Consider the following 55,331-nt stretch of genomic DNA (forward strand, 5'->3'; position numbering starts at 1 on the left):
GGCGTAAGCCGGTGAAGCGTGGCCGCGGGAGCGCTTGCGTACCGTTGCCCTGAGGGCCGGCGCTGATCGAGGATCGGAGGGAGCTGGATGACCGATCCCTCCTGTCTGGCCGATGAGGACGGCGAGACCGGATCAGCAGTGCGGGCCGCTTTGCTCAGTTGCCGGTTGGCAGCCGGTGATGCCCGCTGATGTCACAAAGCCGACCGGGCGAGGGTCGGCTTTGTCGGCTGCTGTAGTGATGGCCATGCGCCCTGGTCCGGGCAGTTATGCCACCGGCGCCGCAAGGATGCGGACTTTAGGGCGGGGGAGGCGTCAGGCCGCCAGCCCCTTGGAGCCGATGTCCAGGAACTTCTGGCGCCGGTCCTTGATCAGCGTGGCGGCATCTTTGCCCTCCAGCTCGGCCAGCATCTCCGCCAGCGCGCCGCGCACCGCCTCAAAGGCGGCTTCGGCATTGCGATGGGCGCCTCCGAGCGGTTCCGGGATGATCTTATCCACCACGGCCAGCTCCTTGAGGTTCTGGGCGGTAAGGCGCAGGGCTTCGGCGGCTTCACGCATTTTCTCGGCATCTTTCCAGAGGATCGAGGCGCAGCCTTCGGGGCTGATCACGGAGTAAACCGAATGTTCCAGCATTGCGACGCGGTTCGCGGTGGCAAAGGCCACGGCACCACCGGAGCCGCCTTCGCCGATGATGATGGAGATCAGCGGCACACCGATCTTGAGGCACATCTCGGTTGAGCGGGCAATGGCTTCGGATTGGCCGCGTTCTTCGGCACCTTTGCCGGGATAGGCGCCTGCGGTGTCCACAAGGGTCACCACGGGCAGGCCGAAACGACCGGCCATTTCCATCAGGCGGATGGCCTTGCGGTAGCCTTCGGGGCGGGCCATGCCAAAGTTATGGGCGATGCGAGCCTTGGTGTTGGACCCTTTTTCATGGCCAATAACCATAACCGGCTGGTCGTTGAAGCGGGCCAGGCCGCCCATAACCGCCAGATCATCGGCAAAGTTCCGGTCACCGGCCAGTGGCGTGTATTCGGTGAACAGCGCATCAATGTAATCGCGGCAATGCGGCCGTTCGGGGTGACGCGCGACCTGACATTTGCGCCAGGGGGTCAGATCCTTGTAAAGATCGATCAGCAACTGCGCCGCCTTGGCGTCTAGCGCTGCGGCCTCATCTGTCAGATCGGCCTCTTCATTGGCCCGGGCCAGGGCGCGCAGTTCTTCCGCCTTGCCTTCGATTTCGGCCAACGGTTTCTCAAAATCCATGTACTGGGTCATGTCGTCTCACTCGAGCGGTTTGCCCGATATATGGCCTCAAGGGGCGGCGGATGCAACTCAGCAAGATTTGTGAAGTGCTGCTATGGCATCCAAAACCGGTCAGAAGAGGGACGTTTTCCGATGAGCAACTCCTATGAGGACCGCATTCTGCGTGTGCTGGCGTATATCTACGACAACCCCGAGGGGGATCTGTCGCTGGATGCGCTGGCGGATGTCGCGGCGATGTCGCGGTTCCATTGGCACCGGGTGTTTCGCGCCCTGACCGGGGAAACCTGCGCGCAGGCGGTGCGCCGTATCCGGCTGCATCTGGCGGCGACCGCTCTGGTGCAGGGCAGCGCGCGGATCGAGCGTATCGGCGAGGCTGCCGGCTATCCCAATCCACGTTCCTTTGCCCGTGTTTTCGCCGATGCCTATGGGGTGTCGCCCGCTGCGTTTCGCAAAAGGGGCCGTCTTCTGCCGCCAAATCCCAATCTGATTGCCAAAGGAGAACCCATGTTACCCGTTACCCTTCGCACCGAACCCGGCCGCAGGCTGGCCGCGCTTGCCCACAAAGGCGCCTATAGCGAGATTGGTCGCAGTTTCGAGGCCTTTTCCGCGCTTTGTACGGCGCGCAATCTCTGGCCGCAGATGCGCCAGATGATCGGTGTCTACCTCGACAGCCCGGATGCTGTTCCGGATGCGGAGCTGCGCAGCTTCGCCGGGGCCAGCACGGCCGATGACAGCGTCCTGCCGGAGGGGATGGAAGAGGTTGTCTTGCCCGGCGGCAAGACCGCAGTCCTGACTTACAAGGGGCCATACTCCGGGATCCATGCGGCCTATGGCGATCTGTTCGGGGCCTGGTTACCGCAGTCGCAGGAAGAGCCGGCCGATGCGCCCTGTTACGAGATCTATCTCAATGATCCGCATCAGGTCGCGCCGGAGGAGCTGCTGACCGAGATCTGCCTGCCGCTGAAGTGAGTGTCAGCCCTGTAGCAGGATCGCGGCCAGCGAGGCCAACAGCAGCGCCGCCATGGTCCAGTTGAATGCCCGCAGCTGAGCGGGCCGGGTCAGCAGCCGTCGCAGTTGCTGACCCAGAATGGTCCAGGTCGAGGCTGAGAAACAGCCAATCAGCAGATAGGTGCCCGATACCCAGAGGATCGCCGTCACATCGCGGCTGGCTGCATAGAGGGTGATCGCGCCGAGTGCCATTGCCCAGGCCTTTGGGTTGACCCATTGGAAGGCGCAGGCCTGAAGAAAGCTGAGCGGTGTGCCCTGTGCCTCGCCGTCCTGCGGCGGGGCCGCATTGGCGACCTTCCAGGCCAGCCAGAGCATATAGGCCACCGACAGGGCGGTCATGATCCAGGTGAGTGGCGGGAAGGCGTCGAACAGCTGCATCACGCCAAGGCCCACCGGCAGGATCATCAGCGGAAAGCCGATCGCCACGCCAAGAAGATGTGGCAGGGTGCGCTGGAAACCGAAATTGGCGCCCGAGGCCATCAGCATCAGATTGTTGGGACCCGGCGTGAAAACAGTGCCGAAGACAAAAGCCGCAAGGGCGAGGAAGAGTTCATAAGTCATGGCGATGAAAATGCAGGGTCTCGGCGTGAATGAAATTGCGTTCTCTGCGTGAATGGATCATGTTTTGCAACAAATGGCGAAACTTGATCAAATAAACGACAAGATATTGCGTGAGCTAACCCGGGACGGGCGGATAAGCAATCTAGAGCTCGCCGACCGGGTTGGTCTGTCGCCCTCGGCCTGTCTGCGCCGGGTGCAGGAGATGGAGCGCAGCGGTCTCATCACCGGCTACCGTGCGGTGTTGAACCGTCAGGCGCTAGGCGTGGGGTTTGTCACCTATATCGGCGTTGGCCTTGGCGAACACACCAAGGAGGCGCAGGAGGCCTTTGAGGTTGCGATGCGACAGGCGCCGGAGGTGGTGGAGTGCCACAATATCACCGGCACCATCGAATATCTGCTGCGGGTCGAATGCGCAGATCTGCCAAGTTACAAGAAGTTTCACACCGATATTCTGGGCACGTCGCCTTATGTCACTTCGATCACCACCTATGTGGTCATGGGATCGCCCAAGGATCTGCGGGCCTGAGCGCCGGGGTGGTGGTATTTTTGAGTATTTGAGGAAAGGTGACAGGGCTGCTGTCACCCTTCGGCCAGGGCGGCGCGCATGGCGATGGCAGGGGAGGCCAGTACGGGGATCTCCGTTTTTACGAGATCAGCAGCCCCGGCCATCGAGGCCTGCGCCAGGACCACACAGGCGGTATCAGCCACCAAGGCCAGGCTGGTGCTGATCCAAGTGGCGATCTCGGTGTGAAACAACTCGCTGTTGCCATTGGTGAAATGAGGCCAGAGACCGGTCAGCGGCAGGCTGCGGATCTCGGCGGTCTGGCCGTTTTGGGCGAAGGCGCGTTCGAGCAGCGCAGTGGAGGCCGCGCGGGTGCTGTCCAGGCAGTAGGCGAGCAGCACCGGACCGCCGATCTGGGCGGCGGCCTGCATCATCGGCCAGTCGAGTCGCGTGGCGCCAGCGGTTTCTGCCAGCTCGCCCAGCGTGGTGCAGGTGCACAGGGCGGGACCGGTGACCTGGCGGATCTCGGCGGTGACCTCCTCGCGCAGGGTGTCGTCGATGCCATTTTGCGCCCGTTCCAGCCAGTCGGGGCGGACAATGTGATGCAGTTTTGCCGAGCCGGCCAGCGCCTCGAAGGTTGCCACATGGACGTCGGCCGTATGGATGAGCGTGAGGTCGGTCATGGTCTGCGCCTGTGGCTGGGCGGGAGCGCGGTTGCGCTCCCGGCTTTCTGGGTCAGCTGTTGCTGGCGATCAGGTCCGATTGGGCGACAATCACCTCGGCCTGTTTGATCGAGGCGATATCGACCAGGCGACCCTTGTAGACGGTGGCGCCTTCGCCGTTGGCCTTGGCGGTTTCCATTGCGGCGAGGATTTCGCGGGCCTCGGAGACTGCCTCTTGCGACGGGGTGAAGACCTGATTGGCCAGTGCGATTTGTTTGGGGTGGATGGCCCATTTCCCGACCATCCCCAGCGTGGCGGAGCGTTTGGCCTGGGCGATATAGCCCTCGTCATCAGAGAAATCTCCGAATGGACCGTCCACCGGCAGGATGCCATGGGTGCGACAGGCGGCAACGATGGCGGCCTGCGCCCAGTGCCAGGGATCGGACCAGTGTTTTTCGCCCGCGCGCAGCATGTAGTAGTCTTCCTGCGTGCCGCCGATGCCGGTGGTCTGCATGCCCATTGAGGCCGCGAAATCCGCCGCACCCAGCGACATGGCCTGAAGGCGTGGGCTGCTGGCGGCGATGGCTTCGACATGGGCGATGCCCGCAGCGGATTCGATGATCACCTCAAAGGATACCGGTTTGCTGCGGCCCTTGGCGCGTTCAATGGCGGTGACCAGCGCGTCGACCGCATAGACGTCTTCAGCGCAGCCCACCTTGGGGATCATGATCTGATCGAGGCGGTCACCGGCCTGTTCCAGAAGATCCACAACATCGCGATACCAATAGGGCGTATCCAGCCCGTTGATGCGCACCGACATGTATTTGTTGCCCCAATCGACCGTGTTCAGGGCCTCGATCACATTGGCGCGGGCGCTGTCCTTGTCGGAGGGGGCTACCGAATCTTCCAGATCGAGGTTGATCACATCCGCTGCCGAGGCCGCCATTTTGGGAAAGAGCTTGGTGTTGGAGCCGGGGCCGAACAACTGGCAACGGTTGGGGCGGGCCGGGGCGGCGGGTTGGATGCGAAAACTCATGCTGGCGACCTTTGAGTAATGAAGTGTCAAATTTTCCTTCTGTTTTGGTATTAAATTACGATCCGACCTGCAAGGAATTTGTGCAAGCGCAGCATTGCAGGTGCAGAAAGCGGCAGCTCTGGCGCGTGCCTGCGGGCGCAACCAAGCAAGGAACGCGCGCATCCGTCGCGAGGATCGAATAATCTTCGTGTAATTTGCGAAAACGTCGAAGAAATCTGCGTTGACCTGCGGATATTGCGCGGAATTCGGGAGCCTCTCGCAGAGCGGCTCTCTTACACTCGCGCGGAACTCGACTTTTACTCAGGAGGCCCCGCCATGATCGAGACCCCGTATCTGCTGTTTCTGGGCGACGCGCCCGATATGCTGGCTGCCAAGGTGGCCATCGGTATCCGTGACTGGCGGCCCGACCATGCCGTGGGCCAGATCCGCCTGCCGGGCTGTGGTGCCGATCTGGGGCTGACCGACATGACGCTGGCAGAGGCCAAGGCCGCCGGTGCCAAGACGCTGGTGATCGGTGTTGCCAACCGGGGCGGCGTGATCTCTCCGGCGTGGAAAGAGGTGCTGATTGCGGCCCTCGAGATGGGCTATGATCTGGCGTCTGGCCTGCACAACCTGCTGCGCGATGAGGGCGATCTGGTGGCAGCTGCCCAGACCCATGGCGGCACCCTGCATGATGTGCGCGTGCCCACTGTTGGCTATCCGATCGCCAATGGGGTGAAGCGCAGCGGCAAGCGCTGTCTGGCGGTTGGCACGGATTGTTCGGTCGGCAAGATGTATACCGCGCTGGCGATGGATGCCGAGATGCAGGAACGCGGGATGAAGTCGTCCTTCCGCGCGACGGGTCAGACGGGTATTCTGATCACCGGCCAGGGCGTGCCGCTGGATGCCGTGATTGCGGATTTCATGGCCGGTGCCGTCGAGTATCTGACGCCGGACAATGAAGACGACCACTGGGATCTGATCGAAGGTCAGGGCTCTTTGTTTCACGTGTCGTATTCCGGGGTGACCATGGCACTGGTGCATGGTGGGCAGCCGGATGCGCTGATCCTGTGCCATGAGCCGACCCGTGAGCATATGCGTGGCCTGCCGGGATATAAGCTGCCGAGCCTGGAGCAGCTGCGTGATACCGCGCTGCCGCTGGCGCAGGTTTCCAACCCGGACTGCAAGGTTGTCGGCATTTCCGTCAACACCCAGCATTTGAGCGAGGAAGAGGCGAAATCCTACCTCGCCGAGGTCGAGGCGCGGATGGGTCTGCCTGCGGTTGACCCCTATCGCCATGGCGCTGGCCGTCTGGTGGACGCGCTGAACGCGGTGTGATCTAACCTCGCTGTCGCCGGGGTGGTCCGACAGGATCGGAGCCTCCGGCGGGAGTATTTCGGGAAAGATGACATCCGGGGCCTGCGTCCTTGCCGGCGCCTTGTCCGGTTGGATCCCGCGCGGTCGGATTTGACCAAATAGAGATTGACTAAAACCGCAGTGATGGAGACAGCCATGCAGATCAGCGTGACCCCCGATACCTTCAAGTTGGCGCAGGTCTTTACCATCTCCCGCGGCTCGCGCACCGAGGCCAAGGTGCTGACGGTCCGCATTGAGCAGGATGGTATGACGGGCTGGGGCGAATGTGTGCCCTATGCGCGCTATGGCGAGACGCTTGAGAGTGTCACTGCCGAGATTGAAGGTCTGCCTGAGACATTTGGTCGTGAAGAGCTGCAATCGCTCCTGCCTGCGGGCGCGGCGCGCAACGCAGTGGATTGTGCGCTATGGGATCTGGAAGCGAAACGGGTGGGCAAGCGCGTCTGGGAGCTGGCAGGTCTGCCAGAGCCAAAGCCGGAAATCACCGCCTATACGCTGTCGCTTGATAGCCCCGAGAACATGCAGGCGCAGGCAGCGAAGAATGCCCATCGTCCGCTGCTGAAGATCAAGCTGGGGACCGCTGACGATATGGCCCGCCTGGAAGCCGTGCGCGCGGGTGCGCCTGATGCGCGGATCATCGTTGATGCCAATGAGGGGTGGAGCGCGGAGGTCTATGCCGATCTTGCCCCGCATCTGGTGCGGCTGGGTGTGGCGCTGGTTGAACAGCCGCTGCCCGCGGGAGAGGATGAGGCCCTGTTAGGGATGGAGCGGCCGGTGCCGGTCTGCGCCGATGAGAGCTGCCATGACCGTGAGAGCCTTGCTGCGCTTGAAGGAAAATATGACGTCATCAATATCAAGCTGGACAAGACCGGCGGGCTGACCGAAGCGCTGAAACTGCGCGAGGCGGCACTGGCGCGGGGCTTTGATGTGATGGTGGGCTGCATGGTGGGATCGTCTCTGGCGATGGCCCCTGCGACACTGGTGGCGCAGGGTGCGGTGGTCACGGACCTTGACGGGCCGCTGCTTCTGGCCGAAGACCGCGAGGAACCGTTGAATTTCGACGCAGCCGGCGTGCACCCGCCGAACGCAGCCTTGTGGGGTTAAGGAGACCAAGATGACCCGTACCGTATATGTGAATGGCGAATACCTGCCCGAGACCGAAGCCAAGGTCTCCATTTTTGACCGCGGCTTTCTGATGGCGGATGCGGTCTATGAGGTGACATCGGTTCTGGGCGGCAAGCTGATCGATTTCGAAGGTCACGCCGTGCGTTTGAAGCGCTCGCTGGATGAGCTGGAGATGGCGGAGCCCTGCTCGAAGGAAGAGCTGCTGGAGATCCACCGCAAGCTGGTTGAACTGAACGGTATCGAGGAGGGCCTGGTCTATCTGCAGGTCAGCCGTGGCTCGGACGGGGATCGTGATTTTGTGTTCCCCTCTGCCGATACCCAGCCGACGCTGGTGCTGTTTACCCAGAACAAACCCGGTCTTGCGGACAGCCCGGCAGCCAAGAAAGGCGCCAAGATCATCTCGATCGAGGACATCCGCTGGGGCCGTCGCGACATCAAGACGGTGCAGCTGCTCTACCCCTCCATGGGCAAGATGATGGCCAAGAAGGCCGGCGCAGATGACGCCTGGATGATCGAGGATGGTCATGTGACCGAGGGGACGTCGAACAACGCCTATTTCGTCAAGGATGGCGTGATCGTCACCCGCCCGCTGTCCAATGACATTCTGCACGGCATCACTCGCAAGGCGGTTCTGCGCATGGCGGAAGAGGCGCAGCTGAAAGTGGAAGAGCGCCTGTTCACCATCGAGGAAGCCAAGGCGGCGGATGAGGCCTTTACCACCTCGGCTTCTGCTTTTGTGATGCCGGTTGTTGAAATCGATGGTGTAGCGCTGGGCGATGGTACGCCGGGCCCGATCGCCAAGCGCCTGCGCGAGATCTATCTGGAAGAAAGCATGAAAGAAGCGATCTGATCGCGCTGTTCTGCGAGACCGGAAAAGGCCGCCCCCGTGATGGAGGGCGGCCTTTTTATTGGTGGTCTGTCGCGCGTCGTTAGAGAAGCGACATCAGCTTGCGGGCTGCATCCTCGGAGGAGGCCGGGTTCTGTCCGGTGACCAGCTTGCCGTCGATGATGGCAAATTCCGCCCAGTCGTCCTGTTTTTCATACAGGCCGCCATTGGCTTTCAGCATGTCCTCGACCAGGAAGGGCACCACATCGGTGAGGCCAACGGCCTCTTCCTCGGTGTTGGTGAATCCGGTGACGCGCTTGCCCGCCACCAGCGGTTTGCCATCGGCCCCCTCGGTGTGGCGGAACACGGCCGGGGCGTGGCAGACGGCGCCGACCGGGCGGTCGCTCCGGGCGAACCCTTCGATCAGGCGGCGGCTGTCGGCGTCTTCGGCCAGATCCCAGAGCGGGCCGTGGCCACCGGGGTAGAAGATCGCATCGAAACCTGCGTCTGTCACCTCGGACAGCACCTTGGTGTTGGCCAAGGCGCCCTGTGCAGCGGGATCGTCCTTGAACCGGCGGGTGGCTTCGGTCTGGGCGCTATCATCGTCGCTTTTGGGGTCAAGTGGCGGCTGGCCGCCCTTGGGCGAGGCCAGCGTGACTTCGGCGCCGGCATCTTTGAACACGTAGTAGGGGGCGGCGAATTCCTCCAGCCAGAAGCCGGTTTTTTCGCCCGTGTCGCCCAGTTGGTCGTGGGATGTGAGAACCATCAGGATTTTCATCTCGGGTCTCCTTTCCATATGAAGTTCAGATCAGTCGGCGAGGTGAATGACGCGTTTGCCAAAGGCCTCGCCTCTCAGGAGACCAACGAATGCGGCGGGCGCTTGTTCCAGACCTTCGATCATTTCCTCGCGGTATTTCACTTTGCCGTCCTGTACCCAGCCGGTCATCTGCTTGGCGAACTCCGGGTAGAGGTGGCCGAAATCGTCAAAGACAATGAAGCCGCGCATGGTGATGCGCTTGCGCAGCAGCTGGCCCATCAGATAGTTCATCCGGTCGGGGCCTTCGGGCAGGGCGGTGGCATTATACTGGGAGATGAGGCCGCAGAGCGGGATCCGAGCCGAGGGGTTCAACAGCGGCATCACCGCATCGAAGACTGCACCGCCGACGTTCTCGAAATAGATGTCGATGCCATCCGGGACCGCCTTGGCGAGATCGTCGGCAAAGCTATCAGTCTTGTAATCTATGCAGGCATCAAAGCCCAAAGTGTCGACGACATGCTGGCATTTTTCGGCCCCGCCGGCGATGCCGACAACGCGCAAACCGAGGATCTTGCCGATCTGGCCAACGGTCGCGCCCACGGGTCCGCTGGCGCTTGCGACCACCAGTGTTTCGCCTTCCTTTGGCTGCCCGATCTGGGTGAGACCCGCCCAGGCGGTGAGACCGGGCATGCCCAGAACACCAAGCGCCCAAGAGGGGTTCTGCGGGGTCTTGCCCATATTGATGGTGAGGGATCCATCAGACAGTGCATAGTCCTGCCAGCCGCCGAAGGCGACAACCCAGTCGCCCGGTTCGTACCCCTGAAGGTTGGAGGTCACGACCTGTGCAACGGTGCCGCCCACCATGACCTCTCCGATTTCGACCGGAGCGGCATAAGACGGGGCGCTGCTCATCCGGCCGCGCATGTAGGGATCCAGCGACAGGTATTCGTTGCGCAGCAGCATCTGGCCTTCGCCGGGGGTCGGGATGTCGCTGGTTTCCAGGCGCAGGGTGCTGTCGGTCGGCTCACCCTTGGGGCGCTCTGCGAGGATGAATTTGCGGTTGGTGCTGTCGGACTGTGGCATGGGATGGTTCCTCTCTGATGAAGTTACGAACTAGACCGATCGTCTAGTGGTTGGAAAATTTTTTTGGCGCGGATCAGCTCTGCGGTGGTGGGAGCATGATCAGGGTCTGGGACATGGCGGTTTCAAACGGCGCGCCGTCCTGGGACAGATGTGCCATGAGGCTGGCTCCCAGCCAGATCTGGTAGAGGGTTGTGGCGGTCTGGTCGGGATCGACACTTGCGGCCAGAGACCCATCCGCCTGTGCGCCGCGAAGGCAGTCGGACAGGCGGGCGACGATCGATTCCACGCCGTGTTGCAGGATCGCGCGCATGTCGGCGGACAGATCGGACACTTCTGCTGCTAGCTTCACGATCAGGCATTTCTGCTCTGCGTTGCCGGAGATCTGGCGATCTTTCCAGCAGCGGAAATAGCCCAGCACCTGATCCCGCCCCGATTGTTCGGGATCATTCAGCGTGTGCCGGAGCTCCAGCCGGTATTGATCAACATAGTGGCGCAGGAGCGCGCAGCCATAATCCTCTTTCGAGGCGAAATAGTGATAGAAGGAGCCTTTGGGCACCTGCGCCGTGCTCAGCAGCTCGGTCAGGCCAACCGAGGTGTAGCCGCGCTGTGCGGTCAGCTTGCGGCCGGTGTCCAGAATTTGCAGGCGTGTCTCACTCATGATGCTAGACATAAGCTGACTAGACCGATTGTCTAGTGGCGCTTGCAGAATTATTTCTGCGGCGGATCAAACCTGCTGAAAATGCGACAAGGCCCCGCGATTGCGGGGCCTTGTTCAGGCTGATGCCAAGTGTGAGGGAGGTGTTACTTGATCATCAGTTGTGGGGAGACGACGTCGATACCCAGTGCCTTGCCGACGGCGAAATAGGTCAGCTTGCCCGCGTGGACGTTCAGACCGTTCAGCAGGTGCGGATCATCGGCGCAGGCCTGTTTCCATCCTTTGTTGGCGAGATTCAGCATGAAGGGCAGGGTCGCATTGCCCAGGGCCTGGGTCGAGGTGCGCGCGACGGCGCCCGGCATGTTGGCCACGCAGTAGTGCATGATGCCGTCGACTTCGTAGATCGGATCGGCGTGGGTGGTGGCTCGGGAGGTCTCGAAGCAGCCGCCCTGGTCGATAGCGACGTCGACCAGAACCGCACCCGGCTTCATCTCGCTGAGCTGTGCACGGGAGACCAGTTTCGGCGCCGCGGCACCGGGGATCAGAACCGCACCGATCACCATATCGGCGTCACGGACCAGCTCAGCGGTGGCACCAGCGGTGGAATACTGGTTCTTGAAGTCGCGACCGAAGACATCGTCGAGGTACTTCAGGCGTGTGAGCGAACGGTCGAGAATAGTGACATCTGCGCCCATGCCCGCAGCGATCTTGGCCGCATGGGTGCCGACCACACCGCCGCCGATCACAACAACCTTGGCGGGGGCCACGCCGGGGACGCCGCCCATCAGAACGCCACGGCCACCGTTTGCCTTTTGCAGGGTGTATGCGCCAACCTGCGGGGCCAGACGGCCGGCCACTTCGGACATCGGCGCCAGCAGCGGCAGGCCGCCACGGTCGTCGGTCACGGTTTCATAGGCGATGGCGGTACAGCCGCTTTCCAGAAGGTCCTTTGTCTGCTCCGGATCGGGGGCCAGGTGCAGATAAGTGAACAGCAGCTGGCCTTCGCGCAGCATCTTGCGCTCAACGGCCTGGGGTTCCTTGACCTTCACGATCATTTCGGCGGTCGCGAAGATCTCTTCGGCGGTGTCGATGATGGCGGCACCAGCGGCGACGTAATCCTCATCGGTGAAACCTGCACCCATGCCAGCACCGGCCTGGATCAGGACAGAATGTCCGTGGTTAACGGCTTCACGGGCGGCGTCCGGCGTCATGCCGACACGGAATTCCTGCGGCTTGATCTCTGTGGGGCATCCGATTTTCATGTAATCACTCCTCCTACATGCTTGCGCTATTGTGCCGCAGGCGCAGTGAAAAGTGCTTCTTTTTTGGGCAGATTAAAAAGGTGCAGATCGAAGGTTCTTCGAATATATTGTAACTTTGACGAAGGATCTTTCACCATATGTCACTTGATCACACGGATCGTCGGATCTTGCAGGTGTTGCAGAAGCAGGGCCGGATCTCCAACGCAGAGCTGAGCGAACAGGTTAACCTGTCGGCGTCGGCCTGCCACCGACGGGTCCAGCGCCTGGAGGCGGATGGCTATATCCGCAATTATGTCGCGCTGCTGGATGCACGCAAGATGAACCTGCCCGCAACGGTATTTGTGGAGATTACCCTGCAAAGCCAGGCCGACGAGCTGCTGGACGCGTTTGAGAAGGCAGTGGCACGCATTCCGGATGTGCTTGAATGTCATCTGATGGCGGGAACGGCGGATTACATCCTGAAGGTGGTGGCTGAAAACACCGATGATTTCGCCCGCATCCATCGCCAGCATCTGACGCGACTGCCCGGCGTGGCGCAGATGCAAAGCTCCTTTGCGCTGCGTACGGTGTTCAAGACCACGGCGCTGCCGGTCTGACCGGGGCAGCGCCCCTGTGGCAGGGCGGCTTGTAAGGCTCCGTGATCTGGGAAAGACTACTCAGGCAGAACAAGACGGCAGGATCGTCGCGGGCGGGGGCATATGGACTGGGACTATATCATCATTGGCGCGGGCAGCGCGGGGTGTGTGCTGGCCAACCGGTTGAGTGCCGCAGGGCAGCGCGTGCTGCTGTTGGAAGCGGGAGGCAGGGACAACTACCATTGGGTGCATATCCCGATGGGATATCTCTATTGCATCAACAATCCGCGTACCGACTGGATGTATCGGACCGAGGCCGAGGCCGGGCTGAACGGGCGGGCGCTGATCTATCCGCGTGGCAAGGTGCTGGGCGGCTGTTCCTCCATCAACGGGATGTTGTACCTGCGCGGACAGGCGGCGGATTATGACGGCTGGCGTCAGCGCGGCCTGACAGGCTGGGGCTGGGACGACGTGCTGCCCTATTTCAAGAAGTCAGAGGATTATGTTGAAGGGCCGTCCGATCTGCACGGCTCGGGCGGCGAATGGCGGGTGGAAAACCAGCGGCTGCATTGGGATGTGCTGGACGACTGGATGCAGGCGGCCGCGGACTGGGGGCTGCCAAAGGTCACGGATTTCAACACCGGTAACAACGAAGGAGTCGGTTACTTCCGGGTGAATCAGCGTGGCGGCTGGCGGATGAACACCGCAAAGGCGTTTCTGCGGACCGCAACCGGCGAGACACTGAAGGTCGAGACCGGCGCCCATACACGGCGCATTCTGATCGAAGAGGGCCGGGCGGTGGGCGTGGAGTACAGCCAGGGGGGCGTGGTCAGGACCGCGCGGACGCGGGGGGAAATCGTGCTGTCGGCGGGCGCAATCAACAGCCCTCAGATCCTGCAACTCTCTGGCCTGGGTCCGGCGGAACTGCTGCGGGCGCATGGGATCGAGGTGCATCGTGACCTACCTGAGATTGGCCGGAACCTTCAGGATCATTTGCAGCTGCGCTGCGCCTGGCGGCTGAGCGGGGCAAAGACGCTGAACACGCTGGCAAACTCGCTGATTGGCAAGGTGAAGATCGCTGCCGAATATGCGCTGCGCCGGTCTGGCCCGATGTCGATGGCGCCCAGTCAGCTGGGTGCGTTTTCACGGTCGCGCCCGGATCTGGCGACGCCGGATCTGGAGTATCACGTGCAGCCCCTGACGCTGGAGGCCTTTGGTCAGCCGCTGCATGACTTTCCGGGGCTGACGGCGAGTGTGTGCAACCTGCGGCCCGAAAGCCGGGGTGAGGTGGCGATCACCAGCGCCGATCCGATGCAGGCGCCGCGTATTGCACCCAATTACCTGTCAACCGCAGGCGATCGTCAGGTCGCGGTCGCCGCGATCCGGCAGGCACGCGCGATCATGGGGCAGTCCGCCATGCGCCGCTATCTGCCGGAGGAGCTGAAGCCGGGCGGCGGATCCGATGAGGAGGCGGATCTGATGCAGGCAGCGGGTGATATCGGCACCACGATATTTCACCCGACCTGTACGGTGCGGATGGGCATCGAGGAGGCGGCGCCGGTGGATGGGGCGCTTCGGCTGCGCGGAGTGGCGGGGCTGCGGGTGGTTGATGCCAGTGTGATGCCGGTGATTCCCAGCGGCAATACCAATGCCCCCACAATCATGATCGCGGAAAAGGCAGCTGACATGATTTTGAGTGATCATCGCGCGTAATTGGTGTTTCTCGCACCGTGCCCCCTTGCGCCCGTTCGGATTATTCGATTCCCTGTTCTGACCCTGTCGGCGGTCGCGCCACGGGGAGCGATGGCCTGTTGGCAGTGACGGCGCGGAGTGCCGACGGATCTCTGCGACGGTATGGTGTGACATGAAACAATCACATCTGCCTGCTACTGCCGCGTGACTGACCACTAACCGACCAAGGAGCCCGAGCGTGACCAGCGAGTATGACCCTGATTCCTTTGACTGGCTGGACGCTGAACTTCAGGACACGTTGGACGAAGATTTCGAGATCGAGTTCGCCGAACCGATGCTGTCGATGGAGCTGCGCAAGATCTATCGCTCACAGCATCCGGAGATGCTGGACCGTAAGGTCTATTTCCGCAATCTGCTGCGGTTGCAGGCGGAGCTGATCAAGGTGCAGGACTGGGTCCAGCACACTGGGGCAAAGGTCTGCATCCTGTTTGAGGGCCGCGACAGCGCAGGCAAGGGCGGGGTGATCAAGCGGATCACCCAGCGCCTGAACCCGCGGGTGGCGCGGGTGGTGGCCTTGCCCGCCCCCAGCCGCCGTGAGCAGAGCCAGTGGTATTTCCAGCGCTATGTGCCGTATCTGCCAGCGGCGGGTGAAATCGTGCTCTTCGACCGCTCCTGGTACAATCGCGCCGGGGTGGAGCGGGTCATGGGATTTGCCAGCGATGACCAGGTCGAACAGTTCTTTCAGGACGTTCCCGAATTCGAGCGGATGCTGGTTCGGTCGGGCATCATCCTGCTGAAATACTGGTTCTCCATCACCGATGAAGAACAGCAGCTGCGGTTTCTCATGCGGATCCATGATCCGATGAAACAGTGGAAGCTGTCGCCGATGGATCTGGAGAGCCGAATCCGCTGGGAGCAGTATACCAAGGCCAAGGAAGATATGTTCGAGCGCACCAATATCCCGGAAGCGCCTTGGTATATCGTCGAGGGCAACGACAAGAAGCGCGAGCGGCTGAACTGTATCGAGCATCTGCTGACGAAGATTCCATATAGCGAGGTGCCGAGCGAACGGGTCTCACTGCCGGACCGGGAGTACAAGCCCGATTACGAACGCCGGGTGCTGCCGGATGACCTCTACGTGCCCAAGATCTACTGACGGCAGGCCGTTTGTCGCGTCTGGACAGCCGCCGGGACCGTGCCCTGGCTGCGCCTGATCGGGCGGGCGCGCAGGCGTGGTGCGGGGCTGTTAGGGAAAGCGCAGTCAGGGCGCTGTCTACCCGTGGGTTCTGAGGAGAGAAGGAACCCGGAGCGGCAAATGCCTTGGTTGTAAGGGGGTAAGACAAGCGCCTGATGGGGGGGAGACGCTGCCTGCTCCGGGTTTAAACCACCGGGTGTTCCAGATCCGATGGAGCGGGCAGCTGCTGGGGAAACGCTTCAGCCTGCCCGTGCATTAACCAGACTAGCGCAGTTTTCCTGAAACGAACACACGTATTGCGTGTATTTTTTGATAAAATATTAATTTTATAGGCGACGGATTGTCGCACTCGCTATTTTCGGGGAGGGCAAAAACGACAAACCCCCGCGGCAAAGCCTCGGGGGTCGTCAATTTTGCGTCCAGAACTGCGGATCGAAGGGCTCAGAGGAGGCCTTCGCGCTGTGCTTTCTTACGTGCCAGTTTACGGGCACGGCGAATCGCTTCAGCTTTCTCACGCGCTTTTTTCTCGGACGGCTTCTCGAAATGTTGCTTGAGCTTCATTTCGCGGAAGACGCCTTCACGCTGCAGCTTTTTCTTCAGGGCACGAAGCGCCTGATCGACGTTATTGTCGCGAACACTAACCTGCATGTGGTTTTCACCACCTTTCTAAGTTGAGTTGCAAGGATTTGCAGGAGCTGGCCATATAGCAAGGTCGTGCTAGCTTGTCCAGTGCCGGGCAGGGGCGGTGCAGATGCTCCTGTAGCTGTTTGATGCGTCATTGTCGCTGAGCCGAACAGTCCGGGCGTGTCTGTCCGCGCCGCAGGTGATACCCGGTGTCCAGAAGACGCGATTGCGATTAGAGAGAGATGAGATTTCGGAAGGCGATATCATGACGATTGAGGATCACACCGACCCGCGCTCCGTGCCTGAGGCGGGCGACACCATCGAGCGGCTGCTGAATGCCGCATTACTGCATGTGCCCTTTGATGGCTGGAGCGCCTCGACATTCTCTGCAGCGGTGGCGGACGCCGGGGTTGCCCCGGCGCTGGCGGAGGCGTTGTGCCCACGCGGCGCGGTAGATCTGGCGGTTGCCTTTCACAGGCGTGGTGATCAGCTGATGCTTGAGCGATTGGCGCAAGAGGACATGACCGGCCTGCGGTTTCGCGACAAGATCGCACGGGCGGTGCGTCTGCGGCTGGAGGTCGTCGACGATAAGGAAGCCGTGCGCCGTGGCACCACTTTGTTTTCGCTGCCACAATACGCAGGCGATGGTGTTCGGCTGATCTGGGGCACGGTGGATGCGATCTGGACCGCGCTTGGCGATTCTTCGGAGGATATCAACTGGTACACCAAGCGGGGATCGCTTGCGGGCGTTTATTCTTCGACCGTGCTCTATTGGCTGGGAGACGACAGTCTGAACCACCAAGCCAGCTGGGAGTTTCTCGACCGTCGCATCGATAACGTCATGCAGTTCGAGAAACTGAAGGCGCAGATGCAGTCCAACCCGTTGCTGAAACCTCTGTTGGTGGGGCCGAACTGGCTGGCCCAGCAGATAAAGGCGCCGAGCGCGCGCGACGACCTGCCGGGCAGCTGGTCGACCCCGCGGCGCTGATGGGCGCAACGTTCTGGTTGCCTGTGCCAATGCAACGTCTTTGACGGGCAGCCGTCCTTTGCTAGGCAGTGACAACAGCGGAGGAATGCCAATGACCGAGATGATGCAGGCGATTGAGATTCGCGAGCCGGGTGGGCCTGAGGTTTTGCAGGGCTGTGCGCGCCCGATGCCGACCCCGGCGCATGGGCAGGTGGTTCTGAAAGTGGCCTATGCAGGCGTCAATCGCCCGGATGCGCTGCAACGCGCGGGCAAATACGCACCTCCCCCGACCGCCAGCGGCCTGCCGGGCCTGGAAGCCTCAGGCGAGGTGGTCGCCATTGGCGCCGGGGTCAGCGAGCTGACTGTGGGCGACCGGGTCTGTGCGCTGCTACCCGGCGGCGGCTATGCCGAATATGTCGTGACGCCAGCGGCGCATTGCCTGCCGGTGCCTGAGGGGCTGTCAATGAAGCAGGCAGCCTGCCTGCCGGAGACCTGTTTCACCGTCTGGTCCAACGTCTTTACCCGCGGGGGCCTGTTGGCCGGGGAGCGGTTTCTTGTTCACGGAGGGTCATCCGGTATCGGAACAACCGCGATTCAGCTTGCTTCGCAGCTGGGCGCGCGGGTCTTCACGACCGCCGGATCAGATGAGAAATGTGCGGCGTGCCTGACGCTTGGGGCCGAACGGGCGATCAATTACCGCGATGAGGATTTCGTCGAGGTAATGAAAAGCGAAGGCGGGGCCAATCTGATTCTGGACATGGTGGGCGGCGACTATATTCCGCGCAACGTGCGTGCGCTCGCGGATGATGGCCGCATGGTCCACATCGCGTTTCTGTCAGGTCCGAAGGTGGAGTTGAACTTTGCCCAGGTCATGGCGCGGCGTCTGACGCTGACCGGATCAACACTGCGACCACAGAGCGATCTGGCAAAGGCGCAGATTGCGCGGGATCTGCGCGAGGTGGTCTGGCCACTTATCGAGGCAGGGAAATTCGCGCCGGTGATGGACCAGACCTTTGCCCTGGAAGATGCGGCGGCGGCCCATGCACGGATGGAAAGCTCTGCGCATATCGGCAAGATTGTTCTGGAGGTCGGCGGCGAGGGGTAGGCCCCGCCGCGCGGGCTGATCGTGCTGGCGCGGTTGTCGCCGACACGTGTCAGGCAACGGCTCGGCGATAGAGATGCCAGGTGGCGTGTCCCAATACCGGGACCACCACGATCATGCCCGCAAACATCGGGATCGCAGCGACCAGCAGCGCAAGCGCGACAATGAGGCCCCAGACCAGCGAGACCCAGAGATTCCGGCGCACCACGCGCAGGGATGTGGCGACAGCGATGGGCAGGCCGACATGCCGGTCCAGCAACAGCGGAAAAGACACAAGGCTGACCGCGAGCGCTGCAAAGGCGAAGATCCCGCCTACGGTGCCGCCGATCACCAGCATTGCCCAGCCGGCACCGGTGGTGAAGATATCCTGGGTAAAGGCCGCCAGAGATGTCGGGGCCTCGGGCCCGAGCGTGCGGTTGTAGATCGCCGCAGCCACCGTCAGCCAGAGGATGCAGAGCGCGGCCAGATATAGGCCCAGCATCAGGATCGACAGGAACGCCGGGGAGCGCAGCACGGCAAAGGCGTCCATCCAGCGCGGTGTGAAACCGGCCTCGCGGCGTGATGACATCTCATAGAGCCCAACGGCGGCGACCGGGCCAACCAGCGCAAATCCGAGGACCAGCGGGAGGATCAACGGCAGGAGGTTCATCGACAGGCTGAGGACAACCAAGGCCACGCCAATCAGCGGGTAGAGAAAGACAAGCGCCATGGCGTCAGATCGGCAGGCCGCGAAATCCTGCCACCCGGCCCGCAGCGCAGCACCGAGGTCTGCCATGTCCAGCTGGAGCACGCGGGGCATCTCGCCTGCCTTGTCACTGCCCAGATGGTCCACCGAAGCGGAAAGATGGGAACTGGTTAGGCCAACGGATTTTGCCAGCCAGCTGATGGGGTTTCCGATGGTTCGTGCCATGATTATTCCTCTCGGGTTCGCGCAGTGCGCGGCAGTCCGGTCAAGGGAGGTGAGCACGACAGGTCCGGATCTGAGGTGCTCTCAGAGTGGTGCATATGCTCAGTCTACCATAAAGGCAGCGCAAATTGGGTCACTATGGCGCGAGGGATGCCATTTCCCGGTGCCTCTCCCTGTGCTTCGGCGCAGGAGTCGTCTGGCCGTGCCGATCGCAGCGCTAGCGGATCGGCTCGAACACCGCGTTTTTCTGCGTGCAGTCCCGGATCACATCGCGGCCGCAGGGCACGGGTTTCAGGTCGCGGGACAGACAGATGCGGGCTTCCTGGATGTGGCCATCGCGGCAGGTGATGGTCAGCGTGTCGGGCTTCAGATCGGGGTTGTCCTGCAGAAAGGCCTGCTCCACCAGACTGGCGGGTAGGGTCACGGCTTGGGTCAGCCTGCGAAAGGCACGCGGTCGGTTGATCTCTGCATAGGCCTGCCGGGAGAGGGCGAAATATTCGCGAGCGGACAGGCCACTACAGGTTCCGTGTTTCTTCCACTGATGCCAGGCGAGGCCGGAAGTCCCCATGATGTCGGCCATCTGCTGCGTCTGCTGGCGGGTCGGCGGTGCCTCTGCGGTGCGGCAGTAGCTCGGCCAGCCACGATGGAACTGCGGCCAGAGCCCATGCAGGGTCCAGCCATAATCGTGGCGGGGGTCGCATTGCTCGGACCGTTTGGCGTCGCCTTCCAGCGCACACCAGTTCGGCGACCAGCTGAGACTGAGGACATAGTAGTCGAACTGCCCGGCAATCTCGCCTTCGGCTGTTGCCTGTCTCGGCGATGTCGCGGCAAAGGCGATGCCCAGTCCGACAGTTGCTACCGCAATAAGGGCTGCCTTCAGGGTCCGTTTGATGCCGCGCATTCGCCTCTTTCCTTATAGAAACATCGCGACTATATAGAATTGAAGTTCCCCGACAACGGAAACCGCCCCAAATCGGGGAAGCCTCTTTCAGGCGACGGGAAAGATGTATCTGGGACAACCGTGTTACTAAGGAGATGAGCGCATGGCAAAACCGTTGATGGCCAAGGCGACCGCCGTGTGGCTGGTGGACAATACCACGATCAGCTTCAAACAGATTGCCGATTTTGTCGGTATGCACGAGCTGGAAATCCAGGGCATCGCTGATGGCGATGTGGCTGCTGGCGTCAAAGGGTTCGACCCGGTTGCCAACAACCAGCTGACGCAGGAAGAGGTGGATAAGGCCGAAAACAACCCGCTGCATAAGCTGAAGTTGAAGTTCAACCCGGCTGCTGCCGGTGAAGAGAAACGCCGTGGACCGCGCTACACGCCGCTGTCCAAGCGTCAGGACCGTCCGGCGTCGATCTACTGGCTGGTGAAGTTCCACCCTGAGCTGTCCGATGGCCAGATTTCCAAGCTGGTGGGCACCACCAAGCCGACCATTCAGGCGATCCGCGAGCGGACCCATTGGAACATTGCCAATATCCAGCCGATCGACCCGGTCGCGCTGGGCCTGTGTAAACAGTCCGAACTGGATGCCGCCGTACAGAAAGCCGCCGCCAAGAAGGCTGCCGAAGGTGGTGTGATGAGCGATGACGAACGTCGCAAGTTGGTGTCGACTGAACAGTCGCTGGAGATGGACGCAGAGCCCCGTATGCCGTCGGCGATCGAGGGTCTGGAGACCTTTACCCTCGGTGGCAGCGACAAGCCGAGCCGCGCCGAAGAAGAGGATGTGGTTGACGCTGACAGCTTCTTCAACCTGCCTGCCGGTGGCGATGACGAGGATGACGAGGACGATACGGATCCCCGTTTCTAAGCCACACGCGCCCCTGCACAGGGGTGACGCAAGATAGAAAAAAGCCACGGGATGCACAGCGTTCCGTGGCTTTTTTGCGTTTCAGGCGCCTTGCCTTCGGGGTGGCTGTGGCGTGGATGCTGGCAGGCCGCTGAGCTGCGGGCAGGCCAATTATTCGACCGTCACAAAAAATTCGCCTTTCGGTGCGGATCGCTGCATTTTTCTGACATTTCTGCCTTGACGCGCGGCCGTGGCTGGCGTACCTCGCACCCCGACGGCGCGGTAGCTCAGTTGGTTAGAGCGAACGACTCATAATCGTTAGGTCGGGAGTTCGAGTCTCCCCCACGCCACCATTTCTCCTTGAAAACAAAGACTCGACCACTGGCATAGTGCTGGGTGACTGCGCGGCGTTTCCGCCTGTGAACATCAGCGTCCAGCCGCTGTGTCTGATCAGATATCGCCTGGGCATGGGGCGTGGCCGTGGGCCAAGGGTGGCACGGGCGTGTCAGATGTCCTTGCGGGCGCGCAGGGCCGCCGTGATGGTGCCTTCGTCGAGGTAATCCAGTTCTCCGCCGATGGGCACGCCCTGCGCAAGAGAGGTGAGTCGAACCCGGCCGTTGAGCTGATCGGCAATGTAATGCGCCGTGGTCTGGCCGTCGATCGTGGCGTTGAGCGCCAGAATCACCTCCGTGACGTTTTCGGCTTGAACCCGGTCCACCAGACGGGGAATGCGCAGCTCGTCAGGGCCGACGGCATCCAGCGCCGACAGCGTGCCGCCAAGCACGTGATAGCGCCCTTTGAAGACCGCCGCCCGCTCCATCGCCCAGAGATCCGCGACATCCTCCACCACGCAGAGTTCGCCATTGGCGCGGGTCATATCCTCGCAGATGGTACAGAGATCGCTGGTGCCGACATTGCCGCAGTTGAGGCATTCACGAGCCGTGGCTGCAACGTCACTCATCGTTTCAGCCAGTGGTGTCAGCAGCAGGGCGCGTTTGCGGATCAGGTGCAAGACCGCCCGGCGGGCAGAGCGCGGCCCCAGCCCTGGCAGTTTGGCCATCAGGGCAATCAGGTCTTCGATATCGGTGGTGGAGTTCTTGATCATGCCTAACGCCCCTATCTGCCCTGCTATATAGGCTGATTGCCCTTGGAAAGCACAAGGGGGCGCAGGCAGTCTGTTCAGGTTTTGTTTTACAGTGCCTGCGGGGCAAAAGAAAAGGCGGCCACAGGGCCGCCTGATAGGGTCTGCATGATGCCGCAGCTTAGAACGGCAGTTTGATATCCTTGGGAAGGCCCATGCTTTCGGTCAGCTTGGCCATTTCGTCCTGCGCCTTCTCGGCTGCCTTCGCTTGGGCATCCTTGATTGCGGCGAGGATCAGGTCTTCGACCACTTCCTTGTCGTCGCCGTTGAAGATCGACGGATCAATATCCAGCGCCTTCAGATCGCCCTTGGCCGAGGCGGTCGCCTTGACCAGACCTGCGCCTGCTTCGCCGGTGACCATGACATTGTGCAGGTCTTCCTGCATCTGCGCCATCTTGGTTTGCAGTTCCTGTGCCGATTTCATCATCTTGGCCATGTCGCCAAGACCGCCGAGGCCTTTGAGCATCTGTTTTCTCCTAAGTGCGAGGGCGCAGCGCGCCGTAAGTCATCCCGGCACATATCGCAACTGCAAGGCCGATGAACAAGTGGGGTGGCGCCAAGCAATCTTCTGCAAGGTCGTAGGCTACCGCATAATCCAGCGCGTTTTCGTACCGGTCAACCGCAACGACAAAGGCAAGACCGGCCCAGAGCACGGCAGCGATTGCGAAGGTCGGGCGGTTTCGTGTGGTCAGAGCGATGCCCGCAAGGGCAAGCAACGCAAGGGACACGGGCAGGGTGGAGAGGCCTATCAACTCATCCCAGGCGGTGGCCGGACCATCGCCCGGTTTCCAAGACAGCCGTTCCTTATCACAGACTTCTGCAATTGCTGCGGCGGGAAACAGCGTCATTATACCTGCAAAGCAAGTTACTCTTCTTCGAAGGGATCCCATTCGTCCTCGACCTCTGGCAGGGCGTCTGCTTCGACCTCGGCGGCGAGGTCTTCGGCGGTGCGGATCTTGATGATCCTGGCCTTGGGGAAGCTGTCCAGAACGGCCTGTACGATCGGATGTTGACTGGCCTTGTCGCGCAGGGCGTTTTCAACTGCATTGTCGCGTTCGGTGATCGTCTCACCACCGCCTTCGTTTGCGATGGAAATGACCCAGCGTGCCTGCGTCCAGGTCTGCAGCTGCTGGCCAAGGCGTTGTGCCAGATCCTTGGGCGCGTCATCGGTGGGCTGGATGGTGATCCGCCCCGGCTGGTAGGAGACCAGCCTCAGGTAGGTTTTGACATATTCCAGCAGCAGGCCATCCCGGCGGACGCGAATCAGTTCAACGATATGTTCAAAGCTGGGGTATCGGGCCAGCGCCTGATCCATCTGCGGCGCAAGGGCAGTGGCCGGTCCGCCGCCCGTGGCGGAGATGGTCTGCGACATCGTCGGCCCGCTGCCAGGGCCGGGCTGATAGCCGGAGGCTGTCTGACCCGTGTTGTGGCCGGAGTTTTGATTCTGGCCGGTGTTTTGGCCCGCATATTGCCCGGCATGGTGCCCCTGCGCGCCCGCCTGCGGCAGGGGGGCGCCATTGCCGGGGCCAGCTGGTGGCGGCGGCGGGGTGTCCTGAAGCGTGCGCATCAGCTGTTCGGGGGTTGGCAAATCAGCCACATGGGTCAGGCGGATCACCGCCATTTCGGCCGCCATCATCGCGTTGGGGGCGGCGGCAACCTCCTCCAGAGCCTTCAGAAGCATCTGCCACATCCGCGTCAGCACCCGCATCGGCAGGGCTTCGGCCATCTGGCCGCCACGGGCGCGCTCATCGGGGCTGACGGTGGGGTCTTCAGCCGCATCAGGCGTGATCTTCACCACAGAAACCCAATGGGTGATCTCCGCCAGATCGCGCAGCACCGCCAACGGGTCTGCGCCCTCGGCATATTGCGCACTGAGTTCCGTCAGTGCCGCCGCCGCATCGCCGCGCAGGATCATGTCCATCAGGTCCAGTACCCGGCCGCGGTCGGCAAGGCCCAGCATGGCGCGGACCTGATCGGCGGTGGTCTCGCCCGCGCCATGGGAAATCGCCTGATCCAGGAGCGAGGTCGCATCCCGGGCAGATCCTTCGGCGGCGCGAGTGATGAGCGCCAGCGCGTCGTCGGCAATCTGGGCGCCCTCAGCCGCTGCGATCTTGCGCAGGAGGGCAATCATCACCTCCGGCTCGATCCGGCGCAGGTCAAACCGCTGGCAGCGCGACAGCACCGTCACCGGCACCTTGCGGATTTCGGTGGTGGCGAAGATGAACTTCACATGCGCGGGCGGCTCCTCCAGCGTCTTCAAGAGCGCGTTGAACGCGCTGGTCGATAGCATGTGAACTTCGTCGATGATGTAGATCTTGTAGCGGGCCGAGGCGGCGCGGTACTGCACCGAGTCAATGATCTCGCGGATGTCTCCGACACCTGTGCGCGAGGCCGCGTCCATCTCCATCACATCGACATGGCGGCCTTCCATGATCGCCGTGCAATGCTCGCATTTGCCGCAAGGATCGGTGGTGGGGCCGCCCTGGCCATCCTCGCCGATGCAGTTCATGCCCTTGGCGATGATCCGGGCGGTTGTGGTTTTGCCGGTGCCGCGGATGCCTGTCATGATGAAGGCCTGGGCAATGCGATCGGCGGCAAAGGCGTTCTTCAGCGTCCGCACCATGGCGTCCTGACCCACCAGATCGGCAAAGGTCTCGGGCCGGTATTTGCGAGCCAGAACCTGGTATTGACCCGAGGTTTGGTCTGCTGTGTCGCCTGCTGTGTCGCTCATGATGTCTCGTGCCAGATTCGGGGGTCGGTCGTTGATGTCCGGGTAAAGTAGGCAAGCCCGCGCGTGGCGTCCACCGCTGATGGTGGTCGCGGTAGGATAAGCCGTGTGTGCCATCGGGCTTTCAGAAACCATTAGGTGCAGGGCCGACAGATCGCTACATTGGAGGATGTGATCGTCCGGGGGGATTGCTGGCGTAGGATCAGGCGGTGAATTGGCAGTGGGGGCTGACCATGGAGGATGGATCTCAACACGGTGACATCGAAGAGGAGCGGGCCGGGGGCACGCTGATCTTGCACGCGCTTTCGGTGGCGGATGGTATTCTGGCGCTATGCCCGCTGCCCGGTGCAGGGGGCGATTATCGTGGCGATATGGACCACATTCGAGAGTGGCAGCCCGGTTTGGTCATTTCGATGACCACGGAGGAGGAACATGCCGCAGTTGGTGCCGAGACGATCGGGACGGATCTGCAGAGTATCGGCAGCCGATGGATACATTTGCCCGTCCCTGATTTCAGTGCGCCGCCGCCGGAGATCCTGAGCCGTTGGCCGGAGGTCAGCCATCTGGCGCGCAAGGCGCTTGTTGGCGGTGGTCGCGTGCTGGTGCATTGCCGGGGTGGCTGTGGCCGGTCTGGCATGGTGGTGCTGCGGCTGATGACGGAATGCGGCGAGCGGCCGGATCTGGCGTTGGCACGGCTACGGGCCATTCGCCCCTGCGCAATCGAGACCGACGCTCAGATGATCTGGGCGTATGGCCCGAGGCGTATTCCCGGCAAAGGCTCCTGACCGCGGCTGTGTGAAACGGGTCGACACAGGGAGATGCTCCCGCCCGGATATGACCTTCGGCAAGGTCATATCCCGTTGGGCGTGGCGCCGCGCAAGCGCGGCGTGCGGTCCTTTCAAAGCGGCGTTCAGCTGACAGCTGCGAGCTGCGGCGGGGTGATTCGGGCCATCTGAGGTGCCAGCGGCACAGCCTGTGCCAAGCCGCAGGGGTAATCCGGCAGCTTGGCAAGGGGGAGGCTGTCAGCCGAGGGCAGAAAGAGGGCATCCGCGAAACGGTCAAGACCGGCCAGATCCGCCTCTTGCGAGACACCACAATAAATGCGGATGCGGTCATGTCTGGCGGCAAATCTCGCCTCGCAGGGCCGGTCGCAGGCGGTCAGCTCGCATGTCCCGGCAATTTCGAAATCCTCGGTTGTGACGGCTTTTGCCTGTCCCATGGCGGCGGCGAGGCGCGCAATCATGCGCTCTGCCGCCGGGCAGGGTTGCCCCAGATGCTGGCAGGTGCTCAGGGAATAGCCATGTGTCGTATCAGTCCAGTTCATTGCGCCCTCCGCGCGAAGGAGGGGATGAACGGTCAGAGCTGGCAGGCCAATCGGCGGACATGCAGACCCTGCCAGGACACCCCGCCCGGTTTCGAGTTTCTCATCAGATGGCAGGTCTCCTGACTCGCGGGTCGCGGCAACTTCGGGGCCTTCCCAACACCGTGGGATCCAACGGGATCCGTGGCATCAGTGGCATGGTCCGAGGTTGCTCACCGCTTACAGTTGCGGGGGCAGTCGCGGCATTGATCCGGTATGTCTACCATCTCGCACCGTGTTCCCTTTTCATCCTGATCGCGTGGCAGCGATGCAGGAACCATCTGCCACTAGGGCTAGCGGCTGGCGGGGCGAGTCGTCAAGCGCTACGTCAGGGGGGGTGGGGTATTTCTTCGGCGTATTGCCTACCATATCGGGGCGGAGTGGCGCCCCGTGCCACTATATATAGCGGCAATGCCAGCGCCGTTTGGTGTGGTGGATCAGCGGCCAAACTGGCAAGAAGCAGCTAACTCTGCCCGGGGCGGCGACTGAATGTCGGGGATGGGGGGAGGTGAGAGGTTGGACATCGACCCAAGCGGGGCTCGTTGTGGCTGCTTCCTTCCGGATCTGACCAGGTTGGCGAGGCGCTTGCCCGCGCCAACCTCTCACTGGTCGATATAGGAGGGCAGATCAGGAATGGCAAGCCCGTCTGACCGCAATAAGGCGCATGGCAGCGGGCGCATTCAGGCGGGGATCAGAGCTTGACACCGATCCGCAAAAATCCGTCGGCGGTTGTGCCGTGCAAATTGTGGCGGGCCGGGTCGAGATCGGTGAGATATGTGCGGGCGCCGGGTCCGGTAAAGATCTCGACCTCGGTCGAGGGGTGACTGGACAGTCGCCAAGGGGGCGGCGCTTGTTCCAATGGATCTCGCATCAGGCGCCCGGCGACATAATCGCAAATCACGTCCCTGACCCGCAGGGGGGGCGTCGGCAGGCGGGTCGCGGCCTGGGCCATCGTGAAGTTGCCGCCGCCGCCAATGCGGTAACTGCTTACTGCTACGGCGAAATGTTGGTTCTCTGGTATTGGAGCCCCTTTCCAGCGCAGGTTGCGGATTCGGTGATTGCTGGGGTCAATCAGCTCACCATCGCTGGCAAATCTGGCAGGTACGGAGACATCGATGTCGTATTGCAGCCCAAAGATGACATCAAAGTTGTGACCGGCCCGGTCCGTGTCCAACAGCGGGTCTCCAGAGGTGCCCGGCGCGATCTGATTGAAGAGACCCGCCGACATCTCCAGCCAATCGCGCAGCTGGGCACCATTCAGAACCACCGTGCGCAGCTCGTTCGGGAAGGGCTGGATGTCGACGACATGGCGCATGTACATCTGGCCGGCCGGTACATCTGTGTAGTTGGACGGACCTGACCGGGCGCCGAATTTGCCGGGAGCGGTCGCTGAGAGCAGTGGCAGGTTTCCGGCAACAGTATCTCGCAGGGCGGGGCGCACCGCAGCGGCCTGGGCCCAGGCCACCAGCGCGAGGGCCTGATCGCGACCAAGGAAGGTAAAATAAGAGTGCAGCGGTCTGCTGGTGCTGCCGACAGGCTGGGCCATCCGCCTGCGTGTCTCTGCGTGGTCTTCTGCGAGGGCGTCGACCATGACGGGGTCTTCGGCCACCAGGGGAACGAGGATGCCACCCGCGCCGGCGATGGTCTTGCGCCGGGCGATAGGGCGCAATCTGCAGGTGGTTTTGGTCACGGTCCAGCGGCCCGATTGCAGCTGGACGTGCAGGTCGATCACGCCGAGGTGTGAGCCATGGGCACCCGGCATCACCACAGGCGCGGATACGGGGTGGCGCGGATCCGGCAGGGTCAGATGAGTGTGACCTCCGATGATGGCGTCCAGAACGCCAAGATCTGCAAGCGGGTGGAGTGCGTTCTCAATGCCGTATCCGGTAGTTTGCTCTCCGATACCGGTATGGGCCAGCGCGATGACGATATCGCAGCCCCTGGCGCGCAACGCGTCGGCCTGCCGGGCGGCACATTGCACCATGTCGTCGATGGTGACGCGACCCTGCAGCTGATGCGCGGCCCATTTCAGGGTTTGCATCGGCAGAACCGAGAGCACGCCGATCCGAAGCGGCAGATCCTCCGAACCGGGGAAAACGCGTTCGAGCACTGCGGACTGGCAAAAAGGCAAGGAAGCCTGCGGATCCACCAGCTGCATATTTGAGCAGATGACGGGGCAGGAGATCTGCAGCAAGGCCTGCCTGAGCTGATCCAGGCCGAAATCGAAATCATGGTTGCCGAGCCCGATGGCATCGTAGCCGAGTAGGTCGAACGCGCGGGCAACCGGGGCCGGGCGGGTCTCGCTGAGCTGCATCGGGCGCTCTGCTATCGGGGTGCCGAAGATGCTGTCGCCATTGTCGACAAGCAGTGTCGCGGCGCCTTTGGCAGCGGCTTCCTCGCGCGCCTCAGCGATCAGTGTGGCAACACGAGAGAGCCCCAGGCTTGGGTCGGGGCGATCAGAATAATAGTCGTGACTCAAAAGATTAGCATGCAGATCCGTGGTCGCCAGAATGCGCAGGGATCCGACCTTTTCGTCTTCGGTTTGATCCGATCCTGTCATATTGCGTTTCTTAGCGGTCTCACGGCGAACCCCGGGGTGGCATTGATTGCCAATTTATTAACAAGCCTGTTTGCCTGTTTGAAGCAATCAAATGTGACGCCCGAAAGTCGCTTGTTGCCGAAAATTCTAATCAATCGCGTTGCTTTCCACTTGAGATGCTGCGGAATTACGGTTTTCACCTGTTGCGAGGGGTCAGGATATTTCTAGATCACTGTGGCGCAGAGGAAACAGCTTATCATCTCATAGATGTATTTCTCTGCCAGATTCAGGTGCTGCGACACATCCGTGCGCAGACGTAGCAGCGGGGCAGCGCGATGCGACAGGCGGAACAAGTGACATTTGGTGGCAGCGGTCTGGACCGGGCCGCACAGCTCCGGGATGATCCGGCGGCCCTGACAACACGCTGGCAGAGCGAAAATTGCCGTATCCTTTTGATTTGGAGAGGGAAACCGCTATGTACACTACCCGAGGCGGGAGTGGAGAGCGGCGCTGTGCCGGATGCTCTGGCTTGGATCGGGTCGGATCATCCCCTGGCGACGGCTGGTGTGGGGCAGGCGGTCTTCCTGGGATGCTGTGCTGCTGGTTTGGCACGGTTCTCGCTTGATATCAGTGGGTGGCAGCCAGACAATCATGACGAGAGCGCGCTGCGCGGCTTTGTCGACAACAGTGAACAGCGGCACCCGGATTTGCCCACTGACACGGGGTTTGTGGAGCTGCGCCGCATCATGGCACAACTCAGTCGCGAGGACGCCGAACTGGCAGCGATGGCACGGGCGGTGTTCGGCTGGCATCACAGCCATGGGTTCTGCGCCTGTTGTGGCGCGAAAAGCAATATGGCGCAGGCTGGCTGGCAGCGGCTTTGTCCCAGTTGCGGTGCGGCCCATTTTCCGCGTACCGACCCGGTGGTCATCATGCTGATCACCCATGGTGATGCCGTTCTGGTTGGTCGCTCGCCGGGGTGGCCGGAGGGGATGTATTCGCTGCTGGCCGGTTTCGTGGAGCCGGGAGAAACGCTGGAAGCAGCCGTGAGACGCGAGACGGAAGAGGAAACAGGGGTGAAGGTCGGCGCCGTCAGCTACCTGTCCAGCCAGCCCTGGCCGTTTCCTATGTCGTTGATGTTCGGCTGTGCGGGCGAGGCTCTGGGGCGGGAGATCACCATCGACCCGAAAGAAATCGAAGCGGCGCGCTGGGTTTCGCGGCAGGAGATGATGACGGTTTTTGAAGGGGGCCATCCTGAAATTCGCAGACCGCGCAACGGCGCAATTGCACATTTCCTTTTGCAGAACTGGCTTGCAGATACACTGGATTGAGACGAATAGTAGAATTCAGCTCAAGACTGCCATTGGATCTTGCAGATCCGCCGTAACGACAGGATGCCCATGGATTTCTCCAGCAAAGAAGACATCGACGCACCTATCGCCGAAGTCTTTCGGTCGATTTCTGATTTCGAGAGCATGGAGCGGATGGCGTTGCGTCGGGGTGTCGATGTGCAGCGCCTGGGAGATGCGCAGCATCCGGAGAACGGGCTGGCCTGGGACATCGAATTTCAGTTCCGCGGAAAGAAGCGCAATCTGCATCTGTCGCTCAGCACCTACGAGCCGGTAACTCAGATGATTCTGAGCGGCACGGGTAGCGGGATGGATGGCACGATGGATATTGAGCTGCTGGCGCTATCGCCCCAGCGCACCCGGCTTTCCGTGACCCTGACGCTGACACCGAAGACACTGTCAGGGCGTTTGATGGTTCAGTCGCTGAAACTGGCCAAAACCAAACTCAAGCGTGGTTTCAAGAAGCGGGTGTCCGAGTTCGCCAAGCAGACGGAAGAGCGCGTCAATCGTTCAGCCTGAGCGTGGCCCGCGGGCCAACCGGCTGCTGGGTTGGATTCGGGATGACCGATCCGGGGCCGGTAGCTGAGGCCGCCATCGACGCGTTAGCCGCGACGACACCGGTCAGAATCGGTCGTCATTGGCCGGGTAGACACCCAGTATTTCAATGTTGGTGGTGAAATAGGCCAGCTCGTCCATGGCGAGCTGCACATTTGGATCGTCGGGATGACCGTCGATATCTGCATAGAACTGGGTCGCTGTGAAGGACCCGTCGACCATGTAGCTCTCCAGCTTGGTCATGTTGATACCGTTGGTCGCGAATCCGCCCATCGCCTTGTAGAGAGCTGCCGGGATGTTGCGGACCTGAAAGACAAAGCTGGTGATCATGCCGTGGTTGCCACGGCGCTCCAGATTCGGCTCACGCGACATGGTCAGGAAGCGCGTGGTATTGTTGCCATGATCCTCGATATGGCGTGCCAGCACCTCAAGGCCGTAGATCTCTCCGGCCAATTCGCTGGCCAGCGCCGCATGGCTCTTGTCGCCCTGTTCAGCGACATCGCGCGCGGCGCGGGCGTTGTCCGGGCTGACGCGGCCGCGAATGTTGTTTTCGCTGAGGAAGCGCGCGCATTGCGGGAGCAGCACCAGATGCGAATGAGCGTCCTTGATATCCTCAAGCCGCGCACCAGGAACGCCAAGAAGATTGATATGCACCCGCACAAAGGCCTCATCAATGATGTGCAAACCGCTGTGGGGCAGCAGGCGGTGGATATCCGCAACGCGCCCGTAGGTGGAGTTCTCCACCGGCAGCATCGCCAATTCGGCTTTGCCGTTGCGGACAGCGTCAATGGCATCCTCGAAGTTGCGACAAGGCAGCACGTCCATGTCGGGGCGCTCCTTGCGGCAGGCTTCGTGGCTGTAGGAGCCAAGCTCCCCCTGAATGGCAATTCTATGGGTCATAACTGCGACATCCGTGCAAAACTTCAAAAACGGGCGTTTCGTCGCGCTGTCTATACCTTGCCACTTGAGAGGGGAAGCCTTAGACACCCTCCCAGACAGCTGAAATGGACTCGCGATCATGTTTGACACGATGACCCTTACCAAAGCGACCGCAGGCTTTTGCGGCGCTTTCCTCGTGCTCCTGCTAGGCAAATGGGCCGCAGAGGGGCTCTATCACACCGAAGCTCATGGCGAGGCTTCCTATGTGATCGAAGTGGAAGAGGCAGGTGCGGAAGAAGTAGTTGAAGTCGTCGACTTCGGCGAACTGATGGCCGCCGCAGATGTTGGCAAAGGTGCCAATGTCTTCAAGAAATGCTCCGCCTGCCACAAACTCGAAGCTGGTGCCAATAGCACCGGTCCTTACCTCTACGGAGTCGTTGGTCGCCCGATTGCTGCCGCAGATGGCTTTGGCTATTCCGCGTCGCTGGCGGGGATGGGCGGCGAATGGACAGCTGAAGAGCTCGATGCCTTCCTGACCAAACCATCGCAATATGCGCCGGGCACCACCATGAGCTTCAGTGGCCTGAAAAAACAGAGCGATCGGGTGAACCTGATTGCCTATCTGGACAGCCTCGACAACTGATTTCAGTTGCTTTTGCCCATGATCAAAAGACCGCGCCAGTTGGTGCGGTCTTTTTGCTTTCGGGGTGTGCTGGCGCGGATTTGATGTCTAGGCAGGCGGGTTCATGCCCTGACATCGGTTGACACACGGGAAATTCAGCCAATCTGAACTTGAATGTAGGGGGCCGGCCCGCTTAGCTTTGGGACAGAGAATGATCCTGGCAGCGAAGGCCGGACAATGGAGGTATTGGCAGATGAAGACGCCCACCACACCGCGTCGTGCCGTTTTGGCCCGAGCGATTGATCCGCAACCGCTTTTCCGGGCCGTGATGACAGGGTTTGCCGCATTTGCGATGCTGGCACTGGCCGCCACCCTGGGACATGCCGAAGACAAGGTAATCAAAAGCCACGGGTTCACCGAATTTGGAGAGTTGAAATATCCCGAAGGCTTTGAACATTTCGACTACGTCAATCCGAAGGCGCCCAAAGGGGGCGAACTGTCTCTGTCGGCGGTGGGCACCTTTGACAGCATGAACCCCTATACCCGCAAGGGTCGGGGCGGCGCGATGTCGGCGGACCATTTTGAATCGCTGATGATTGGATCCTATGACGAGCCGGGATCCTACTATGGGCTGCTGGCCGAAAGCCTTGAGTATCCCGAAAGCCAGGATTGGGTGATTTTCAACATGCGCCCCGAAGCGCGGTTTTCGGACGGAACCCCTGTCACGGCTGAGGATGTGGTGTTTTCCCACAACCTGCTGCTGGAGCAGGGATTGCAGTCCTATGCGGAGGCGGTGAAGAAACGCATCCCCAAGGCCGAGGTTCTTGGCCCGCATCGGGTGAAATTCTACTTTTCGCCGGATTTCCCGCGCCGGGCGATGATCACGCAGGTCGGCGGCACCTCGGTGTTCTCCAAGGCATGGTTCGAGGCAGACCCGGAGAACCGCCGCCTGGATGAGCCGCGTCTGGATCCTGGCATCGGATCAGGTCCCTATGTGGTGGAAACGGTCGATGTGAACCAGCGCATCATCTACAAACGCAACCCCGACTATTGGGGTAACGACGTCAACGTGAACGTCGGGCGTCACAACTATGACCGCATCCGCATCGAGTATTTTGGCGACAGCGTGGCCGCGATGGAAGGGTTCAAGGCAGGCATTTACACCATGCGGCCAGAAAACAGCTCCAAGAGCTGGGCAACGTCGTATGAGTTCGATGCGGTCAAGGAGGGGGATGTGGTGAAGGGGGAATTCCCGGATGGCAATGTCCCGGCCGCCAGTGGGTTTGTGATGAACCTCCTGCGCCCCAAATTCCAAGATCCGCGCGTGCGTGAGGCGGTTCAGCTTGGCTATAATTTCGAATGGACCAATGACAGCCTGCAGTATGGGCTGTTCGCGCAGCGCCATTCCTTCTGGCAAGACACAGCGCTGGAAGCCAAGGGCCTGCCCGAGGGGCGCGAACTGGAGGTGCTGAAGGATCTGGGCGATCTCATTGATCCAGCGCTGCTGACCAGCGAACCGGTGATGGCTCATAGCTCCAACCCGGATCGTCCGGCGGATCGGCGTAACCTGCGTCGGGCCATGAAGCTGCTGGATGAGGCGGGATGGACTGTTGGCAACGACGGTCTGCGTCGCAACGCCGAAGGAGAGCTGCTGAAGCTGGAATTCCTGATCGATTCGCCGACGATCGAACGGATCGTGCAGCCCTATATCGCCAATCTGCGCCAGATAGGGATCGACGCGATTTCCAACCGGGTCGATTTTGCGCAATATACCAGCCGCCGTCGTGAAAAAGACTTCGACATGATCACCTACGCCTACCCGAAATATCTGCAACCTTCGACCGGGCTCTATCAGCAGTTTGGGTCTGACGCGCACGAGTTTTCGGTGTTCAACCCGGCTGGAATGGCGGACCCAGCAGTTGATACGCTGATCGGCGCGATCGTGAAGGCAGAAGAACAGGAAGAACTATATGCCAATGTGCGTGCCCTAGATCGCGTCCTGCGCGCCAAGCGGTTCATGGTGCCGACCTGGTATCTGGATGTGAACTGGGTGGCCTATTGGAATTTCTATGAGCAGCCAGAGACCCTGCCGCTGTTCGATCTGGGGTTGAGTGATGTCTGGTGGGTCAACGCCGAGAAAGAAGCGGCATTGAAATCCTCCGGCGCGTTGAGGTAAGCGCCTGACATGGCAGCCTATATCCTTAGACGTTTTCTTCTGGTGATCCCGACCCTGTTCGGGATCCTCGTCATCAATTTTGCTCTGGTGCAATTTGTGCCGGGGGGGCCGGTTGAGCAGATGATCGCACAGCTGGAAGGCGGCGGTGACGTCTTTGAAGGCTTCGCCGGGGGCGGCGGGGATGCGGGCAGTGAGGCCGTTGCCGCCAATGACAACTACGCTGGCCGACAGGGGCTGCCGCCGGAGCTGATCGCAGAGCTGGAACGGCAGTATGGCCTGGACAAGCCGCCGTTGGAGCGGTTCCTCCTGATGGTCGGCAACTACATGCGCTTTGACTTCGGGGAGAGCTACTTTCGCAAGATTGATGTGATGGATCTGGTGCTGGAGAAAATGCCGGTGTCGATCTCCCTGGGGCTCTGGTCGACGCTGATCGCCTATCTGATTTCGATCCCGCTGGGCATCCGCAAGGCGTTGCGCGATGGCAGCCGGTTTGACACCTGGACCAGCGGTCTGATCATCGCAGCCTATGCGATCCCCGGCTTTCTGTTTGCGATTCTGCTGCTGGTGCTGTTTGCCGGCGGCTCTTACTGGCAGATCTTTCCACTGCGGGGGCTGACCTCCGACAATTGGGAGAGTCTCAGCCTGTTTGGCAAGGTGGCGGATTATTTCTGGCACATCACGCTGCCGGTAGTCGCCTCGACCATATCCGCCTTCGCCACGCTGACGCTGCTGACGAAGAACTCCTTTCTGGATGAGATCAAGAAGCAATATGTCATGACGGCACGGGCCAAGGGGCTGAGCGAGCGGCGCGTGCTCTACGGCCATGTCTTCCGCAATGCGATGCTGATCGTGATCGCGGGTTTTCCGGCAGTCTTCATCGGTGTGTTCTTCTCCGGCAGCCTGATCATCGAAACGATCTTCTCGCTCGATGGTCTCGGGCGGCTGGGGTTCGAGGCGGCCGTGGCGCGCGACTATCCGGTGATCTTTGGCACGCTGTTCATCTTTGGTTTGATGAGCCTTGTTGTCGGCATTATCTCCGACCTCATGTATGTGATCGTCGATCCGCGTATCGACTTTGAAAAGAGAGAGGGCTGACAGATGGCTTTGTCTCCGCTCAACCAGCGCCGCTGGAACAATTTCTGCCGCAATCGCCGGGCTTTCTGGTCGCTGTGGATCTTCTCGGTCCTGTTTGGCATTTCGCTCTTTGCCGAGTTCATCGCCAACGACAAACCGATGCTGGTCAACTACCGCGGTTCGTATTTCACCCCGGTGTTCAATTTCTACCCGGAGACAGTCTTTGGTGGCGATTTCCAGACCGAGGCGGCGTACCGCGACCCTGAGGTTCGGTGTCTGATTGCCTCCGGCGGGATCGAAGACTGCTTTGACGACCCCGAAACTATTCTGGAAGAGATCGAGGTCGGTACATTTTCAGCCGACGGGTTTGTCGAAGGATGGGCCATCTGGCCGTTGATTCCCTATTCGTTTAACACCACGGTCGACCGGCCCGGTGCGGCACCGCTGCCACCGAATGGAGAGAACCTGCTGGGCACCGATGACACCAAACGGGATGTGCTGGCGCGGGTCATTCATGGTTTCCGTCTGTCGATCCTGTTTACCCTGATGGTCACTGGTGCAGCAACATTGGTCGGTATTGCTGCGGGTGCGGTTCAGGGGTTCTTTGGCGGGTGGCTGGACCTGATCTTTCAGCGCGTGATCGAGATCTGGGGATCCATCCCGCAGCTCTATGTCATCATCATCATGTTTGCGATCCTTGGGCGCAGCTTCTGGCTGTTGGTGGTGTTGATGATCCTGTTCAGCTGGACCGCCCTTGTGAGCGTGGTGCGGGCCGAGTTCCTGCGCGCGCGAAATCTGGAATACGTCCGCGCTGCCAAGGCGCTCGGGGTCGGGAATATGACCATCATGTTCCGCCATATGCTGCCCAATGCGATGGTGGCGACGCTGACGTTTCTGCCTTTCATCGTGACGGGCACAATTGGCACGCTTGCAGGGCTGGACTTCCTCGGCTTTGGCCTGCCGTCCTCGGCGCCCTCGCTGGGCGAGCTGACCTTGCAGGCAAAACAGAACCTGGAGGCGCCCTGGCTTGCTTTCACCGCGTTTTTCACCTTTGCCATCATGCTGTCGCTGCTGGTCTTCATCTTTGAAGGGGTGCGCGATGCCTTTGACCCGAGAAAGACCTTCTCATGACCGGTTCAGGCTCTAATCCGCAGAATAGAGGCGTCGCGGCCTCCTGTTCGCCGCCGTGCGATGGTGCGACCCGCAAATGCTCCAACCCATGGGCAATCCGATGACAACACGCGATCAAACTGCGCCGCTATTAAACGTCGAGAACCTGCGCGTGTCTTTCCGCCAGGATGGAAAGGTGACCGAGGCCGTGCGCGGTGTGTCCTTCTCTGTTGGTCGCGGCGAAACAGTCGCGCTGGTGGGGGAGAGCGGGTCCGGGAAGTCGGTGACTGCGCTGTCCACCGTGTCATTGCTGGGGGACAGCGCCACTGTCAGCGGGTCTGTCACCTACGACGGACAGGAAATGGTCGGCGCCAGTGACCGCCGCCTTCGGCAGGTGCGCGGCAACGATATCAGCTTCATCTTTCAGGAGCCGATGACCTCGCTCAACCCGCTGCACACGATCGAGAAACAGCTGGCCGAGTCGCTGGCACTGCATCAGGGGCTGGCGGGCGCTGCGGCGCGGAACCGGATTTTGGACCTGCTGAACCGGGTTGGTATCCGCGACGCTGAAACCCGTCTCGATGCCTATCCGCATCAATTGTCGGGTGGTCAGCGCCAGCGGGTGATGATCGCGATGGCCCTGGCCAACCAGCCCGATATCCTGATCGCGGATGAACCCACCACCGCACTGGATGTCACGATCCAAGCCCAGATCCTTGAACTGCTCGCGGACCTGAAGGCCAGCGAGGGCATGGGGCTGCTGTTCATTACCCACGACCTGAGCATTGTGCGCCGGATCGCGGATCGTGTCTGTGTCATGCAGGCCGGAGTAATTGTCGAGACCGGACCGACAGCTGAGATTTTCGCCAATCCGCAGCATCCCTATACCCGCAAACTGCTGGATGCCGAACCCACAGGCCAGCCGGAGCCGGTGCCTCAGGCTGCTGAAGAGTTGGTTCGGACCGAGGATCTGAAGGTCTGGTTCCCGATCCAGAAAGGCTTGCTGAAACGTACCGTCGGCCATGTGAAGGCTGTGAACCCGACATCGCTTTCGGTGCGGGCGGGCGAAACGCTGGGCATCGTCGGCGAAAGCGGCAGCGGCAAGACAACGCTGGCTCTTGCCATCATGCGGCTGATTGCGTCGGACGGGCGTGTGGAATTCCAGGGACAGGATCTGCGCCAATGGTCTACGAGGGATCTGCGGCGGCTGCGTGCCGATATGCAGATCGTGTTTCAGGATCCTTTTGGCTCGCTCAGCCCGCGTATGACCTGCGCGCAGATCATTGCCGAAGGTCTGGCCATCCACAATGTCGATCAGGATCGGGATCCTCGGGATCTGGTGGCTGAGGTCATGACGGAGGTTGGTCTCGATCCGGCCTTTATGGATCGTTATCCGCATGAGTTTTCCGGCGGCCAGAGGCAGCGGATCGCCATTGCGCGAGCCATGGTGCTGCGGCCGAAACTGGTCGTGCTGGACGAACCCACATCGGCGCTGGACATGACGGTACAGGTTCAGATCGTCAACCTGCTGCGCGACCTGCAAAAGCGCTACGGGCTGGCCTATCTGTTCATCTCCCATGACCTGAACGTCGTGCGCGCGATGTCGCACAAGATGATCGTGATGAAGCAGGGCGATGTGGTGGAGGCGGGATCGGCTGCGGAACTCTTTGCCAACCCGTCGGATCCTTATACGCGGCAGTTGCTCGCTGCGGCTGGATGAGGGCTTGTTTCGGCGGATAGGCCGGATCCTGAGCTTTGGCTCCGATGGTATGGGGGTCGCGACAGTTTGGCAGATCCGGCTTGCTGAAACGGCTGAGGCTGTCGCCGGCGCCTAACCTGCTGAGATAGCTAACAAGACTGCCCTGCACGGGTTATGTGGTGGGGCGGCCGTCCGGTGGGTTGGCACATCATGCCAACAAACGCGGCGTCGCCAATTGTGATTTGCGCGGCACATGTTTAAGTTGGTGGTTGCAGGTTGGCTTTGGCCTTGGCGCAGATCAAATCGGATCAATCATGAACGCTCCTACCATTCACAATGTGAACTGCGGCGATTGCCCCATTCGTCACCGCGCTGTTTGTGCGCGCTGTGATGCGGATGAATTGGAAGTCCTGGATTCGATCAAATACTACCGCACATATGAGGCCGGTCAGCCGATCACCTGGTCCGGCGACCGGATGGATTTCGTAGGGTCGGTTGTGTCCGGCATTGCGACCCTGACGCAGACGATGGAAGATGGCCGCACCCAGATGGTCGGCCTGCTCTTGCCCAGCGATTTTGTCGGGCGACCGGGGCGCGATACGGCTGCCTATAATGTCGTGGCGACATCCACGGTGGTCATGTGCTGTTTTCGCAAGAAACCGTTTGAGGACATGATGTCCCAGACGCCGCATGTGGCGCATCGGTTGCTTGAGATGACGCTGGACGAACTGGACGCGGCGCGGGAATGGATGCTGGTTCTGGGACGCAAGACAGCGCGCGAAAAAATCGCCAGCCTTTTGTCCATTCTGGCCCGGCGCGATGCGTCCCTACAGCGCCACAAGGACAGCAACCGGCGGGTATTCGATCTGCCGCTGACCCGGGAAGCAATGGCTGACTATCTGGGGCTGACGCTGGAGACAGTCAGCCGACAGGTCTCAGCCCTGCGTAGGGATGGTGTCATTGAACTGGAAGGCAAACGGCATGTGACCGTGCCTGACATGGGCCGCCTGATGGAAGAAGCCGGCGACGACAGCGACGGGGGCTGTCTGATCTGACTTTCCGATAGAGCGCATGAGCAAGGGGCCAGCAACCGCGGCCCCTTCTTTTTTGGACCGCAGCTAATGCGCCATCAGAACCGGGACTTTGGCCTTCTCAAGCATGTTGCGGGTCGCACCGCCCAGGATTGCCTCGCGGAACCGGGAATGGCCGTAGGCGCCCATTACGATCAGATCGGCAGCCGTATCCACGGCGTGGCGGTTCAGCACATCGGAGACCCGGGTCATTGTTTTGCTCAGTACGTCGATCTCACATTTGACCCCGTGGCGTGACAGCATCTGGCAGAGCATTCCGCCTGGATCGGAACGTTCTGGACCGTGCTGCGGCGGATCAATCACCACCACACGCACCACATCCGCTGCCTGAAGCATCGGCAGCGCCTTGCGAATGGCGGTCATCGCTTCGATGCTTTCGTTCCAGGCAACCAGAACGGTTTTGGGTTGGTCGGGCAGTGGGCAGTCATCTGGAACCACCAGTACCGGCGCGCGGCCTTCGAATAGGGCGGCCTCGACGATGGCCTCCGCTTCGGCGGGGCGATCCTTGCCATAGGGCTGGCCCAAAACGACAAGATCAGAGAACCGCGCCATTCGTGCAACATGACGGCCGATATCGGCCATTTGCGCGACACCGGTCTCGACGTTGAAAGTCACGGCGGATCGCGTCAGCCGCTCGGTGGCGGCGGTTTCGATCTCGGCCACCTCCTCTTTGGCGCGGGCAAGGGTCTCCTGCAGTACCATCGCGTTGGCACCGGCGTAGTAGTACCCGGTCTGGGTGCGATCCACCCCCAGGCACAGGGCATCCAGATGGCCGTCGCTCATGCGGGTCAGCGAGATGGATTGCTCCAGCTGTGATCCGGTGTTTGCGGGTGTGGTCAGCACAGTCAGTAGTGTTTTGTAGGACATATTAACCTCACATGAGTATGAGCGACCGCAACAAACTTGTGGTTGTGCCGCGTGTTGCGCCATTGTGAAAGTGCTTCTCACATTCTGCGGCGAACCGTCTTGATACAGATCAAGGCGTTGTCCGGCGCAGTTTTGCATTTAAGGCTCAGAAAAAATCTGTCTGACGCGACCCAGAGAATCGTGTCGGGCAAGGAAAAGGGACGCAAGATGTCTAATTATATCAAGCTGATCGCGCTTGGCTTGGTCACGCTCTTTGCGATGATCGCGACCAATTACGCGCGGGATTTGGCCTATCAGGTTCATGCGATCATCATCATGATCGTGGCTGGTGGGCTGTTTCTATACACCCTACAACACACCGATGAGCCTGTGACTGCAACGGGATCGTTACAGGGCGAGTACTTTGACAGTGTTGTACGCGCCGGTGTGGTCGCAACCGCGTTCTGGGGGGTGGTCGGGTTTCTGGTCGGGGTGTTCATCGCCTTCCAGCTGGCCTTTCCGGTCCTGAACTTCGAATGGGCGCAGGGGCTGGCGAACTTTGGGCGGCTCCGTCCATTGCATACCTCGGCGGTGATTTTCGCCTTTGGCGGTAACGCGCTGATTGCGACATCTTTTTATGTGGTGCAGCGCACCTCGGCCGCCCGTCTCTGGGGGGGCAATCTGGCGTGGTTTGTGTTCTGGGGCTATCAGCTCTTCATCGTGCTGGCGGCGACCGGATATCTCTTCGGCTCGACCCAGTCGAAGGAATATGCCGAGCCGGAGTGGCACGTTGACCTGTGGCTGACCATCGTCTGGGTTGCCTATCTCGCGGTGTTCCTGGGCACCGTTATCAAGCGCAAGGAGCCGCATATCTATGTGGCCAACTGGTTCTACCTCGCCTTTATCGTCACCGTGGCGATGCTGCATCTGGTTAACAACATGACGATCCCGGTCAGCATCTGGGGATCCAAATCCGTGATCCTTTGGTCCGGTGTGCAGGATGCGATGGTGCAGTGGTGGTATGGCCACAATGCCGTCGGATTTTTCCTGACCGCGGGGTTCCTTGGCATGATGTATTATTTTGTGCCCAAGCAGGCGGAACGACCGGTGTTTTCATACAAGCTGTCGATCATCCACTTCTGGGCGTTGATCTTCCTTTATATCTGGGCGGGTCCCCACCATCTGCATTACACCGCGCTGCCGGATTGGGCGTCGACCCTTGGCATGGTGTTCTCCATCGTGCTGTGGATGCCCAGCTGGGGCGGCATGATCAACGGCCTGATGACACTGTCGGGTGCCTGGGACAAGCTGCGCACCGACCCGGTGATCCGTATGATGGTGATCTCGATCGGCTTTTATGGCATGTCCACCTTTGAAGGTCCGATGATGTCGATCCGCGCGGTGAACTCGCTGTCGCATTACACCGACTGGACCATTGGTCACGTTCACTCCGGTGCGCTTGGCTGGAACGGCATGATCACCTTTGGTGCCCTCTACTTCTTGGTGCCGGTCCTGTGGAAACGTGAGCGCCTCTATTCGCTCAGCCTGGTGTCCTGGCACTTCTGGCTGGCGACAATCGGCATCATTCTCTACGCGGCGTCGATGTGGGTGACCGGCATTATGGAAGGCCTGATGTGGCGTGAAGTGGATGCCAACGGGTTCCTTGTGAACTCCTTTGCCGACACCGTGGCTGCAAAGTTCCCGATGTATGTGGTGCGCGCCCTCGGCGGGGTCCTGTTCCTCGCTGGTGCTCTGATCATGTGCTACAATCTCTGGATGACCGTACGACGGGCGCCGGCCAAAGAGGCCAGCCTGACCGTTGCGGTTCCGGCTGAATAAGGAGGGCCGGACAATGGCAATTCTCGACAAACATAAAATCCTCGAGACCAATGCGACCCTCCTTCTGGTGTGCAGCTTTCTGGTTGTCACCATCGGTGGGCTGGTCCAGATCGCACCGCTGTTCTGGCTGGAAAACACCATCGAAGAGGTGGAAGGCATGCGCCCCTACACCCCGCTGGAGCTGGCCGGGCGTGACATCTATATCCGCGAAGGCTGCTATGTCTGCCACAGCCAGATGATCCGCCCCATGCGGGACGAAGTGGAACGTTACGGTCCTTATTCGCTGGCAGCGGAGTCGATGTATGACCATCCCTTCCAGTGGGGGTCCAAACGGACCGGCCCGGATCTGGCCCGTGTGGGTGGCCGCTATTCTGACGAATGGCACGTGGATCACCTGCGCGACCCGCAGTCGGTTGTCCCGGAATCGGTGATGCCCAAATATGGCTTCCTTGAGAACAACCGGATTGACGGCGAATACATCGGCGATGTGATGGCGGCGAACGCTTTTGTCGGTGTGCCCTATTCCGACGAGATGCTGGAAAATGCAGAGGCCGACTTCCGCGCCCAGAGCAATCCCGACGCCGATTATGACGGGCTTCTGGAGCGCTATGGCGAGAAGGTCAGCGTCCGCAATTTCGACGGTCAGCCGGGGATCTCCGAGGCCGACGCGCTGATCGCTTATCTGCAAATGCTGGGGACTTTGGTTGATTTCTCAACCTTCACCCCCGCAGCCAACCGCTGATTGGAGGCAGGCATGGATATCTACACTCTGCTTCGGGAATTTGCGGACAGCTGGATGTTGCTCTTTCTGTTCGTGTTCTTCCTGGCTGTTGTGATCTGGGCGTTCCGCCCCGGCAGCAGCAAGGTCTACAAGGACACCGCCAACATCCCCTTCCGGCATGAAGACAAACCCGCCCCAGAAATGGGTAAAGCCAAGGAGGCGCGGTCATGAGCAAGAAAGTGAAGAAGTTCGAGGACGATCCGAATACCACCGGCCACAGCTGGGACGGGATCGAGGAGTTCGACAACCCGATGCCACGTTGGTGGCTCTGGACCTTTTACGCGACCATTATCTGGGGCATTGGCTATACCATCGCCTATCCGGCCTGGCCGGGCATCCAGTCTGCGACTGCAGGTGTGTTGGGCTGGAACTCGCGGGCGCTGGTGGCAGAAGAAATCGCCGCGGTGAACGAGGCGAATGCCCCGATCAACAGCCGCCTTGAGGAGATTGAGCTTGCGTCGATTTCCACCGACCCCGAGCTGAACGGCTATGCGGTCTCGGCTGGTTCTGCGGTGTTCAAGACCTGGTGCGCCCAGTGTCACGGTGCCGGTGCCGCCGGGGCCAAAGGGTATCCGAACCTGTTGGATGACGATTGGCTTTGGGGCGGATCGATCGAGGATATCCACGCGACGATCGCCCATGGGATCCGCAACGAAGAAAGCGACGAGGCGCGTTATTCGGAGATGCCGGCCTTTGGTCGCGATGAGTTGCTGGAGAAGGAACAGATTGATCAGGTCGTGAACTTCGTGATGTCGCTTTCGGGCGATCCTCAGGATGCGACGAAGGTGGAGGCGGGCGCGGTGGTCTTTGCCGACAATTGCGCCTCCTGCCACATGGAGGACGGTACCGGTGACCGTTCGCAGGGCGCTCCGAACCTGGCCGATGCCATCTGGCTCTATGGCGGGGATTACGCAACCCTGACAGAGACCGTCCACAATTCACGTTACGGGGTCATGCCAAATTGGAACACGCGTCTGACCGAGGCGCAGATCCGCGCGGTTTCGGCTTATGTGCACCAGTTGGGTGGCGGCGAATAGCTCTGCCTGTTTCGTGTCGCTAGATATAATCTCTGGGGCTGCCTTCGGGCGGCCCCATCTGTGTTTTGATAAGGTGAGTGGTGGCGGATTTTTTGCTTGAAGCTACAGTTGCTGTAGGGTTTAGCAGGGTGGGGCAACCAGATAGGTGACCCCATGTCAGATACCCGCTTCCTTACCGCAACCTCTATGCTGGATATCACCGCGCCAGCAATTTCTGCTTTGATTTCAGAGCGTGGCTGGCAGCAGCTCGCACCCGCTGACCGGATCGGCGCCGCCTATACCTACGTCCGCAATGATATTCTGTTTGGCTATAACATCGCTGATACGCGGACAGCATCGCAGGTTCTGGCGGACGGCTACGGCCAATGCAATACCAAGGCAACCTTGCTGATGGCGCTGCTGCGGGCGCTTGGCATTCCGTGTCGTCTGCATGGCTTCACCATTGATAAGAGCCTCCAGCGCGGTGTTGTACCCGAACTGGTGTATTGGATGGCTCCGCGCAATATCCTGCATTCTTGGGTTGAGGTTCAGCTGGACGGCCAATGGATCAACCTGGAGGGTTTCATCCTGGATCAGGGCGTGCTCGGGGCTTTGCAGGCGGCATTTCCGGGGCGCGACACGCTTTGTGGCTATGGCGCTGGCACCGATTGCCTGCAAGCGCCGATGGTCGCATGGCAAGGGCGCGACACCTATATTCAGAAAACCGGGATCAATGCAGATCTTGGTGTGTTCGATAGCCCGGATGCCTTCTACGCCCGCCACCGGCAGGACCTGCGCGGCATACGCGGTTGGCTCTATCGGAATGCCATTCGTCATTGGATGAACCATCGGGTCGCCGGGATCCGTCGCGGGCAGGTGCCGGTACTGCCAGGTGGGAGCAGTACATTGGAGCCGCAGTTCTCCAGTCCGCTTCTTACCGCGGACACCGGCCCGTATTCAACAGAGGGAGAGTAGATTTTGGCCGGTCTTTGATCCCGGTCAAATACAATGGACGGGAGGCCGGATAGTCTTGCCTCATCAGACAGTGCCACCGATGTGCCCTTTCCAGCGCCGGTGGCCGTCCAGTCCGCCACCTGTCTTGCAGGGAAACGGACCCAGCGTCGGCTTTTCGATCTGTTCGCGCGTTTCCTGAAAAGCCGACGCTCTCGCTATCCCAAGCGTTCATCTCCATATGCGGTGCCGGTTGCTCAGCCGATTGGGTTCTATCCCGCTGGCCACAATCACGCTAGGCTTGTTCCCGGAGCGCGGGACCGGTGACATCTCGCGGCTGCGCCCTGGTGTCACATCTGCGACGTGGCGACGCGGCCGACCGCGGGGAGAGGAGCGCAAAGGCCTCTACTTTATGGATTTATTGGGCGCGCCGTGGTTTCGGACGGATTGCCGCGCCCGGTTGACGATGTCGTCGCGACGGCAAAGATGTGTTCCGCATACGCGTTTGATCCACGTCAAGGTTCGTCCGGGGCGCATCTGGGACAACCGCTACAACAATGCAAGATTTGGAGTGAGTCCGTGAGCGATTCCGATCCCGCCCCCAGCCTATATGCAGCCCGAGAGCCGATATTCCCCCGCCGCGTGTCCGGCGCCTTTCGTAACCTGAAGTGGTATATCATGGCGGTAACGCTGGGGATCTACTACTTGACGCCATGGATCCGCTGGGACCGTGGTCCGGCGCTGCCCGATCAGGCGGTGTTGCTGGACCTGGCCAATCGGCGGTTTTACTTCTTCTGGATCGAAATCTGGCCGCATGAGTTCTATTTCGTTGCGGGCTTGCTGATCATGGCAGGCCTGGGGTTGTTTCTGTTCACCTCGGCGCTGGGGCGTGTCTGGTGCGGCTATGCCTGCCCGCAGACGGTCTGGACGGATCTGTTCATCCTGGTCGAGCGCTGGGTCGAGGGGGATCGGAACGCGCGCCTTCGCCTGCACCGCCAACAGAAGCTGGATTTTCGCAAGGCGCGTCTGCGGATCACCAAGTGGGTGCTCTGGCTGTTGATTGGTCTCGCAACCGGGGGGGCCTGGGTCTTCTATTTTGCAGATGCACCGACGCTGCTGCATGATCTTGTCACCGGGAATGCCCACCCGGTCGCTTATACCACTATTGCCATCCTGACCGGGACCACTTTCCTCTTCGGTGGTTTTGCGCGTGAGCAGATCTGTATCTACGCCTGCCCCTGGCCACGCATTCAGGCGGCGATGATGGACGAGGATACGCTGACCGTCGGCTACCGCGAATGGCGGGGAGAGCCGCGCGGCAAACCGCGCAAGACCGATGAGCCGGGGCTGGTCCACGGCGATTGCATCGACTGTATGGCCTGCGTCAACGTCTGCCCGATGGGGATCGACATCCGCGATGGTCAGCAGATGGAATGTATCACCTGTGCGCTTTGCATAGACGCCTGCGATGATGTGATGGAACGGATCGGTAAGCCGCGCGGGCTGATCGACTATATGGCGCTCAGTGACGAGGCGAATGAGCGCGCAGGCCATCCACCCAAGAACATCTGGAAGCATATCCTGCGCCCGCGTACGCTGATGTATACGGCACTCTGGGGGGGCGTTGGTCTGGCGCTCCTGTTTGCCCTGTTCATCCGTTCGGACATCGAGTTGACGGTGGCCCCGGTGCGCAACCCGACCTTTGTGACGCTCTCGGACGGCTCGATCCGTAACACTTATGATGTGCGGTTGCGGAACAAGACTGGAGAGCCACGCCCGTTTGAACTTTCGATCAAGGGAGCGCCAGGCATGCAGCTCACGCTGGAAGGCATTGATGGCTCGATCGTCACGGTGCCTGCCGATACCAGCCTGCTTCAGCGCGTTTATATCGTGGCACCGAAATCCGCCGATGCCGCCGCAGCGCGCAGCACGCCGGTGCGGATCTGGGTTGCAGATATCGACAATGGCGAACGTGCGTATAAGGATACCAGCTTTAACGGGAACGGGAGCAGCCAATGACCGAGGGCAAACCGACACGACAGTTCACCGGCTGGCACGCGCTTATGATCTTCGGCGGCGCCTTCACCGTGATCATCGCTGTCAATATCGCGCTGGCGGTCAATGCGGTGCGGACGTTTCCCGGGCTGGAGGTCAAGAACAGCTATGTCGCAAGCCAGAGCTTCGATGCCCGTCGCGATGCGCAGCAGGCTCTGGGCTGGTCAGTCTATGCCTCGGCCGCCGGGGATCAGGTGAAACTGGAGATCACCGATGCCAATGGCGCACCGGTTGAGGTGGCACATTTGGCAGCGACACTCGGCCGTGCCACCCATGTGAAGGATGATCAGACACCTGATTTTCGCTTTGACGGTACGGCCTATGTCGCAGCTGCGCAGCTGAGCGCGGGCAATTGGAACATCCGAATGGTGGCCCGGGCCGAGGATGGCACCGAATTCACGCAGCGGGTCATCCTGCATGTGGCGCGGTAACTGGCCATGAGCACCGCCTTTGGCCCCCAACTGGCCGCATGCCCCGGCTGCGTCGCAGCGCCAAACGGCGCGGTTGAGCAGGCGCCGACCGAGGCACGTCTGGCCCTGTCGCTGCCCAGTATTCATTGTCAGGCCTGCATCTCCACGGTGGAGCGGGGTCTGAATGCGGTGCCGGGCGTGCGGAGCGCTCGGGTCAATCTCACTCTGAAACGCGCGCTGATTGAGGCCGATCCCGAGTTGCGTGCGCTTGATCTGGTGCCAGTATTGGAACAGCTTGGGTTCGAGGCGCACGAGCTTGACCTGTCGGCGTTGGGCGCGACCGAGACCGATCAGGCGGGACGTGAGCTGCTGATGCGTCTGGCGGTGGCCTTCTTCGCGTCGATGAATGTGATGCTGCTGTCGGTCTCGGTCTGGTCAGGGGCAAGCGATGCAACCCGTGACATGTTCCACTGGATCTCTGCGGCGATCACCTTCCCGGCGATCCTCTTCGCCGGGCAGCCTTTTTTTCGCAACGCCTGGCAGGCCTTGCGGGTGGGGCGGCTCAATATGGATGTGCCGATTGTTCTGGCAATCGTCCTGGCGCTGGTGACCTCTCTGTTGGAGACCTCGCTCTCTGGTGAACACGCCTATTTCGACGCGGCGCTGACATTGACGTTCTTCCTGCTGGCCGGTCGCTATCTGGACCATCGTACCCGCGCTGTGGCGCGTTCTGCGGCCGAGGAACTGGCGGCACTGGAGGTCCCGCGCGCCCTGCGGCTGGATGAGGCCGGGCAACCGGCGGAGGTTGCCGTTGCCGATCTGGCCATTGACGATCGTATTCTGGTACGCCCGGGCGGTCGGATGCCTGTGGATGGTGTCGTCCTGGACGGGCAGTCGGAACTGGATCGCTCTTTGCTGACCGGTGAAACGCTGCCGGTTTTTGCCGAAGTTGGGAGCCTTGTTTCGGCGGGTGAGGTCAATCTGACCGGACCCTTGATTGTGCGCGCGACCGCCGTCGGGGCCGAGAGTTCCCTGCATCAGCTTGCCGATCTGGTCGCCATCGCAGAGTCCGGGCGGTCACGCTATACCTCGCTGGCGGATCGCGCGGCGAAGCTATATGCGCCCGGGGTTCATATCCTGTCCGCGCTGGCCTTCCTTGGCTGGTATCTCTTTACCTTCGACATGCGAGTGGCGCTGAATATTGCCGCTGCGGTGCTTATCATCACCTGTCCCTGCGCGCTGGGGCTGGCGGTCCCTGCGGTGACAACTGCGGCCTCGGGGCGGCTGTTCAAGAAAGGCATGTTGATCAAACACGCAACTGCGCTGGAACGTCTCGCTGAGGTCGATATCGTAGTGTTCGATAAGACCGGCACGCTGACCAATGGCAACCCTCAATGCGATGACTTCGACCAGCTGTCTCTGCCAGATCAGCGGTTGGCCTATGCGCTGGCACAGGGGTCTGATCATCCGCTGTCGGTTGCAATCTGCCGTGCTGCGGAACAGGCCGGGATTGAGCCTGCGTTGCTGACAAGGCAGGAAGAGGTGCCGGGATTTGGCACCGGGGGGCAGCACGGGGGGCAGCGGGTGCGTCTGGGGCGCGCGGCATGGGTTGGCGCGGCGCCGGGGCAGAAGACCGCCGCCTATCTTGATCGCGGTGATGGTGCGCCACAGGCTTTGACGTTTTCGGATAGTCTGCGTCCCGGCGCCGCTGCGGCGGTAGAAGCGTTGCAGGCGGCGGGAAAGGACGTCTGGCTGATTTCGGGTGACACTGAAGGAGCGGTGAGCGAACTTGCAGGCCGCCTCGGGATCCAGAACTGGATGGCCTCCGCCTTGCCGCAGGATAAATGCGATCAGGTCTCGGCCTTGTCCAGCGCGGGCCACCGGGTGCTGATGGTCGGTGATGGTTTGAATGACACTGCTGCGTTGGCGACAGCACATGTGTCCATTTCGCCCGCTTCGGCGCTGGATGCAGCGCGGGTTGCGTCGGATATCGTTCTGCTGGGACAGGATCTGGCCCCCATAGCCGAGGCCTGTAATGTCGCGCAGAAGGCAACACGACGCATTCGCGAGAACTTTCGCATTGCGACACTCTACAACGTGATCGCGGTTCCCTTGGCGGTGGCAGGGCTTGCGACCCCTCTTGTGGCTGCCTTGGCGATGTCGACATCGTCGATTACAGTATCCCTAAACGCGTTGCGCCTGCGCTGATGATGACCGCAGGCGACCGGCAGGCCAATTCAAGAGAGCCAAGATGAGCGTACTTACCTATCTGATACCGATCTCCCTTTTCCTGGGGGGCGTGGGACTTGTCGGTTTTCTCTATACGGTGCGCTCGAACCAATATGACGATCCAGAAGGTGATGCGCGCAGGATTCTCAGCGACGAATGGGATGATCACCCCAAGCCGTGATTGAACGCTCGAGTGACGGCATGGACCTGCAAAAGAAAAGGCGCCAGAAGGCGCCTTTTCCTATTGGCTTTGTCGCCCGCTTCAGGAGGGGCCGACCGTTTCGCAGGTGATGTTGCGGGCAGAGAGGCGGCGGCAGGCGAGGGCCGCACTCTCCTTGGTCATGCCAAGAAAATTGGCATCAAAGCCACGAGGTGTCTTAACAACTTTGCGCAGGCTGCCATCGAGGGTTGCCATTTCGGCAAGTGCCGTGCGCAGCAGCACTTTTTCGGCCTGATAGCGGCTGCCGTAGCGGCCCACGTTGATACCCCAGTAGCGCCCGCCCGAGGTTGAGAGCCGGGTGACAACCACCGGTTCCGGCTCGGCTGCGGTCTGGTTCGTGGCCAGCCGTGCCGGACGGGCCATGGGGCGCAGACCTACAAAGGGGCGTGGCCTGGCAATCGGAGCAGCCGTTTGTTCGGCTACGGCCGCCACGATTTCTGCCTCGGCGATGGCCGCCGTGATGCTGGCCTGTAGGACATCGCGATCCAGCTTCGGTGGTGCCTCTGCTGCTGGGATTTCGCTGGTGGTCGTCTCGGTCTCAGCCTCGGTCTGAGCCTCGGCCAGCACTGTTGCGGCCTCAGGTTCAGCGGCGCCTGGACGGCGTCTGGGGCGCAGGCTGGTTTTCACCAGACCCGAGACGCGGATGGTCTTGCCCGCCGCCCCGTCGGCTGCGGGTTCGTCAGCGCTGGCCAGCTGGGTGCCAAGACCACGATTGCCCTGGTAGGGCGGGCGCGCCGGCCGCCGCAATTTGGCGCTGCTTGGCGCGCGGCGAAACCCAAGATCGAGGAGTTCGGCGACTTTGGCATTACGAGAGGTTGATGATTTGCCGCCAAAAACAGTGGCAATGATCCGTTCGTTGCCACGTTCTGCGGAGGCGACGAGATTGAAACCTGCGGCCCGGGTGTAGCCGGTCTTGATCCCGTCGGCACCGCGATAGGCCGCAAGAAGACGACGGTTGGTGTTGGGCACGTTGCGCACACCGGCATCCGCCGAACGGCGCGAGAACAGATTGTAATACTCGGGATAATCATAGAGCAGATGCCGCCCGAGCGTGGTCATGTCACGCGCGGTGGACAGATGCCCGTTCTGGGTGAGGCCATGGGCGTTTTTGAAGGTGGTGCGAGACATCCCAAGCGCCTTGGCCGTGCGGGTCATGCGGCGGGCGAAGGCGGCTTCGGATCCGGCGAGTGTCTCGCCAATGGCAGTGGCGGCATCATTGGCGGATTTTACGGCAGCGGCCCGAATTAGGTAGCGAAAGGCGATGCGCTGTCCGGCCTTCAAACCCAGTTTCGACGGTTGCTCGGATGCGGCGTTACGGCTGATCTTGACCTCTGTATCGAGGCTAATCTCGCCGTTGCGAATGGCTTCAAACGCAATATAGAGCGTCATCATCTTGGTCAGCGAGGCCGGGTGCAGCCGGGTGTCTGCATTTCGGGAGTGCAGGACTTCGCCCGTCCGGGCGTCGATGACCATCGCGGCATAGGGGGCTGCCATCGCACTGGGCGGCGCAGTTGCGACCATCGATAGGAAAATAACCAGTCCCAAGACCCAACGCCCCAAACGGGAATACACCCGCAAAGCGCGGATCAGCGGAGTCCGCCTGACCTGCACGATATCTGCCATTTTTGCCTCTTGTCGCCGGTTTTCCGACTGACGTTTTTGCCTGTATTAAAAAAAGCGTAGCACAGGGTCACTTTGGAATAAACAGCCCGGTTTTTAAGGAAAAATCGAGTTCAGAGTTTGCTCTTCGACATCTAGTGGTGCGCTGCAATGATGACCACTAGATCGGCGGTTGGTTAAGGAAGTGTTAGCGAAAAAAATTGCCGCGGCGCGTGCTATTGGCGGTTGCACGCCTGCGTCTGGTGCCCTGCTGCAACAAGGCACGGCCGACACGCCGCCCATTGAGCGATTCCAGCAGGGCATGACGGGCTGAATCCGCGAGTCTGTCAGGGGTGATGCGGTCCTGTCGTGTAGAAAGGGCCCATGTAGGCCAGCTCCAGAGAAAAGGCGCAGGGGGTGGAGATTCGTGCTGTGATTGCGGTTTTCAATGCCGCAAGCAGCCTGTTGGAAAACGCGGCATCGCGATGGGGTTTCACCAGAACGGAGACCTTCACCACAACATGGCTGTGATGATAGGCGTCGGTCGGATAGCCGCGTCCCTTGCAATCACCGGCCCCATCGTCGTGGGATAGGATGACCTGTTCGATTTCTGCCAGGATCGCGGGGATGTCGAGATCCAGATCGCTGCTGTATTTAATTTCGGCGTGGGGCATTGGTGTGTCCGTTTGTTGAGTGATGAAGGCGAGAGTCGCGATAGCGCGGATCAGCCGATCTCGGCCACCAGCGCGGGCAGTGCGCCCAGATCCGCGATTTCGGTGTATCGAGGGCTATGGGTCGGCGCCGGAGCAAACTCGACCTCCCAGATCAATCCATGCGGCACATATGTGCCCCAGCCGCCTGCCTCGATTGCCGGGACCACGTCCGAACGCATGGAATTGCCAACCATCATCGCCCGCTCCGCGCCATCGCCGTGGCGCAGGAAAATTTCGGCATAGATCTGCGGCGTCTTCTCCGAGACGATTTCGACCCCGTCGAACAGATCACCCAGCCCGGATTGCGCCAGCTTGCGCTCCTGATCCAGCAGGTCGCCTTTTGTGACCAGCACCACGCGGTGGCTGTCGGCCAGAGCTTCAACCGCTGTCCGCGCGTTCTCCAGCAACTCGATAGGGTAGGAGAGCATCATCTGCCCGGCGGTGATCAGCTCCTGTATGACGCAGGCAGGCACCTGGGCCTCTGTCACGTCAATGGCGGTTTCAATCATCGACAGGGTGAACCCCTTAACGCCATATCCATAACGCCCGAGGTTCTGTTTTTCCGCTGCCAGCAGCCGCTCCCCCAAAGCCTGCGAATCGAGATCATCGGGAACGTGATCCATCAGCAATTCGGCAAAGCGGTCCTGGGTGATGCGGAAAAATCGTTCATTATGCCAAAGGGTATCATCGGCATCGAAGCCAATTGTTGTCAATTTTCGAGTCAATCCGACACTCTCAATCCCTTTTCCTATCCATCAGAAAGGCTATATAAGCGGGACATCAAAATCCATCCACGATCGGAAGTCTGTGCCAATGCTGCATACGCCAGTTATGATGTCGGATCATTCAGATGACGATACCGATCTCGGTGTCCTGACCAAGACCCGACCCAAAACGCAGCGTCCGCCGCGCTACAAGGTGCTGTTGCTGAATGACGATTACACTCCGATGGAGTTCGTGGTCATGGTGCTGGAACGGTTCTTCAGCATGACCCATGCCGAGGCCTTCGAAGTGATGCTCACCGTTCACAAGAAAGGCGTCGCGGTGGTCGGCGTTTTCAGCCATGAGATCGCCGAGACAAAAGTGGGGCAAGTGATGGATTTTGCCCACCGCCATCAGCATCCGTTGCAATGCACGATGGAAAAAGAAGAATAAAAAGAGGCTTTTAGATGTCTGTTCGCCTGTCCCTGGCCGTCGAGACGGGCGGATTTTCCGTGCCCGACTCCGGCCGCATCGTTGTGTTTCACCCGCTGTCCGACCTTGACCTGTCGGCGCTGCCAAAAGAGCGGCTGCTGATCGTACAACCCTTTGCGCCCGATCATATTGCGCTGGCGGGCCAAGGCTACGATTGCGTGCCCGAGCTGCCTGCGGACGAGCGGTTCGCGGCAGCGGTTGTTCTCTTGCCACGGGCGAAGGCTCTGGCGCGCGCACTGCTGGCCAAGGCCGCCGAGGTCTGCGACGGCCCCGTGCTTGTCGATGGTGGCAAGACCGATGGGGTCGATTCGGTGCTGAAGGCGCTGCGTGCCCGCACCGAAGTGTCGGCCCCGATATCAAAGGCACACGGCAAGGCGTTCTGGTTCGACGCGACGCACTCCGATCTGGCGGACTGGCAGGGCGCAGCTGCCCAGGTCGAGGGTGGTTTTCAGACGGCTCCCGGTGTGTTCTCCGCCGATGGCATTGATCCGGCTTCGGCTCTGCTGGTCGCCGCACTGCCGGAGAAGCTGGGCCGCAATGTGGTCGATCTTGGGGCCGGGTGGGGCTATCTCGCCGCTGCGATCCTGCAACGCGAGGGCGTGACGGCGCTGCATCTGATTGAGGCTGATCATAATGCCCTCAGCTGTGCGCGAAAGAACGTCAGCGATCCCCGCGCCCACTTCCACTGGGCCGATGCCCGCAGCTGGTCTGCGCCAGAACGGGTTGATTGCGTCATTTCCAATCCGCCGTTCCACACTGGGCGCACGGCAGAACCGTCGCTCGGACAGGCGTTTATCACTGCGGCGTCCGGTATGCTGGCACCGTCAGGGTCGCTCTGGATTGTTGCAAACCGGCATCTGCCCTATGAGGCGACGCTTGCCGAGCAGTTCGTAACAGTCGATGAGGTCGCCGGGGACAATCGGTTCAAGGTGCTGCGGGCCAGCCGACCGCGTCGTCACCGTCGCTGACAACGACCAAACACAAAGGGTGGTTCCCTTGTTTCTGTCGGCAGTCTAGGTTGCTGAAAAACGGGGTGGTGCCGTGGCGCCCCCCGGATCCTGACGGAGATCATTCATGTCTTTTTCCATTTCCGGCAAAACGGCCATCGTCACCGGTTCGGCCAGTGGCATCGGTCTTGCCATTGGCAAACAATTCGCAGCAGCCGGTGCCAATGTCATGTTTGCCGATACCGATGAGGCGGCGCTGCTGAGCGAGCTTGGCACGCAAGCGGATGAAAGCAATATCCGGTACTTTGCCGGGGACCTTCGGGAACGGCTCACCATTGCCAATCTTTTGTCGGCAACCATTGATGCCTTCGACGATATCGACATCCTGGTCAATGGCGCACGGCAGGTGGTGCCGACCGATCCGCTGGACCCGGAAGACAAGTCGATGGAGCTGCTGCTCAACGAGACGCTGTTGCCGACCATGCGCCTGTCGCAACAGGTCGCACGGCGGATGATCAAACAGGGTGAGCAACGCGACAATGGCGGGCCCAATGGCGCCATCATCAACCTGTCATCCATCGCCGCACGCCGCTCGCACCCGGAACTGCTGGCCTATTGTGTGGCCTCGGCTGCGCTTGATCAGTTGACCCGGTCGCTGTCGGTTTCGCTGGCCCCTCATAGGATCCGGGTCAACTCCATTGCGTTCGGCTCTGTAATGAGCGCGTCGATGCAGGCGACGCTCAAGGATAATCGCGCCTATCGGCAGGATATCGAACGCCATACCCCCTTGGGGCGTATTGCCTCCCCCAGTGAACTGACCGAGGCGGCGCAGTTCCTGGCCTCTGACGCGGCGGCCTTTATGACCGGCCAGATCGTTACCCTGGACGGTGGCCGCACGCTGCTGGACACTGTCGCGGTGCCGGTCCATTAAGCGGCTTTCACCTTTGCGCATATAGGCGACCAGATGAGCATTGAAATGATCGACGAAAAAGCCCGAGCGGCAGCTTGGTTCAGATCCTTGCGTGATACGATTGTGGCCGCCTTCGAGGCGCTGGAAGACAGCCATGCCAGCGGCCCTTTCAATGATCAGCCTGCCGGCCGTTTCGAGGTCAGCGAAACCACGCGCTCTGCCGAGGATGGCAGTGATGCCGGTGGTGGCCTGATGAGCGTGATGCGCGGCGGTCGCGTCTTTGAAAAGGTCGGCGTGAATATCTCTGAGGTCTACGGCACATTGGGTGAGCGCGCCCAGAATGCCATGGC

Annotated in this window: 55 protein-coding genes, 1 tRNA gene, 1 other RNA gene and 1 riboswitch (1 of these 58 running past the window's edge); of the genes, 34 read left to right on the forward strand and 23 right to left on the reverse strand. The window is 60.9% G+C overall.

Annotated features, from left to right (window positions below):
* Window positions 1–312 precede the first annotated feature (312 nt).
* Window positions 313–1,275, reverse strand: coding sequence for an acetyl-CoA carboxylase carboxyltransferase subunit alpha (locus VXL81_RS13130; RefSeq protein ID WP_340546683.1), 963 nt, complete (start codon window positions 1,273–1,275; stop codon window positions 313–315).
* Between the two features lie 120 nt (window positions 1,276–1,395).
* Between VXL81_RS13130 and VXL81_RS13135 the strand changes: the two genes are divergently transcribed.
* Window positions 1,396–2,232, forward strand: coding sequence for an AraC family transcriptional regulator (locus VXL81_RS13135; RefSeq protein ID WP_416534627.1), 837 nt, complete (start codon window positions 1,396–1,398; stop codon window positions 2,230–2,232).
* Between the two features lie 3 nt (window positions 2,233–2,235).
* On the opposite strand, the gene VXL81_RS13140 is transcribed toward VXL81_RS13135, so the two are convergent.
* Window positions 2,236–2,832, reverse strand: a complete 597-nt coding sequence (locus tag VXL81_RS13140) for a LysE family translocator (RefSeq protein ID WP_340546685.1) — start codon at window positions 2,830–2,832, stop codon at window positions 2,236–2,238.
* 73 nt (window positions 2,833–2,905) lie between these two features.
* Between VXL81_RS13140 and VXL81_RS13145 the strand changes: the two genes are divergently transcribed.
* A complete protein-coding gene (locus tag VXL81_RS13145) occupies window positions 2,906–3,358 on the forward strand; it encodes an Lrp/AsnC family transcriptional regulator (RefSeq protein WP_416534626.1) in 453 nt (150 codons plus the stop codon).
* A gap of 53 nt (window positions 3,359–3,411) precedes the next feature.
* Here VXL81_RS13145 and VXL81_RS13150 read toward each other — a convergent pair whose 3' ends face one another.
* Both VXL81_RS13150 and VXL81_RS13155 read right to left on the reverse strand, forming a co-directional pair.
* The gene (locus VXL81_RS13150; RefSeq protein WP_416545182.1) at window positions 3,412–4,017 is read right to left on the reverse strand and encodes a hypothetical protein; all 606 of its coding nucleotides are present in this window, start codon (window positions 4,015–4,017) and stop codon (window positions 3,412–3,414) included.
* Between the two features lie 52 nt (window positions 4,018–4,069).
* A complete protein-coding gene (locus tag VXL81_RS13155) occupies window positions 4,070–5,032 on the reverse strand; it encodes an L-malyl-CoA/beta-methylmalyl-CoA lyase (RefSeq protein ID WP_340546688.1) in 963 nt (320 codons plus the stop codon).
* Window positions 5,033–5,347: 315 nt separating this feature from the next.
* Here VXL81_RS13155 and dgcN point away from each other — a divergent pair, with 315 nt between their 5' ends.
* The 3 genes from dgcN (at window position 5,348) to VXL81_RS13170 (ending at window position 8,360) form a co-directional block, all read left to right on the forward strand.
* Window positions 5,348–6,349: an N-acetyltransferase DgcN gene (dgcN, locus tag VXL81_RS13160; protein ID WP_340546689.1), complete on the forward strand. Its 1,002-nt coding sequence runs from the start codon at window positions 5,348–5,350 to the stop codon at window positions 6,347–6,349.
* Between the two features lie 174 nt (window positions 6,350–6,523).
* A complete protein-coding gene (dgcA, locus tag VXL81_RS13165; RefSeq protein ID WP_416554645.1) occupies window positions 6,524–7,489 on the forward strand; it encodes an N-acetyl-D-Glu racemase DgcA in 966 nt (321 codons plus the stop codon).
* A 10-nt stretch (window positions 7,490–7,499) separates the two neighbouring features.
* Window positions 7,500–8,360: a D-amino-acid transaminase gene (locus VXL81_RS13170; RefSeq protein ID WP_340546691.1), complete on the forward strand. Its 861-nt coding sequence runs from the start codon at window positions 7,500–7,502 to the stop codon at window positions 8,358–8,360.
* Window positions 8,361–8,439: 79 nt separating this feature from the next.
* Here the strand turns inward: VXL81_RS13170 and VXL81_RS13175 are convergent, their stop codons facing one another.
* From VXL81_RS13175 to ald, 4 genes are all read right to left on the reverse strand, one after another.
* Complete coding sequence (locus tag VXL81_RS13175; protein ID WP_340546692.1) at window positions 8,440–9,114, reverse strand: type 1 glutamine amidotransferase domain-containing protein; 675 nt, start codon at window positions 9,112–9,114, stop codon at window positions 8,440–8,442.
* Window positions 9,115–9,144: 30 nt separating this feature from the next.
* On the reverse strand, window positions 9,145–10,176 hold the full coding sequence (locus tag VXL81_RS13180; RefSeq protein WP_416554647.1) for an NADP-dependent oxidoreductase: 1,032 nt from the start codon (window positions 10,174–10,176) through the stop codon (window positions 9,145–9,147).
* Between the two features lie 73 nt (window positions 10,177–10,249).
* Window positions 10,250–10,834: a TetR/AcrR family transcriptional regulator gene (locus tag VXL81_RS13185; RefSeq protein WP_416541107.1), complete on the reverse strand. Its 585-nt coding sequence runs from the start codon at window positions 10,832–10,834 to the stop codon at window positions 10,250–10,252.
* Between the two features lie 143 nt (window positions 10,835–10,977).
* Entirely contained in the window at window positions 10,978–12,093 is a 1,116-nt protein-coding gene (gene ald, locus VXL81_RS13190; protein ID WP_416554649.1) for an alanine dehydrogenase, read from the reverse strand.
* Window positions 12,094–12,230: 137 nt separating this feature from the next.
* Here ald and VXL81_RS13195 point away from each other — a divergent pair, with 137 nt between their 5' ends.
* From VXL81_RS13195 to ppk2, 3 genes are all read left to right on the forward strand, one after another.
* Entirely contained in the window at window positions 12,231–12,689 is a 459-nt protein-coding gene (locus VXL81_RS13195; protein WP_014875917.1) for an Lrp/AsnC family transcriptional regulator, read from the forward strand.
* A 102-nt stretch (window positions 12,690–12,791) separates the two neighbouring features.
* The gene (locus VXL81_RS13200) at window positions 12,792–14,381 is read left to right on the forward strand and encodes a GMC family oxidoreductase (RefSeq protein WP_416554651.1); all 1,590 of its coding nucleotides are present in this window, start codon (window positions 12,792–12,794) and stop codon (window positions 14,379–14,381) included.
* Window positions 14,382–14,598: 217 nt separating this feature from the next.
* Window positions 14,599–15,516: a polyphosphate kinase 2 gene (gene ppk2, locus VXL81_RS13205; RefSeq protein WP_340546697.1), complete on the forward strand. Its 918-nt coding sequence runs from the start codon at window positions 14,599–14,601 to the stop codon at window positions 15,514–15,516.
* A 480-nt stretch (window positions 15,517–15,996) separates the two neighbouring features.
* Here ppk2 and rpsU read toward each other — a convergent pair whose 3' ends face one another.
* Window positions 15,997–16,203 carry a 30S ribosomal protein S21 gene (gene rpsU, locus VXL81_RS13210; protein WP_005614280.1) on the reverse strand — a complete coding sequence of 69 codons (207 nt, stop codon included), beginning with the start codon at window positions 16,201–16,203 and terminating at the stop codon, window positions 15,997–15,999.
* A 241-nt stretch (window positions 16,204–16,444) separates the two neighbouring features.
* On the opposite strand from rpsU, the gene VXL81_RS13215 reads away from it, so the two are divergent.
* Window positions 16,445–17,167 carry a COQ9 family protein gene (locus VXL81_RS13215; RefSeq protein ID WP_340546698.1) on the forward strand — a complete coding sequence of 241 codons (723 nt, stop codon included), beginning with the start codon at window positions 16,445–16,447 and terminating at the stop codon, window positions 17,165–17,167.
* A 91-nt stretch (window positions 17,168–17,258) separates the two neighbouring features.
* Window positions 17,259–18,251 (forward strand): NAD(P)H-quinone oxidoreductase, encoded by a 993-nt coding sequence (locus tag VXL81_RS13220; protein WP_416554653.1) that lies wholly within the window; start codon window positions 17,259–17,261, stop codon window positions 18,249–18,251.
* A gap of 49 nt (window positions 18,252–18,300) precedes the next feature.
* Here the strand turns inward: VXL81_RS13220 and VXL81_RS13225 are convergent, their stop codons facing one another.
* Both VXL81_RS13225 and VXL81_RS13230 read right to left on the reverse strand, forming a co-directional pair.
* Window positions 18,301–19,158, reverse strand: coding sequence for a DUF2189 domain-containing protein (locus VXL81_RS13225; protein WP_340546700.1), 858 nt, complete (start codon window positions 19,156–19,158; stop codon window positions 18,301–18,303).
* A gap of 214 nt (window positions 19,159–19,372) precedes the next feature.
* Entirely contained in the window at window positions 19,373–20,056 is a 684-nt protein-coding gene (locus VXL81_RS13230; protein ID WP_416554655.1) for a ribonuclease T2 family protein, read from the reverse strand.
* Window positions 20,057–20,198: 142 nt separating this feature from the next.
* Between VXL81_RS13230 and VXL81_RS13235 the strand changes: the two genes are divergently transcribed.
* Window positions 20,199–20,969, forward strand: coding sequence for a DUF1013 domain-containing protein (locus VXL81_RS13235; RefSeq protein WP_340546702.1), 771 nt, complete (start codon window positions 20,199–20,201; stop codon window positions 20,967–20,969).
* 255 nt (window positions 20,970–21,224) lie between these two features.
* Window positions 21,225–21,301, forward strand: a tRNA-Met gene (locus VXL81_RS13240).
* A 152-nt stretch (window positions 21,302–21,453) separates the two neighbouring features.
* On the opposite strand, the gene recR is transcribed toward VXL81_RS13240, so the two are convergent.
* From recR to VXL81_RS13260, 4 genes are all read right to left on the reverse strand, one after another.
* The gene (gene recR, locus VXL81_RS13245; protein WP_416534616.1) at window positions 21,454–22,053 is read right to left on the reverse strand and encodes a recombination mediator RecR; all 600 of its coding nucleotides are present in this window, start codon (window positions 22,051–22,053) and stop codon (window positions 21,454–21,456) included.
* A 157-nt stretch (window positions 22,054–22,210) separates the two neighbouring features.
* On the reverse strand, window positions 22,211–22,555 hold the full coding sequence (locus VXL81_RS13250; protein WP_019298230.1) for a YbaB/EbfC family nucleoid-associated protein: 345 nt from the start codon (window positions 22,553–22,555) through the stop codon (window positions 22,211–22,213).
* Window positions 22,556–22,565: 10 nt separating this feature from the next.
* A complete protein-coding gene (locus VXL81_RS13255; protein WP_340546704.1) occupies window positions 22,566–22,937 on the reverse strand; it encodes a hypothetical protein in 372 nt (123 codons plus the stop codon).
* Between the two features lie 17 nt (window positions 22,938–22,954).
* Window positions 22,955–24,820 carry a DNA polymerase III subunit gamma/tau gene (locus VXL81_RS13260; protein ID WP_340546705.1) on the reverse strand — a complete coding sequence of 622 codons (1,866 nt, stop codon included), beginning with the start codon at window positions 24,818–24,820 and terminating at the stop codon, window positions 22,955–22,957.
* Between the two features lie 230 nt (window positions 24,821–25,050).
* Here VXL81_RS13260 and VXL81_RS13265 point away from each other — a divergent pair, with 230 nt between their 5' ends.
* A complete protein-coding gene (locus tag VXL81_RS13265) occupies window positions 25,051–25,602 on the forward strand; it encodes a protein-tyrosine phosphatase family protein (protein ID WP_340546844.1) in 552 nt (183 codons plus the stop codon).
* 125 nt (window positions 25,603–25,727) lie between these two features.
* Here VXL81_RS13265 and VXL81_RS13270 read toward each other — a convergent pair whose 3' ends face one another.
* The 3 genes from VXL81_RS13270 to VXL81_RS13280 all read right to left on the reverse strand — a co-directional run bounded on the left by VXL81_RS13270 (window position 25,728) and on the right by VXL81_RS13280 (window position 28,737).
* A complete protein-coding gene (locus VXL81_RS13270) occupies window positions 25,728–26,141 on the reverse strand; it encodes a hypothetical protein (protein WP_416541112.1) in 414 nt (137 codons plus the stop codon).
* A 91-nt stretch (window positions 26,142–26,232) separates the two neighbouring features.
* Window positions 26,233–26,474: riboswitch (cobalamin riboswitch) on the reverse strand.
* 209 nt (window positions 26,475–26,683) lie between these two features.
* Window positions 26,684–26,782, reverse strand: an RNA gene (gene ffs, locus VXL81_RS13275) — signal recognition particle sRNA small type.
* Window positions 26,783–26,868: 86 nt separating this feature from the next.
* Window positions 26,869–28,737, reverse strand: coding sequence for a 5'-nucleotidase C-terminal domain-containing protein (locus tag VXL81_RS13280; protein WP_416554657.1), 1,869 nt, complete (start codon window positions 28,735–28,737; stop codon window positions 26,869–26,871).
* 314 nt (window positions 28,738–29,051) lie between these two features.
* On the opposite strand from VXL81_RS13280, the gene nudC reads away from it, so the two are divergent.
* Both nudC and VXL81_RS13290 read left to right on the forward strand, forming a co-directional pair.
* Window positions 29,052–30,047, forward strand: a complete 996-nt coding sequence (gene nudC / locus VXL81_RS13285) for an NAD(+) diphosphatase (protein WP_416534611.1) — start codon at window positions 29,052–29,054, stop codon at window positions 30,045–30,047.
* Between the two features lie 69 nt (window positions 30,048–30,116).
* Entirely contained in the window at window positions 30,117–30,584 is a 468-nt protein-coding gene (locus tag VXL81_RS13290; RefSeq protein WP_340546709.1) for an SRPBCC family protein, read from the forward strand.
* 102 nt (window positions 30,585–30,686) lie between these two features.
* Here VXL81_RS13290 and VXL81_RS13295 read toward each other — a convergent pair whose 3' ends face one another.
* Window positions 30,687–31,520: a prephenate dehydratase gene (locus tag VXL81_RS13295; RefSeq protein ID WP_416554659.1), complete on the reverse strand. Its 834-nt coding sequence runs from the start codon at window positions 31,518–31,520 to the stop codon at window positions 30,687–30,689.
* A gap of 118 nt (window positions 31,521–31,638) precedes the next feature.
* On the opposite strand from VXL81_RS13295, the gene VXL81_RS13300 reads away from it, so the two are divergent.
* The 6 genes from VXL81_RS13300 (at window position 31,639) to fnrL (ending at window position 39,235) form a co-directional block, all read left to right on the forward strand.
* Entirely contained in the window at window positions 31,639–32,142 is a 504-nt protein-coding gene (locus VXL81_RS13300; RefSeq protein ID WP_340546711.1) for a c-type cytochrome, read from the forward strand.
* Window positions 32,143–32,374: 232 nt separating this feature from the next.
* The gene (locus tag VXL81_RS13305) at window positions 32,375–34,297 is read left to right on the forward strand and encodes an extracellular solute-binding protein (RefSeq protein ID WP_416545198.1); all 1,923 of its coding nucleotides are present in this window, start codon (window positions 32,375–32,377) and stop codon (window positions 34,295–34,297) included.
* Window positions 34,298–34,306: 9 nt separating this feature from the next.
* Window positions 34,307–35,392, forward strand: a complete 1,086-nt coding sequence (locus VXL81_RS13310) for a microcin C ABC transporter permease YejB (protein ID WP_340546713.1) — start codon at window positions 34,307–34,309, stop codon at window positions 35,390–35,392.
* 3 nt (window positions 35,393–35,395) lie between these two features.
* Window positions 35,396–36,502, forward strand: coding sequence for an ABC transporter permease (locus tag VXL81_RS13315; protein ID WP_416554661.1), 1,107 nt, complete (start codon window positions 35,396–35,398; stop codon window positions 36,500–36,502).
* Window positions 36,503–36,590: 88 nt separating this feature from the next.
* The gene (locus tag VXL81_RS13320) at window positions 36,591–38,201 is read left to right on the forward strand and encodes an ABC transporter ATP-binding protein (protein WP_340546845.1); all 1,611 of its coding nucleotides are present in this window, start codon (window positions 36,591–36,593) and stop codon (window positions 38,199–38,201) included.
* A 293-nt stretch (window positions 38,202–38,494) separates the two neighbouring features.
* On the forward strand, window positions 38,495–39,235 hold the full coding sequence (gene fnrL, locus VXL81_RS13325) for a transcriptional regulator FnrL (RefSeq protein WP_340546715.1): 741 nt from the start codon (window positions 38,495–38,497) through the stop codon (window positions 39,233–39,235).
* 63 nt (window positions 39,236–39,298) lie between these two features.
* Here fnrL and VXL81_RS13330 read toward each other — a convergent pair whose 3' ends face one another.
* Window positions 39,299–40,138 carry a universal stress protein gene (locus VXL81_RS13330; RefSeq protein WP_416554663.1) on the reverse strand — a complete coding sequence of 280 codons (840 nt, stop codon included), beginning with the start codon at window positions 40,136–40,138 and terminating at the stop codon, window positions 39,299–39,301.
* Between the two features lie 207 nt (window positions 40,139–40,345).
* On the opposite strand from VXL81_RS13330, the gene ccoN reads away from it, so the two are divergent.
* The 9 genes from ccoN (at window position 40,346) to ccoS (ending at window position 49,579) form a co-directional block, all read left to right on the forward strand.
* Window positions 40,346–41,956: a cytochrome-c oxidase, cbb3-type subunit I gene (gene ccoN / locus VXL81_RS13335; RefSeq protein WP_340546717.1), complete on the forward strand. Its 1,611-nt coding sequence runs from the start codon at window positions 40,346–40,348 to the stop codon at window positions 41,954–41,956.
* A gap of 13 nt (window positions 41,957–41,969) precedes the next feature.
* Window positions 41,970–42,698, forward strand: coding sequence for a cytochrome-c oxidase, cbb3-type subunit II (gene ccoO / locus VXL81_RS13340; protein ID WP_340546718.1), 729 nt, complete (start codon window positions 41,970–41,972; stop codon window positions 42,696–42,698).
* 12 nt (window positions 42,699–42,710) lie between these two features.
* The gene (locus tag VXL81_RS13345) at window positions 42,711–42,908 is read left to right on the forward strand and encodes a cbb3-type cytochrome c oxidase subunit 3 (RefSeq protein ID WP_340546719.1); all 198 of its coding nucleotides are present in this window, start codon (window positions 42,711–42,713) and stop codon (window positions 42,906–42,908) included.
* Window positions 42,905–43,774: a cytochrome-c oxidase, cbb3-type subunit III gene (gene ccoP / locus VXL81_RS13350; protein ID WP_416545200.1), complete on the forward strand. Its 870-nt coding sequence runs from the start codon at window positions 42,905–42,907 to the stop codon at window positions 43,772–43,774. Before VXL81_RS13345 ends, ccoP begins: the two co-directional genes overlap by 4 nt.
* 153 nt (window positions 43,775–43,927) lie before the next feature.
* A complete protein-coding gene (locus VXL81_RS13355; RefSeq protein ID WP_416554665.1) occupies window positions 43,928–44,728 on the forward strand; it encodes a transglutaminase-like domain-containing protein in 801 nt (266 codons plus the stop codon).
* Between the two features lie 555 nt (window positions 44,729–45,283).
* On the forward strand, window positions 45,284–46,723 hold the full coding sequence (ccoG, locus tag VXL81_RS13360; RefSeq protein WP_340546722.1) for a cytochrome c oxidase accessory protein CcoG: 1,440 nt from the start codon (window positions 45,284–45,286) through the stop codon (window positions 46,721–46,723).
* Entirely contained in the window at window positions 46,720–47,190 is a 471-nt protein-coding gene (locus VXL81_RS13365; protein WP_340546723.1) for a FixH family protein, read from the forward strand. The genes ccoG and VXL81_RS13365 overlap by 4 nt, the downstream gene beginning before the upstream one ends.
* A 6-nt stretch (window positions 47,191–47,196) precedes the next feature.
* Window positions 47,197–49,377, forward strand: coding sequence for a heavy metal translocating P-type ATPase (locus tag VXL81_RS13370; RefSeq protein ID WP_416554667.1), 2,181 nt, complete (start codon window positions 47,197–47,199; stop codon window positions 49,375–49,377).
* A gap of 43 nt (window positions 49,378–49,420) precedes the next feature.
* A complete protein-coding gene (gene ccoS / locus VXL81_RS13375) occupies window positions 49,421–49,579 on the forward strand; it encodes a cbb3-type cytochrome oxidase assembly protein CcoS (protein ID WP_024095921.1) in 159 nt (52 codons plus the stop codon).
* An 81-nt stretch (window positions 49,580–49,660) separates the two neighbouring features.
* Here the strand turns inward: ccoS and VXL81_RS13380 are convergent, their stop codons facing one another.
* From VXL81_RS13380 to VXL81_RS13390, 3 genes are all read right to left on the reverse strand, one after another.
* Complete coding sequence (locus VXL81_RS13380) at window positions 49,661–51,241, reverse strand: D-alanyl-D-alanine carboxypeptidase family protein (RefSeq protein ID WP_416538220.1); 1,581 nt, start codon at window positions 51,239–51,241, stop codon at window positions 49,661–49,663.
* A 323-nt stretch (window positions 51,242–51,564) separates the two neighbouring features.
* On the reverse strand, window positions 51,565–51,891 hold the full coding sequence (locus VXL81_RS13385; RefSeq protein WP_416538221.1) for a hypothetical protein: 327 nt from the start codon (window positions 51,889–51,891) through the stop codon (window positions 51,565–51,567).
* 50 nt (window positions 51,892–51,941) lie between these two features.
* A complete protein-coding gene (locus tag VXL81_RS13390; protein WP_416554669.1) occupies window positions 51,942–52,655 on the reverse strand; it encodes an HAD family hydrolase in 714 nt (237 codons plus the stop codon).
* A gap of 88 nt (window positions 52,656–52,743) precedes the next feature.
* Between VXL81_RS13390 and clpS the strand changes: the two genes are divergently transcribed.
* From clpS to hemF, 4 genes are all read left to right on the forward strand, one after another.
* Window positions 52,744–53,085, forward strand: coding sequence for an ATP-dependent Clp protease adapter ClpS (gene clpS / locus VXL81_RS13395; protein WP_416545208.1), 342 nt, complete (start codon window positions 52,744–52,746; stop codon window positions 53,083–53,085).
* Between the two features lie 14 nt (window positions 53,086–53,099).
* Complete coding sequence (locus VXL81_RS13400; RefSeq protein ID WP_416543238.1) at window positions 53,100–54,092, forward strand: class I SAM-dependent methyltransferase; 993 nt, start codon at window positions 53,100–53,102, stop codon at window positions 54,090–54,092.
* A 106-nt stretch (window positions 54,093–54,198) separates the two neighbouring features.
* Complete coding sequence (locus VXL81_RS13405) at window positions 54,199–55,002, forward strand: SDR family NAD(P)-dependent oxidoreductase (protein WP_340546730.1); 804 nt, start codon at window positions 54,199–54,201, stop codon at window positions 55,000–55,002.
* Window positions 55,003–55,035: 33 nt separating this feature from the next.
* On the forward strand, window positions 55,036–55,331 hold the 5' end (the start) of the coding sequence (gene hemF / locus VXL81_RS13410; RefSeq protein ID WP_416554671.1) for an oxygen-dependent coproporphyrinogen oxidase. Its footprint extends 598 nt past the window's final position; only the first 296 of its 894 coding nucleotides appear in the window; its start codon is at window positions 55,036–55,038; its stop codon lies beyond the right edge, outside the window.

Origin of the sequence: Phaeobacter sp. JH204B (assembly GCF_048055755.1) — a bacterium.
In the GTDB taxonomy this organism is placed as follows: domain Bacteria; phylum Pseudomonadota; class Alphaproteobacteria; order Rhodobacterales; family Rhodobacteraceae; genus Phaeobacter; species Phaeobacter bryozoorum.

What these genes read in the sequence shown, in the direction of transcription:
- VXL81_RS13230 (WP_416554655.1), bottom strand. Translation starts at nt 20,056, where the DNA reads ATGCGCGGCATCAAACGGACCCTGAAGGCAGCCCTTATTGCGGTAGCA.
- VXL81_RS13250 (WP_019298230.1), bottom strand. Translation starts at nt 22,555, where the DNA reads ATGCTCAAAGGCCTCGGCGGTCTTGGCGACATGGCCAAGATGATGAAA.
- VXL81_RS13225 (WP_340546700.1), bottom strand. Translation starts at nt 19,158, where the DNA reads ATGGCACGAACCATCGGAAACCCCATCAGCTGGCTGGCAAAATCCGTT.
- ald (WP_416554649.1), bottom strand. Translation starts at nt 12,093, where the DNA reads ATGAAAATCGGATGCCCCACAGAGATCAAGCCGCAGGAATTCCGTGTC.
- VXL81_RS13365 (WP_340546723.1), top strand. Translation starts at nt 46,720, where the DNA reads ATGACCGAGGGCAAACCGACACGACAGTTCACCGGCTGGCACGCGCTT.
- VXL81_RS13405 (WP_340546730.1), top strand. Translation starts at nt 54,199, where the DNA reads ATGTCTTTTTCCATTTCCGGCAAAACGGCCATCGTCACCGGTTCGGCC.
- VXL81_RS13315 (WP_416554661.1), top strand. Translation starts at nt 35,396, where the DNA reads ATGGCTTTGTCTCCGCTCAACCAGCGCCGCTGGAACAATTTCTGCCGC.
- VXL81_RS13185 (WP_416541107.1), bottom strand. Translation starts at nt 10,834, where the DNA reads ATGAGTGAGACACGCCTGCAAATTCTGGACACCGGCCGCAAGCTGACC.
- VXL81_RS13235 (WP_340546702.1), top strand. Translation starts at nt 20,199, where the DNA reads ATGGCAAAACCGTTGATGGCCAAGGCGACCGCCGTGTGGCTGGTGGAC.
- recR (WP_416534616.1), bottom strand. Translation starts at nt 22,053, where the DNA reads ATGATCAAGAACTCCACCACCGATATCGAAGACCTGATTGCCCTGATG.
- ccoN (WP_340546717.1), top strand. Translation starts at nt 40,346, where the DNA reads ATGTCTAATTATATCAAGCTGATCGCGCTTGGCTTGGTCACGCTCTTT.
- fnrL (WP_340546715.1), top strand. Translation starts at nt 38,495, where the DNA reads ATGAACGCTCCTACCATTCACAATGTGAACTGCGGCGATTGCCCCATT.
- VXL81_RS13290 (WP_340546709.1), top strand. Translation starts at nt 30,117, where the DNA reads ATGGATTTCTCCAGCAAAGAAGACATCGACGCACCTATCGCCGAAGTC.
- VXL81_RS13265 (WP_340546844.1), top strand. Translation starts at nt 25,051, where the DNA reads ATGGAGGATGGATCTCAACACGGTGACATCGAAGAGGAGCGGGCCGGG.
- VXL81_RS13195 (WP_014875917.1), top strand. Translation starts at nt 12,231, where the DNA reads ATGTCACTTGATCACACGGATCGTCGGATCTTGCAGGTGTTGCAGAAG.
- VXL81_RS13150 (WP_416545182.1), bottom strand. Translation starts at nt 4,017, where the DNA reads ATGACCGACCTCACGCTCATCCATACGGCCGACGTCCATGTGGCAACC.
- ccoO (WP_340546718.1), top strand. Translation starts at nt 41,970, where the DNA reads ATGGCAATTCTCGACAAACATAAAATCCTCGAGACCAATGCGACCCTC.
- VXL81_RS13130 (WP_340546683.1), bottom strand. Translation starts at nt 1,275, where the DNA reads ATGACCCAGTACATGGATTTTGAGAAACCGTTGGCCGAAATCGAAGGC.
- VXL81_RS13305 (WP_416545198.1), top strand. Translation starts at nt 32,375, where the DNA reads ATGAAGACGCCCACCACACCGCGTCGTGCCGTTTTGGCCCGAGCGATT.
- VXL81_RS13270 (WP_416541112.1), bottom strand. Translation starts at nt 26,141, where the DNA reads ATGAACTGGACTGATACGACACATGGCTATTCCCTGAGCACCTGCCAG.
- ccoS (WP_024095921.1), top strand. Translation starts at nt 49,421, where the DNA reads ATGAGCGTACTTACCTATCTGATACCGATCTCCCTTTTCCTGGGGGGC.
- VXL81_RS13280 (WP_416554657.1), bottom strand. Translation starts at nt 28,737, where the DNA reads ATGACAGGATCGGATCAAACCGAAGACGAAAAGGTCGGATCCCTGCGC.
- VXL81_RS13255 (WP_340546704.1), bottom strand. Translation starts at nt 22,937, where the DNA reads ATGACGCTGTTTCCCGCCGCAGCAATTGCAGAAGTCTGTGATAAGGAA.
- VXL81_RS13175 (WP_340546692.1), bottom strand. Translation starts at nt 9,114, where the DNA reads ATGAAAATCCTGATGGTTCTCACATCCCACGACCAACTGGGCGACACG.
- VXL81_RS13320 (WP_340546845.1), top strand. Translation starts at nt 36,591, where the DNA reads ATGGGCAATCCGATGACAACACGCGATCAAACTGCGCCGCTATTAAAC.
- ccoP (WP_416545200.1), top strand. Translation starts at nt 42,905, where the DNA reads ATGAGCAAGAAAGTGAAGAAGTTCGAGGACGATCCGAATACCACCGGC.
- VXL81_RS13155 (WP_340546688.1), bottom strand. Translation starts at nt 5,032, where the DNA reads ATGAGTTTTCGCATCCAACCCGCCGCCCCGGCCCGCCCCAACCGTTGC.
- VXL81_RS13355 (WP_416554665.1), top strand. Translation starts at nt 43,928, where the DNA reads ATGTCAGATACCCGCTTCCTTACCGCAACCTCTATGCTGGATATCACC.
- rpsU (WP_005614280.1), bottom strand. Translation starts at nt 16,203, where the DNA reads ATGCAGGTTAGTGTTCGCGACAATAACGTCGATCAGGCGCTTCGTGCC.
- VXL81_RS13170 (WP_340546691.1), top strand. Translation starts at nt 7,500, where the DNA reads ATGACCCGTACCGTATATGTGAATGGCGAATACCTGCCCGAGACCGAA.
- nudC (WP_416534611.1), top strand. Translation starts at nt 29,052, where the DNA reads ATGCGACAGGCGGAACAAGTGACATTTGGTGGCAGCGGTCTGGACCGG.
- VXL81_RS13345 (WP_340546719.1), top strand. Translation starts at nt 42,711, where the DNA reads ATGGATATCTACACTCTGCTTCGGGAATTTGCGGACAGCTGGATGTTG.
- dgcN (WP_340546689.1), top strand. Translation starts at nt 5,348, where the DNA reads ATGATCGAGACCCCGTATCTGCTGTTTCTGGGCGACGCGCCCGATATG.
- VXL81_RS13145 (WP_416534626.1), top strand. Translation starts at nt 2,906, where the DNA reads ATGGCGAAACTTGATCAAATAAACGACAAGATATTGCGTGAGCTAACC.
- VXL81_RS13300 (WP_340546711.1), top strand. Translation starts at nt 31,639, where the DNA reads ATGTTTGACACGATGACCCTTACCAAAGCGACCGCAGGCTTTTGCGGC.
- VXL81_RS13215 (WP_340546698.1), top strand. Translation starts at nt 16,445, where the DNA reads ATGACGATTGAGGATCACACCGACCCGCGCTCCGTGCCTGAGGCGGGC.
- VXL81_RS13295 (WP_416554659.1), bottom strand. Translation starts at nt 31,520, where the DNA reads ATGACCCATAGAATTGCCATTCAGGGGGAGCTTGGCTCCTACAGCCAC.
- VXL81_RS13220 (WP_416554653.1), top strand. Translation starts at nt 17,259, where the DNA reads ATGACCGAGATGATGCAGGCGATTGAGATTCGCGAGCCGGGTGGGCCT.
- VXL81_RS13135 (WP_416534627.1), top strand. Translation starts at nt 1,396, where the DNA reads ATGAGCAACTCCTATGAGGACCGCATTCTGCGTGTGCTGGCGTATATC.
- VXL81_RS13380 (WP_416538220.1), bottom strand. Translation starts at nt 51,241, where the DNA reads ATGGCAGATATCGTGCAGGTCAGGCGGACTCCGCTGATCCGCGCTTTG.
- VXL81_RS13200 (WP_416554651.1), top strand. Translation starts at nt 12,792, where the DNA reads ATGGACTGGGACTATATCATCATTGGCGCGGGCAGCGCGGGGTGTGTG.
- VXL81_RS13140 (WP_340546685.1), bottom strand. Translation starts at nt 2,832, where the DNA reads ATGACTTATGAACTCTTCCTCGCCCTTGCGGCTTTTGTCTTCGGCACT.
- VXL81_RS13260 (WP_340546705.1), bottom strand. Translation starts at nt 24,820, where the DNA reads ATGAGCGACACAGCAGGCGACACAGCAGACCAAACCTCGGGTCAATAC.
- VXL81_RS13370 (WP_416554667.1), top strand. Translation starts at nt 47,197, where the DNA reads ATGAGCACCGCCTTTGGCCCCCAACTGGCCGCATGCCCCGGCTGCGTC.
- VXL81_RS13330 (WP_416554663.1), bottom strand. Translation starts at nt 40,138, where the DNA reads ATGTCCTACAAAACACTACTGACTGTGCTGACCACACCCGCAAACACC.
- VXL81_RS13180 (WP_416554647.1), bottom strand. Translation starts at nt 10,176, where the DNA reads ATGCCACAGTCCGACAGCACCAACCGCAAATTCATCCTCGCAGAGCGC.
- dgcA (WP_416554645.1), top strand. Translation starts at nt 6,524, where the DNA reads ATGCAGATCAGCGTGACCCCCGATACCTTCAAGTTGGCGCAGGTCTTT.
- VXL81_RS13400 (WP_416543238.1), top strand. Translation starts at nt 53,100, where the DNA reads ATGTCTGTTCGCCTGTCCCTGGCCGTCGAGACGGGCGGATTTTCCGTG.
- VXL81_RS13385 (WP_416538221.1), bottom strand. Translation starts at nt 51,891, where the DNA reads ATGCCCCACGCCGAAATTAAATACAGCAGCGATCTGGATCTCGACATC.
- VXL81_RS13310 (WP_340546713.1), top strand. Translation starts at nt 34,307, where the DNA reads ATGGCAGCCTATATCCTTAGACGTTTTCTTCTGGTGATCCCGACCCTG.
- clpS (WP_416545208.1), top strand. Translation starts at nt 52,744, where the DNA reads ATGCTGCATACGCCAGTTATGATGTCGGATCATTCAGATGACGATACC.